The organism is Streptomyces sp. NPDC021562, from assembly GCF_040640875.1.
GTDB lineage: Bacteria > Actinomycetota > Actinomycetes > Streptomycetales > Streptomycetaceae > Streptomyces.
On the sequence record NZ_JBFACN010000012.1, the window covers coordinates 54,447 to 109,628 of the forward strand.

The following is a 55,182-nucleotide window of genomic DNA, read 5'->3' on the forward strand; positions in this document are numbered from 1 at the left end:
AAGAGCCCGGCGGCGACGACCGGACGGCCTCCGATCCGGTCGGAGAGGATGCCGGCGACGGGCGCGACGATCATTGGCATGCCCGTCCAGGGCAGCATCCTGAGACCGGCCTCGGTGGGCGAGTAGCCGAGCACGCCCTGCATGTACTGGCTGAGCAGGAAGATCGATCCGAACATCCCGAGGAACATCAGCAGGCTGGCCGCGTTGATCCCGGAGAAGGCGCGGGACCGGAAGAGCCGCATCGGCAGCATGGGGTTTGCGGCACGGCTGCCGTAGAGCACGAATCCGGCGAGCAGCGTGGTGCCGGCGAACAGACCGGTGAGCACGAGGGGGCTGGTCCAGCCGTCGGCGGGGCCGCGCACCAGGCCGTAGACGATCCCGAAGAGACCGCCGCTGGCGAGCAGGGTGCCGGGGAGGTCGAGCGGGGCCCCGGTGCCGTACGACTCGGCGAGCCGGAGGCGGGCGAACGGCAGTACCGCGACACCGAGCGGGACGTTCAGCCAGAAGATCCAATGCCAGGACACGTGTTCGGTGAGGCTGCCGCCGATGAGCGGCCCGGAGGCGACCGCGAGCCCGTTGACGGCCCCCCAGATGCCGTACGCCATGCCGCGCCTGGCCTCGGGGACGGCGGCCGTCAGCAGGGTGAGGGTGAGCGGCATCATGACGGCCGCGCCGACACCCTGGACCGCGCGGGCGGCGATCAGGGTGTCGATGCCGGGCGCCAGGGCCGCGGCGGCGGAGGCGCCGGTGAAGACGGTGAGGCCGACGAGGAAGAGCCGGCGTCGGCCGAAGCGGTCACCGAGGGCGGCTCCGAACATGAGCAGGACGGCGAAGGTGAGCGTGTAGGCGCTCACGGTCCATTCGAGGTCGTCCAGGGCTCCGCCGAGGTCCTTGCGGATGGAGGGCAGGGCGGTGGTGACGACGAGGTTGTCGAGGGACGCCATGAATCCGGCGACACCAGTGATGACGAGTGCCCATGCGGCGCCGCCGCGAGGTGCGGGCTTTCGTCCGGTCTGCTGCGCGGTCCGTTGTGCTGTCTCTGGTGACATCGCTCCCCCAGGGCTGGCCTGTGACAGTAGATTAGTTATTGATCACTAAGTTTTTGGTCCGGCAAAAACCCCGGACGGGACGCATGAACCGCCCCTCCGGCATCACTGCGCCTGTCCGGCCGTCCGGCCGCCTGGGGCGTCCTGGTACATCCCCTGCCAGACCCGGTGCTCGGGCGGGAATCCCATGGCCGTGTAGGTGTTGATGAGCATCCCCTTGGCGAGGAAGGTGGTGGTGCGTTCGACGTCGGCTCCGGAGAGCAGGTGCACCGTCTCCCAGAGTCGCGTCCAGCCGGCCCGTACGAGCTCACCGAACTCGTGCTCGCCCTCCGCCTCCGCGGCCGCGAGGGTGATGTACGTCTGCATCTGCATCTGGAGCCGCTCCGGCCGCTCCTGGATCAGCCGCACATACGCCTCACCCATGGCATCCAGGGCTTCCTGCCCCTCCAGCCCTTCGGCGGCCTTCTCGAAGAGCTCACGCATCTCGTCGATGCAGAGCAGCGAGGCGGCACCGAAGATCGCCTTCTTGCCCGGGAAGAGCCGGAAGAGATACGGCTGCGAGACGCCGACCCGCTTGGCGATCGCCTCGGTGGAGGTGCCGTAGTAGCCCCTCTGCGAGAACTCGGCGATCGCCGCGCGGACGACGCTCACGCGTCGCTCCTCAGCACTCATCCTGACCATGCGAACAAGTTAGTACTCAATCACTAACTCCGTCAACGAGTGGTCGGCGTCACACTGCGTAAGGAGCGCCCGCAAGGAAGGACGCTCCTTACGACTCCGCACCGCGGGTACCGCGGTCGCTTCGTCGGACGGCCGGCTCTCAGCCGAGTCGCACGACCGCCCGCGCCATGCCCAGCACCTTCTGCCCGGCGCTCGTCGCCGTCAGGTCGACGCGCACCGTGTTGTCGTCCAGCTTGGCCGCGACCTTGCCGCTGACCTCGATCAGGGCGCCCTGGTCGTCGTTCGGGACGACGACGGGCTTGGTGAAACGGACGCCGTAGTCGACGACCGCACCCGGGTCACCGGTCCAGTCGGTGACCACGCGGATCGCCTCCGCCATGGTGAACATGCCGTGCGCGATGACGTCCGGCAGCCCGACCTCCTTGGCGAACTTCTCGTTCCAGTGGATGGGGTTGAAGTCCCCGGAGGCGCCCGCGTAGCGCACCAGGGTGGCACGGGTCACGGGAAAAATCTGCGTCGGCAGTTCGGTGCCGACCTCGACGTCCTCGTACGCGATCTTCGCCGTCATCGGATCCTCACGCCTCGCCTTCTGCCGCGTCCGCAGCGCGGGCCACCAGCTTGGTGAGCGCGCTCACCACGAGCTCGCCCGCCTCGTCGTGGACGTCTCCGCGGATGTCGATGATGTCGTTGCCCGCGAGCGACTTCACGGCCTCGATGGTCGAGGTGACGCTCAGCCGGTCACCGGCGCGCACCGGGCGCCGGTAGGCGAACTTCTGGTCGCCGTGCACGACCCGGCTGTAGTCCAGGCCGAGCTGCGGGTCCTCGACGACCTGTCCGGCCGCCCGGAAAGTGATCGAGAAGACAAAAGTCGGCGGGGCGATCACATCGGAATAGCCGAGCGCCTTGGCGGCTTCCGGGTCCGTGTACACGGGGTTGGTGTCGCCCACCGCCTCGGCGAACTCACGGATCTTCTCCCGGCCCACCTCGTAGGGCTCGGTGGACGGGTAGGCCCGTCCCACGAAGGACTGGTCGAGCGCCATTGGCCCGGCACCTCCTGATGTCTGCTGTGCTGCCCCACAAAGTAGCGGGAAAGCCGGCTGCCGAAACGCCGTGAGGCCGCCCCCGAACCGGGGACGGCCTCACGAACGAGCCTGTAGTTATCGCGTTTCGCGGTGCGCGGTGTGCGCGTTGCAACGCGGGCAGTGCTTCTTCATCTCAAGACGGTCCGGGTTGTTACGCCGGTTCTTCTTGGTGATGTAGTTCCGCTCCTTGCACTCCACGCAGGCCAGCGTGATCTTCGGGCGGACGTCGGTGGCAGCCACGTGAGTGCTCCTAAGACGAACGGATGGACTTGATTCAACGCAAGAAAGAGTAGCCGATCGAAGGACCGACCCCGCAATCGGCTACTGTCAGTAGCGGTGACCGGACTTGAACCGGTGACACAGCGATTATGAGCCGCTTGCTCTACCGACTGAGCTACACCGCTTTGATGAGATCAGCCCCGCCTTGCGACGGGACCTCTCACACCAGAGCCCCAATACGGAATCGAACCGTAGACCTTCTCCTTACCATGGAGACGCTCTGCCGACTGAGCTATTGGGGCGAGCGATGAAGACATTACACGCTCGGCCGCCGTTCACCCAAATCCGTTTCCCGCCGCCCTTCCCGGCCCGTCGCCCACGGCTCCCCGCCGCCTCCCGGCGGCCCCTCGGGCCCCTTCCGACGCTCCCCGCGCGCGCGTGCCCGACCCGTTCCTCGCAGGTCCGACGGCTCCGGTACGACTATTGCGCTCCTCCCGGCCCCGCGCCCGCCGTCAGCCTAGGCTCGACTCACTCTGCGTGATCTTGAGTCCCCCGCCTGGACCGACCTCCATGGAGCGCGATGCCCGACAGCCAGCCGCAGCCGCCCTCGTCGTCCAACTCCTCGGGTTCCTCGGGCCACTCCGACCCGGCCGCGCTCCTCCTGTGCGGCGCGCGGCTCACCGACGGCCGGACCGTGGACGTACGGCTGGGCGGCGGGCGCATCGAGGCGGTCGGCACGGCCGGCAGCCTCGCGTCGGGCCTCGCCCGCGCGGGCGGCACGCGCGTGGACCTCAGCGGCTACCTCCTCCTCCCGGCCCCGGCCGAACCGCACGCCCACGCGGACACCGCGCTCTCCGCCGAGCACGACGGTCCCGTCACGTACGAGCCCGAGGACGTCCAGCGCCGCGCCACAGAAGCGGCTCTGCTGCAGCTCGGGCACGGTGCGACGGCGGTACGCGCGCACGTACGCGTGGGCGACGTCCAGGGACTGGGCGCCCTGGCCGCGGTCCTCAGGGCACGCCGCTCGCTGCGCGGGCTCGCCGAGCTCACGGCCGTCGCGATGCCGCGCGTGCTGACCGGGGTCGCGGGCGCCGACGGGCTCGCGATGCTGCGGGACGCCGCGAAGATGGGGGCGTCCGTGATCGGCGGCTGCCCCGACCTCGACCCGGACCCGACGGGCTATGTGGAGGCCGTACTGGAGGTGGCCTCCGAGCACGGCTGTCCGGTCGACCTGCACACCGACGCCACCGACCCGGCCCGGCTGGCCAGGCTCGCGGCGATGGCGGGCGGTATGCGCCCCGGCGTGACCCTCGGCCCGTGCGCCGGGCTCACGCGCCTGCCCGTCGAGGCGGCGGCCCGGGTCGCGGACCAACTCGCCGCGGCGGGCGTCACGGTGGTGTGCCTGCCCCAGGGCGGCTGCGGTTCCGTCGACCGGCGCGGTACCGCTCCGCTACGGCTGCTGCGCGCGGCCGGGGTACGGGTCGCCGCCGGCAGCGGCGCCCTGCGCGACCTCTCGAACCCCGTAGGACGCGGCGATCCCCTCGAAGCGGCCTACCTCCTGGCCTCCCGCCACGGTCTGCGCCCGGAGGACGCCTACGACGCCGTGAGCGCGTCCGCCCGCGCGGCCCTCGGCCTCCCCGAGGTCCGCGTCGAGGCCGGCTTTCCCGCCGAGCTTCTCGCCGTACGCGGCGACCACCTGGCGGGCGCGCTCTCTCTCGCCTACAGCCGGATCGTGGTGCACCGGGGGCGCGTGGTGGCACGCACGAGCGCGGTGCGTGAGTACTGCAACTCGGCGGTGGCCGCGGAGCTGGGACTGCCGCGACAGGGGCGGGGGGAATTGTCCTGAGGGGGTGGGGTCGAGGGAGCGCGTGCTGAGGGAGCGCGGACCGAGGGAGTGCGGACTTGAGGGGCGCGAGCTGGAAGAAGGTGTGCTGAGGCGCGGTGGGCGGTGGGCGCGCTTCGTGCGAGGTGGGGTGGCGTGCGGCGGGGCGTGGGCACGGCGGCCACCCTCCGAGGGCCACTCGGGCGGCGTGGAGGGCTTCCGGGGCCGGGACGGCAGGACGGGTGGCAGGGGCGGACGCGCGGGCACGCACGGCGCGGAGAGGCACTCGCGCGGGAGCAAGTTCGGGCCCCTTGGGAGCTGCCGCGGGTGACGCCCCCGTAAGACCACGCGTACGAGTGGGGCGCATGAAGTCGTGCGGCGGATGCGGGGCTTCGGGCGTACGGTCGGAAACATGCGCATTGTCATCGCTGGTGGTCATGGTCAGATCGCGCTGCGGCTGGAGCGGCTGCTCGCCGCGCGTGGGGACGAGGTCGCGGGGATCATCCGGAAGGCCGAGCAGGGCGACGATTTGCGGGCGGCCGGCGCCGAACCGGTGCTGCTCGACCTGGAGTCGGCGTCGGTGGAGGAGGTCGCGGCGCATCTGGAAGGGGCGGACGCCGCGGTGTTCGCGGCCGGAGCGGGTCCCGGCAGCGGCACGGCCCGCAAGGAGACGGTGGACAAGGACGCGGCGGTGTTGTTCGCGGACGCGGCCGTGCGCGCGGGCGTACGCCGGTTCGTCATCGTCTCTTCGATGGGCGCGGATCCCCAGCACAAGGGCGACGACGTCTTCGACGTGTACCTGCGGGCCAAGGGTGCGGCCGACGCCCATGTCACCCGGCAGGACGCCCTGGACTGGACCGTCCTGCGCCCCGGCGCCCTGACGGACGAGCCGGGCACGGGCCTGGTGCGGCTGGAGGCGCACACGGGCCGGGGTGCGGTCACGCGCGACGATGTGGCCGCCGTACTGGCGGAGTTGGTGGACACCTCGGCGACGGCCGGGCTGACCCTGGAGCTGATCGGCGGGTCGGTGCCGGTCGCGGTGGCCGTGAAGTCGGTCGCCGGGAACTGACCTCGTCGGCCGCCCGTTCGTGCTGTTGAGGGCCGCCGCTCGGAGCGCTCGGAGTGTTCAGAACAGTGGCAGCTGTCCCGGGAAGTCCGGCACTGCGTAACCGTCCAACGAAGGCTGCACCGCCCCGAGTTGAGCTTGCCGCCGCGAGCCGGTGCAGGAGACCAGGTCGCCGGTCCCGCGCGCCCCGGGCGGGTCGTGCCGTGCGAAGCGACCCGCGACGACGGCGATTTCGCGGTGGCACACCGGACAGGTTCTGCGACGGAAGGACATGTGTTCAGTGTGCCCCGGGGCGCCGCACGCGTATCGGGGGCTGCGGGGGCTACCGGGGGTGACGCGCCCGCACCGGTGCCCATCCGGCACCGGCACGACCGAGCGCGGGTGTGGAACATGTCACGCCGTTCCCTGACACCACCCACGTCATACGAAAAGACCCCTCCTGATCTGCGTTTCCGCAGTCCAGAAGGGGTCTTCCCCGAAGTGGCGGCGCCAGGATTCGAACCTGGGAAGGCTGAGCCGGCAGATTTACAGTCTGCTCCCTTTGGCCGCTCGGGCACACCGCCGGGTTTCGCTGCCGAGTCGAACCGCTTTTCGGCGGTGCTCCCTGGCAACGACGTAAACAATACCCGATCCCGAGGGGTGCTCCGCCACTCGATTGATCGGCGCCCACGGGACGCGGGATGGCTAGGCTGGTGCGGATGCGCCCCGGTCTCCGCGCCGGGCCCTACGGCCGCCGCGACGCGCCGGACCGCATCCCGATACCCCCGATACAAGGAGCCACAGGACATGGCCGACTCCAGTTTCGACATCGTCTCGAAGGTCGAGCGGCAGGAGGTCGACAACGCCCTCAACCAGGCCGCCAAGGAGGTCTCGCAACGCTACGACTTCAAGGGCGTGGACGCCTCGATCTCCTGGTCCGGCGAGAAGATCCTGATGCAGGCGAACTCCGAGGAACGGGTCAAGGCGATCCTCGACGTCTTCCAGTCGAAGCTGATCAAGCGCGGCATCTCGCTGAAGGCGCTGGACGCGGGCGAGCCGCAGCTCTCCGGCAAGGAGTACAAGATCTTCGCGTCGATCGAGGAGGGCATCTCCCAGGAGAACGCCAAGAAGGTCGCGAAGATCATCCGCGATGAGGGCCCCAAGGGCGTGAAGGCCCAGGTTCAGGGTGACGAGCTGCGCGTCAGCTCGAAGAGCCGGGACGACCTCCAGGCCGTGATCGCGCTCCTGAAGGGCCAGGACTTCGACTTCGCCCTCCAGTTCGTTAACTACCGGTAGACACGACCGGCCGGGGCATGGGAGAGGGTGGGCGCCCCTTGGCGCCCACCCTCTCCCATGCCGTCGGGGATCACCGCACTCAGTCGCGCGAGTTCCCGAACAGGAGCCGATAGGCGATCAACAGCACCAGCGAGCCGCCGATCGCCGCCAGCCAGGTCGTCCCGTCGTAGAAGTCCTTGGTGAAGGGGTGGTCCAGCCACCGGGCCGAGATCCAGCCGCCCAGGAACGCACCCACGATGCCGATGAGGGTCGTGCCGATGAAACCGCCGGGATCGCGACCCGGCAGCAGGAACTTGGCGATGGCGCCGGCCAACAGTCCCAGGATGATCCAACTGATGATGCCCATGCCCTGAACCTGCCCTTCCGCCCTGTGTTCGCACTGACCCGGCCCTGTGATCTCCGTCCCGGCCGACTGTTCGTGCTCTGTCGATGGCCAGGACGCTTCGGCGATGCCGGGCGGTTGCGGCGATCAGTAGGGTGCGGCGCATGACTTCCTCGCCCGCAGGCCTGCGGCGCACGCTGGGCGTGCGCGACGCGGTGGTCGTCGGACTCGGCTCGATGATCGGGGCCGGCGTGTTCTCGGCGCTGGGTCCGGCGGCCCGCGCGGCCGGGTCCGGGCTGCTGCCGGGGCTGGCCGTGGCTGCTCTGGTCGCCTACTGCAACGCCATGTCCTCGGCCCGCCTCGCCGCCCGCCACCCCCAGTCCGGCGGCACCTACGTCTACGGCAGGGAGCGGCTCGGCGCCTTCTGGGGGTACCTCGCGGGCTGGGCGTTCGTCGTCGGGAAGACGGCGTCCTGCGCGGCGATGGCCCTCACCGTCGGCGTGTACGTCTGGCCCGGCCAGGCGCATGCCGTGGCGGTCGCGGCCGTGGTGGCGCTGACCGCGGTGAACTACGGCGGCATCCAGAAGTCGGCGTGGCTGACACGGGTGATCGTGGCAGTGGTGCTGGCGGTCCTGGCCGCCGTGGTGGTCGCCTGTCTGACGTCCGGGCAGGCGGACGCCGGGCACCTGGACCTGGGCCTGTCGTCGGGCGTGGGCGGGGTCCTTCAGGGCGCCGGTCTGCTGTTCTTCGCGTTCGCCGGGTACGCCCGGATCGCGACCCTCGGTGAAGAGGTGCGCGACCCGGCCCGCACCATCCCGCGCGCGATTCCGCTGGCCCTGGGCATCGCCCTGGTCGTGTACGCGTGCGTGGCGGTGGCGACGCTGTCGGTGCTGGGCGCGGACGGACTCGGACGGGCGGCCGCGCCGCTGGCGGACGCGGTGCGGGCAGCCGGGGCGCCGGCCTTGGTGCCGGTGGTGCGGGTGGGGGCCGCGGTGGCCGCGCTCGGCTCGCTGCTCGCCCTGATCCTGGGGGTGTCGCGTACGACGCTCGCCATGGCCCGCGACGGCCATCTGCCTCCTGCGCTGGCCGTCGTGCATCCGCGCTTCCAGGTCCCGCACCGCGCGGAACTGGCCGTCGGCGCCGTGGTGGCGGTGGTGGCGGCGACCGCGGACGTCCGGGGCGCCATCGGTTTCTCCTCCTTCGGTGTGCTGGCGTACTACGCGGTGGCCAACGCCTCGGCATGGACGCTGGACCCGGCTCCGCGCGCCCGCGTGGTGCCGGTGGTCGGTCTGCTGGGCTGCGCGACCCTCGCGTTCGCGCTGCCGCCGGGAGCGGTGGGGGCGGGGGCGGCGGTACTGGCGGTGGGCGCGGCGGCGTACGCCGTACGACGGTGGGCGGCGGGCGGGTAGGGCCGCCCGCTCCGGTCGGGGGAACCGGGCCACCGCTGGTCGTCGGGGCCGGCCTCCGCTGGTCGCCGGAGCCGTCAGGTGGCCTGTTCCGGGGCGGTGCGTCTGCGGAAGTCGGCCCAGGGGGCGAGTTCGGTGCCTTCGTCGGTCTCCTCGTACCAGCCCGTACCGGCCAGCCAGACGTGCAGCCAGTCGGTGAGGGTGGGCGCGTCCACGAACCAGGCGGCGTCCGCGTGGTCGGCGTTCGGTTCGTAGAGCAGGACGGTGGCCTGGGGGGTGCTGCAGTCCACACATGCGTACATGCCGCAGCCCCAGTGGGATATCGGCAGCACGCCCTCGGGCCAGGGCCACTGCGGGTCCTTGCGGCCGCTTGCACGGTTCGTGAGGTACTGGACGACGGCGGCCGGTTCGCCGGAGGGTGCGGCGTCCAGCAGGGGCAGCAGACCGTAGGACGGGCCGAAGCCGCCGTCGCCCACCCGTCGGTAGAGCGCGGCGAGGAGGGGCGGCAGGGGGAAGCCCAGGGCTTCCCGCGCGCGGTCGAGCGAGGCCGCGTCGACGGGCGCGGGCAGCGAAGGCCAGCCCCACGGAGGGGAGTTGCGGGCCTTCGCGGTCACCCGTGTCAGCAACTGCTCGATCTCCGTCATGGCTTCATGATGCAGGGCGGCACTGACAATGGGGCCGGGCCCTGGACGACGTTCCGCCGACGCTCCTCGTCCCGGAACGTTCCCGATCACGCTACAAGAGTGCGGCACTTTCGTCCGGGCGCCTGACCGGCTGATACTTGTGGCAGCAGGCATGCCGACGGAGTGACCTGGAGAGGGTACCGACCATGAAGGTGTTCAACCTGCTGCTCAACATCCTGTGGCTCGTCTTCTGCGGCTTCTGGATGGCCCTCGGTTACCTGATCGCAGCGTTGATCTGCTTCGTCCTGATCATCACCATCCCGTTCGGCATCGCGTCCCTGCGTATCGCCGGTTACGTCCTGTGGCCGTTCGGGCGGACGACCGTGGAGCGGCCCGACGCCGGCGCCGGGTCCTTCATCGGCAACGTGATCTGGGTGATCTTCGCGGGGTGGTGGCTGGCCCTGGCACACCTGATCACGAGCATCCCGCTGTTCCTGTCGATCATCGGCATCCCGTTCGGATGGGCCAACCTGAAGCTCATCCCGATCTCACTCATGCCGCTGGGGCGCGAGGTGGTCCCCTCGGACCAGGGATTCGCAGGACGCTGATCGTCCGCCGCGGGCACCGGGGTCTGAAACAACATCCCGGCAGCCGGACTTCAGGACGGTCCTCACCGGGGGCGGCCCGCCATCTTCTCCAGCCGGGCGATCCGTTCCGCCATGGGCGGGTGAGTCGAGAACATCTTGGACAGTCCCTCGCCCGGCCGGAAGGGGTTCGCGATCATCATGTGGCTCGCGGTCTCGATGCGGGGCTCCGGGGGCAGCGGAAGCTGCTTGGTACCGGCCTCCAGCTTGCGCAACGCGCCGGCCAGGGCGAGCGGGTCGCCGGTGAGCTGGGCTCCGGAGGCGTCCGCCTCGTACTCCCGGGAGCGGCTGATGGCGAGCTGGATGAGGGAGGCGGCGAGCGGACCCAGGATCATGATCAGCAGCAGGCCGAGGAAACCCGGGCCGTCGTCGTCGTCCGAACGGCCGACCGGGATCAGCCAGGCGAAGTTGACCAGGAACATGATCACGGAGGCGAGTGCGCCGGCCACCGACGAGATGAGGATGTCGCGGTTGTAGACGTGGCTGAGCTCATGGCCGATGACCCCGCGCAGTTCGCGCTCGTCGAGGATGCGCATGATGCCCTCCGTGCAGCACACGGCGGCGTTGCGCGGGTTGCGGCCGGTGGCGAAGGCGTTGGGCGCCTCCGTGGGCGAGATGTACAGGCGGGGCATGGGCTGGCGTGCCTGGGTGGAGAGCTCGCGCACCATCCGGTACAGGCCCGGGGCCTCGAACTCGCTCACCGGGCGGGCGCGCATCGCGCGTAGCGCCAGCTTGTCGCTGTTCCAGTACGCGTACGCGTTCGTGCCGAGGGCTACGAGGACCGCGACGATCAGACCCGTCCGGCCGAAGAAACTGCCGATGACGATGATGAGTGCCGACAGTCCCCCGAGGAGAACTGCGGTCCTTAGCCCGTTGTGCCGGCGGTGCACGGTACGCCCTCCAAGTCGTGCGGCAGGGGAACCCTTTGCCTGAGCTGCTGCCTTCCGGTCCCCGACGCCACTGGTGCCGTGGCGTCACGTCCAGTGGACATTCCCGAACTGGTCAACGCCAGGCGGTGGCCACTAGTTCCCTTGTGCCCGCTGTGCGCCGTGTGAGCCGTCCGGGTGAGGACGCCCGGAGACACGGGGAACGCGGACTCACGCGCCTGTGCGGGCCCGGTGCCGCCCGCGCGCGGGACGTCAGAACAGACCTGTGGCGGCGAAGCGCAGCACCAGCTGAGGCGCTCCGGACAGTGCTACGCCCAGGGCGCCGGTGAGGGCGAGCGCGGCTGTGAGGGGGCCCGGGAGGGGGTGCTTGGCCGGTTCGCCCTCGGGGGCGCGGAACAGCAGGGCCGCCCACTGGAGGTAGTAGAAGAGGGCGATCACCACGTTGACGGCCATGATGACGGCCAGCCAGCCGAGGCCCGCGTCCACGGCCGTCGAGAAGACGGTGACTTTCGCGAACAGCCCGATGACGCCGGGCGGGAGTCCGGCCAGGCACAGCAGGAAGAACGCCAGGAGCAGCGCGGTGAGCGGGTTCCTTGCGTACAGGCCGCGGTAGTCGGAGAGGCGGTTCAACTGCCGGGTGCGGCCGACCAGGGCGGCCACCGCGAAGGCGCCGAGGTTCACGGCCGCGTACATGAGGGCGTAGGCGATGGTGGAGCCGACGGCCTTCCGGGGGTCGGCGGTGTATCCGGCGGCGGCGATCGGCACCAGCAGGTAGCCCGCCTGGCCCACCGAGGACCAGGCGAGCAGTCGTACCGCGCTGTACGCGCGCGTGGCCTGCTGGCGCAGCGCCGCCACGTTGCCCGCGGTCATGGTGAGAGCGGCCAGGACGGCGAGCGCGGGTCCCCAGATGTCGGCGTACGACGGGAAGGCGACCACGGTGACCAGGATCAGGCCGGAGAAGCCGACGGCCTTGCCGACGACCGACAGGTAGGCGGCGATCGGGAGGGGAGCGCCGACGTAGGTGTCGGGCACCCAGAAGTGGAACGGGACCGCGGCCGTCTTGAAGGCGAAGCCCACGAGGGTGAGGACGACACCTGCCTGGGCGAGGGTGTGGAGTTGTCCGTCGACGTGCTGGACGCGTTCGGCGACCTGGGTGAGGTAGAGGCTGCCGGTCGTGGCGTACACGAAGCTGATGCCCAGGAGGCTGACGGCGGTGGCGGTCACCGAGGACAGGAAGAACTTGAGGGCCGCTTCGGAGGACCGTCTGTCACCGTGGCGGATGCCGACGAGGGCGAAGGCGGGCAGGGAGGCGACCTCCAGGGCGACGACCAGGGTGGCGAGGTCGCGTGCGGCGGGCAGCAGGGCGGCACCGGCGGCCGAGGAGAGCAGCAGGAACCAGAACTCGCCCTGGGGGTAGCGGCTCCTGCCGTCCTTCAGGGTGGTGAGGGACAGCAGCGCCGTGAGCAGGGCGCCGCCGAGGACCAGGAACTGCACGACCAGGGTGAAGCGGTCGGCGGTGTAGCTGCACGCGTGCGCGGCGCCGGTCACGCAGAAGGTGCTGCGGTCGTGGCCCAGGAGAGGGAGCAGCAGGGCGGCGGCCGCGGCGAGTCCGGCGACCGACACCCATCCGAGGAGCGGTTTCCTGGTCTCGGGCACGAACAGGTCGGCGACCAGGACCGCGAGTCCGACGACCGCGGTGAGGGTCGGCGGGGCGATGGCGAGCCAGTCGACGGACTGGACGAGGTGCGCGGCCAGGGGCTGGGCCAGGGCGCTCATCGGGTGCCTCCTGCGAGGAGCTGCTGGACGGCCGGGTCGGTCAGGCCGAGCAGGGCCCTGGGCCACAGTCCGGCGACGACGGTGAGGGCGACGAGCGGGGTCCAGGCAGCGAACTCGTACGTGCGGACGTCGGCGAGTTCCGGCAGGTCCCGTGGTGCGGCGCCCATGCAGACGCGGCGGACCACGGCCAGCATGTACGCGGCGGTGAGCAGGGTGCCGAAGGCGGCGATCGCCATGAAGGTCAGGAAGGCCGGGCGGCTCAGGCCGGCGGCGGGCTCGAACGCGCCGAACAGGGCGAGCATCTCGCCCCAGAACCCGGCGAGTCCGGGCAGTCCGAGCGAGGCGACGGCGGCGAACGCGAGCAGCCCGCCGAGGCGTGGCGCCCTGCCGTACAGCGCGGCGCCGGTGTCCGCGGAGAGGGTGTCGAGGTCGGTGCTGCCGGTACGGTCCTTGAGGCCGCCGACCAGGAAGAACAGCAGGCCGGTGATGAGGCCGTGGGCGATGTTGGCGAACAGGGCGCCGTTGACGCCGGTCGGGGTCATGGTGGCGATGCCGAGCAGGACGAAGCCCATGTGGCCGACGGAGGAGTAGGCGATCAGTCGTTTGAGGTCGCCCCGCACGCCCCGTTTGGCCAGGTTCAGGCAGGCCAGGGACCCGTAGACGATCCCGACGACGGCGAAGGCGGCGAGGTAGGGCGCGAAGGTGCGGAAGCCGTCCGGCGCGACCGGCAGCAGGATCCGGACGAACCCGTACGTGCCCATCTTCAGCAGGACGCCGGCCAGCATCACCGAGCCGACGGTCGGCGCGGCGGTGTGCGCGTCCGGCAGCCAGCTGTGCAGGGGCCACATCGGGGTCTTCACCGCGAGTCCGAGCCCGATCGCCAGCACGGCGACGACCTGCACGGACGTGGTCAGCGACCGGCCGTTGTCAGTGGCGAGTGCCACCATGTCGAACGTGCCCGCCTTGATTCCGATCAGGAGCAGGCCGAGCAGCATGACGACGGAGCCGAGCAGGGTGAAGAGGATGAACTTCCAGGCGGCCCGGTTCCGTCCCTCGCCGCCCCAGCGGGCGATGAGGAAGTACATCGGGACGAGCACGGTCTCGAACGCGAGGAAGAACAGCAGCAGGTCGAGGACGGCGAAGGTGGCGAGGGTGCCGGACTCCAGGACGAGCAGCAGCGCGACGAAGGCCTTCGGGGACGGTCCCGCGGGCGGGTTGAAGTACGAGTAGAGCGCGCACAGGAAGGTCAGCAGCGCGGTCAGGACCACGAGGGGGAGCGAGATGCCGTCGATGCCGAGGTGGATGCGCACGTCGAGTGCGGGGATCCAGCTGATGTCGGTCGTGGCCTGCATCCTGGACGGGTGGTCCTGGTCGAAGCCGAGGGCGAGGACGATCGCGGCGATGAGGACGGCACCGGTGACGGTCACGCCGTGCCGGAGCACGGCCTGCTCGGGTGACTTCCCCTTCAGCCCGGGAGGAGCGGGCAGCAGGGCGGCGACGGCGCCCAGGAGCGGGCCGACGACGATCAATGCCAGAAGGATCTGCATCACGGATTCACTGATATCGATCACGCCTGCTCACACTCCCGTGGCGACGAGGAGGACGGCGACCGCCAGGACGACGGTGCCGGCGAGCAGCGCGCTCACATAGGTCTGGACGTTGCCGGTCTGGGCGCGCCGCACGGCGGCGCCGAGCAGGCGGGGCAGGGCACCCGCCCCACGGACATAGGTGTCGACGACCTCACGGTCGAGGAACTGGACGAGGCTCGCGGCGGCCAGGACCGGGCGGACGAACAGGACGCCGTACAGGGCGTCCAGGTGGAAGCCCTCGGCCGCGTGCCGGTGCAGCGGGCCGAGCAGGAACCGGCCCGGGTCGGCCGGGTCGGGTGCGTAGGCCACGTCGCCGAACGCCGGGGCGTGGGCGGCGATGGCCTCGGCCTCGACCTGACCCGCGTCGCCCTCCGGGTGCGCGGCGACGGCACCCAGCGGGACCCGGGCCGCCGACGTCCGGGTGCGCTGCCAGGCGCCGTAGGTGACGAGACCACCGGCCAGCGCGAGGCCGGTGCCAAGGACCGAGGTGGCGAGGGTCGGGGTGAGGGCACGGCCGTCGAACCAGCCGGGCAGCGAGCGGTAGGCGAACCCGCCGAAGGCCAGGGACGGGACGGCCAGCACCCACAGCACCACCGTCATGGACAGCGGCTGCCTGCCGTGGTCCGGGGCCTCGGTCCCTCGGCCCCGGAAGGCCAGCAGCCACAGCCGGGTCGCGTAGGCGGCGGTCAGCAACGCGGTGACGAGACCGGCGACGAGGACGATCCAGCCGGCGCTGCCGGGGACGTGCTCGGCGTGGCCGTTCGTCGCGTGCTCGGCGGCGCCGAGGACCGACTCCTTGGAGAAGAAGCCGCTGAAGGGCGGGATCGCGGCGAGCGCGAGCAGCGCCACGGTCATCGTCCAGTAGGCGTCCGGGACTCGTTCGCGCAGTCCGGAGGTCCGGGACATGACGGCGAGCGAGTTGGTGCCGGCGGCGTGGATGATCACACCGGCCGCGAGGAACAGGAGCGCTTTGAAGGCTCCGTGGGACAGCAGGTGGAAGACGGCGGCACCACGGTCGCCGACGGCGAGGGCGCCCGTCATGTAGCCGAGCTGACCGATCGTCGAGTAGGCGAGGACGCGCTTGATGTCGTCCTGGGCGAGGGCGGCGAGGGCCGAACCGGTCATCGTGACGGCGCTCATCACGGCGAGGACGACCATCACGGCCGCACTGGCCTCGAAGACCGGAAGGAGCCGGGCGACGAAGTAGACACCGGCCGCGACCATGGTCGCGGCGTGGATCAGCGCGGAGACGGGGGTCGGACCGGCCATGGCGTCCGGGAGCCAGGTGTGCAGCGGGAACTGCGCCGACTTGCCCGCCACACCGCACAGGAGGAGCAGGCCGACGAGGGTCGGGTGGTGCAGGCCGCCGTCCGCGACGGCGCTGAGGATCGTGGTGATGCGGAACGACCCGGCGTCGGTGGCCAGCGCGAACAGGCCGATCAGGAACGGCACGTCACCGAGCTTGGTGACCAGGAAGGCCTTGAGGGAGGCGGCGCGTGCCTCGGGGGTCTCCCAGTAGTGGCCGACGAGGAAGTAGGAGCAGATGCCCATGACTTCCCAGCCGACCAGCAGCACGATCAGGTCGCCGGAGTAGACGACCAGCAGCATCGCGGAGGTGAAGAGGGAGACGAGGGCGGCGTACGACGGGTAGCGCGGGTCGTCGCGCAGATAGCCGGTCGAGTAGATCTGCACGCAGGTGGCGACGAAGGCGACCAGGACGGCGACGAGGGCTGCGAAGCCGTCGACGTCCAGGGCGAGTTCGATCGGCACCGAGCCGGTCGGGGTGAGCTGCGTGTGCGCCTCGACGGCCCGGCCGCCGCCTTGGTCCCAGGCGACCGCGCAGGCGAGGGCGAGCGCGGCGAGCGTCGGCAGGACCGCGAGCGGGCGGACGAACCCGGGAGCCGTGCGCCCAAGGAGCAGACCGGCCACGGCGCCGAGGAACGGCAGGAGGGGGACGAGGACGGCGAGGGTGGTCGTGGTCACGCGGTGGCCTCAGCCTTCTCGTCGGCCGTCCCGTCCGTGGGCGGGCCGGCCGTTCCTTCCTCATGGCCCTCGGCGGTGTCGCGGAGCCGGTCGATGTCGGAGGTGCCGCGGTTGCGGTGGACGGCGAGGACGATCGCTAGGCCGATGCCGATCTCGGCGGCGGCGATGGCGATGGTGAACAGCGTCAGGGCCTGACCGGAGTGCAGGGTGTCCCGGGCCGCCTTGCTCAGCCAGACGTCGAAGGCGACGAGGTTCAGGTTGACGGCGTTGAGCATCAGCTCGACCGACATCAGGACCAGGATCGCGTTGCGGCGTGCGAGGACGCCGTACAGGCCGGTGCAGAAGAGAAGAGCGGAGAGAACGGCGGGATAGGCGAGGTGCATCAGCGGGCGCCTTCCTGCTCGATCGGGTGAATCCCGGAATCCGTGACCGGAGGGGAACTCTGCGTGACGACCCGTCCGTTCACAGGGGGCGGGGACGGATCCGTCTTCGCCTTGCGGGACAGGACGATCGCCCCGACCAGGGCAGCGAGGAGGAGGACGGAGAGGGCCTCGAAGGGCAGGACCCAGTTCTGGAACAGGCTCGCGCCGGTGACCTTCGTCGAGCCGGCTGCGGGGCCGCCCAGGTCGATCCAGGTGGTGCGGAAGGCGTCCACGACCACCCAGACGAGGGCGGCGGCCGCGGCCACGGCGACGGCCAGCGCGAACCAGCGGTTCCCGGAGTCGGCGTCCGGGGACCGGCCGATGGGGGCCTTGGTGAGCATCAGACCGAACAGAAGGAGGACGACGACGGAACCCACGTAGATGAGGACCTGCACCCAGGCGATGAACTCGGCGGTGAGCAGCAGGTATTCGACGGCGAGACCACCGAGGGCGACCACCAGCCAGAGGGCGGCGTGCACCAGCTGGCGGGTGGTGACCGTGACGAGCGCGGCGCCGAAGGTGACCAGGCCGACGAGCAGGAAGGCCACCTCCACGCCGGTCGGGGACAGGAAGCCGTGCGGTGTCTGGGCGAGGGCGGTCATGCCTCCCCCTCCCCCGGCTCGGGGTCGCGAGCGGCCTGCGCCTGCGCGGCGGCGAGCTTCTCGGCGCTCTTGCGGGCGGCGGCGATCTCCTTCGGTTCCTCCGCACCGGCGTCGAGGGCGGGCGGGGCGGGGACCGTCCACATCCATGCGCGGAGCTTGTCCCGCTCGTGGGTGAGTTCGTGGATGTCGGTCTCCGCGTACTCGAACTCCGGGGACCAGAACAGGGCGTCGAAAGGACAGACCTCGATGCAGATACCGCAGTACATGCACAGGGAGAAGTCGATGGCGAAGCGGTCCAGGACGTTGCGGCTGCGTTCACGGCCGCCGGGGGCCGCCGGCGGGACGGTCTCCTTGTGGGAGTCGATGTAGATGCACCAGTCGGGGCACTCACGGGCGCAGAGCATGCAGACCGTGCAGTTCTCCTCGAACAGGCCGATGACACCCCGGGTGCGGGGCGGGAGGTCGGGAAGCGCGTCCGGGTACTGCTCGGTGACCGACTTGCGGGTCATCGTGCGCAGGGTGACGGCCAGACCCTTGGCGAGGCCGGAGCCAGGAACGGGGGCCATCAGGAGATCACCACCTTGACGATGCCGGTGAGGGCGATCTGGGCGAGGGAGAGGGGGACGAGGAGGGTCCAGGAGAACTTCTGCAGCTGGTCCTCGCGCAGGCGGGGGTAGGTGACGCGGAGCCAGATCACGACGAAGGCCAGGAGTGCCGTCTTCAGCAGGGTCCACAGCCAGCCCAGACCGTCGGCACCCCACGGGCCGTGCCAGCCGCCCAGGAAGAGGACGGTGGTCAGACCGCACAGGACGACGATCCCGGCGTACTCGGCGAGCAGGAAGAGGGCGAAGCGCAGGCCGGTGTACTCGGTGTAGGCGCCGAAGATGATCTCCGAATCGGCTACGGGCATGTCGAACGGGGGCCGCTGGAGCTCCGCGAGGCCGGCGACGAAGAACACCAGCGCACCGGTGATCTGCCAGGGCAGCCACCACCAGTGGAAGGCGCCGACGATGCCCGGCAGGGAGACCGTGCCGGCCGCCATCGCCACGGAGGCGGCGGCGAGCAGCATCGGCAGTTCGTAGGCGAGGAGCTGAGCGGCGGTACGCAGGCCGCCGAGGAGGGAGAACTTGTTGGCGCTGGCCCAGCCGGCCATGAGCGAGCCGAGGACGCCGACGCCCATGACGGCCAGCACGAAGAACACACCGGCGTCCAGGACCTGACCGACGGCTCCCTCGCCGGGCCCGATCGGGATGGCCAGCAGCACGAGCAGGTAGGGGAGGAGGGCCACCGCAGGCGCCAGTTGGAAGACACGGCGGTCCGCACCCGCCGGGACCACGTCCTCCTTCTGCGCGAACTTCACACCGTCGGCGATCAGCTGGGCCCAGCCGTGGAAGCCGCCGGCGTACATCGGTCCGAGGCGGCCCTGCATGTGGGCCATCACCTTGTGCTCGGTCTGACCGACGATCAGGGGGAAGGTGAGGAAGACGACGAACACGACGACGAGTCGCAGGGCGACGTCCAGAGCGCCGTTCACTGCGAGCCTCCTGTGCGGTCGTCTCGGGGCGGTTGGTCGGGATCGGCGTGGTCGTGACCGGCTTGGTCCTGACCGGCGTGGTCGGGGGCGGCCTTTTCGGGGGCGGGTTTCTCGGGGGCGGGTTTCTCGGGGGCGGGTTGCTCGGGGGCGGATGTCTCGGTGCCGGGGGCTTCAGAGGCCGGAGGGGCGCTGGCTGCGGGGACGTCCGAGGCCGGGGCCGCGGTACCCGGCTCCTCAGGTGCCGCGCCGTCGGAGACGGGACCCTCCTCGGCGCCGGGTCGACCCACCGGCGGCCTCGACGGCCCTGACGGCTCGGTCGGCCCCGACGGCTCGGTCGGCGTCGCGGGCCGCCCGGCGGGTTCCGGTTCGTCGAAGGCCGGACGGGCGTGGTGCCATGGCGCGTCCGCGCTGCGCGCGGGGCGGGGCGGGGCGGCCGGTTCCGTCGACGGTGCCGCCTCCTGCGCGCGCTGCGAAGCGGAACCACCCGAGGCGGTACGCGCTCGGCGTGGTCCCCGGGGAGCCGCCGACCGCTCGGGCGCCGGAGCGGTCTCCTCCACGGAGGACGGCTCCGGGGACGCCTGCTCCCCGGGGATCTCCTCCGCAGAGGCCTGCTTCGCGGCCGTCTCCGCCTCCCCCGCCGCCCGCTGAGAGGCGGACCCGCCGCTCGCGGTGCGCGAGCGGCGCGCGGGGGTGGGCGGCTGCTCTCCGGCCGCCGCCCGCTGGGAAGCGGACCCGGCGCTCGCCGTGCGCGAGCGGCGTGGAGTGGTCGCCGGCCGGGGTTCGGACGGCGTCGGCCCTGCCGCCGGGGCCTGCCCAGCGGCCCCCGCCCCCGGAACCTGCGCAGCCGCGCCCGCCCCCGGAACCTGCCCAGCCACGTCCGTCGTCGTGGGTGGCTCGGATGTGTCCGTCGTCGTGGGTGGTTCGGTCGGCAGGCTCGCCGAGCCCGCGGCCGCCGTGCGTGCGCGTCGTACCGGGCGGTCGCCGGCCGCGGCGGGCGGGCGGGTGCCGGCGGTTCGGGCCGGACGGGCGGGGGCGGGTGGGAGCTGGCCCTTCAGAGGGCCCCACTCGTTGGGGTCGGGGACGCCCGGGGGGAGCATCTGGCGGCGCTTGGGGCCGCCGTGGTCGGACTCGCCAGGTTCCTTGGCTCCGGGCCAGGCCTTGGCGACGCGGGCGGCCAGCACGAAGTCCTTGCGGAGGGGGTGGCCCTCGAAGGTTTCCGGGAGGAGGAGGTGGTCGAGGCCGGGGTGACCGGTGAAGCGGACGCCGAACATCTCGTGGGTCTCACGTTCGTGCCAGCGGGCGCCCGCGTAGACGCCGACGGCGGACGGGAGTTCGGGGTCGGCGTGCGGCACGGTCGTGCGCAGCAGGAGGCGGCGCGCCGGGGCAAGGGCGACGACATGGGCACAGACGCGGAATCCGGTGCCGGGTTCGTCGACCGCGCTCAGCCAGTCGAAGTAGGTGCAGGAGAGGGTCGTACGGGCGACTTCCAGGGCGGTCGGCCAGGAGGACGGCGGGACGTCGACGGTGAGAACCCCGTAGGACTCCTCGGCCGTCGCGTCCGGGCCGAAGAGTTCCTCGACGGGTGCCGGCAGCCAGCCGGTCGTGGGGGTCATCGGGTGTCCCCCTCCCCCGTCCTCGTCTCCGTCCCCGTCTCCGTCCCCGGGGCCGGCGGGTGCACCAGGCCGCTCTGGAGGGCCGCGGCGGAGGGGCGCTGGGCGCCGTAGCGGTCGCGGAGGGACTCGGCCGCGATCTTCTCCTGGAGTTTCAGGATGCCCTGGAGGAGAGCCTCGGGGCGGGGCGGGCAGCCGGGGACGTAGACGTCGACCGGGATGATCTGGTCGACGCCCTTGGTGACGGAGTAGGAGTCCCAGTAGGGGCCGCCGCAGTTCGAGCAGGCGCCGAAGGAGATGACGTACTTCGGCTCGGGCATCTGCTCGTACAGGCGCTTGACCGCCGGGGCCATCTTGTCCGTGACCGTCCCCGAGACCACCATCAGGTCGGCCTGGCGAGGGCCCGGCGCGAAGGGGATCACGCCGAGGCGGATGAAGTCGTGGCGGGCCATCGACGCGGCGATGAACTCGATCGCGCAGCAGGCGAGGCCGAAGTTGAAGACCCAGAGCGAATAGCGGCGGCCCCAGTTGAGGACGACCTTCATGGGCTCGGGGGCGAGGCGGGCGAGCGCGCCCAGTTTCCCGCTGCCTTCCGCGGGGGGAACAGCGGGTTCCGGCAGCAGGACGGGCTCCGGCGTCACGTCCATGTCAGGACGCCCTTCTTGTATGCGTACAGCAGGCCGACGGTGAGGAAGCCGAGGAAGATGAACATCTCCACGAGCGTGGCCACGCCGTAGCCGGGGGCGGCGAAGACCGTCGCCCAGGGGAACAGGAAGATCGAGTCGACGGCGAAGATGACGTAGAGGAAGGCGTAGACGTAGTAGCGGACCTGGGTGTGGGCCCAGCCCTCGCCGACGGGGTCGACGCCGCACTCGTAGGTGAGGAGTTTCTCGGGGCTGGGGACCACCGGGCGCAGCAGCCGGCCGGCCCCGAAGGCGACGGCGACGAAGAGCACGCCGACGACGGTCAGCAACCCCACGACCGAGTAGGACGCGAAGTAGCCCGCCGCGACGGCCACGGTCGGCTCACCACCCACCGTCTCCCGCATCGTCCGCCCCTCACTCCCTCGACAGACAGCGGACCCGGTCCGGCCCGTTGTCCCGACCTCGGTGCGTGACCTCGGTCAACTCCTGATTCGACGATCTGTACGCACGGGAGTCTAGGCCCTGATAAAGGGACGGTAAGCAGCCCCGTCGCACCGTGGGACCCGTTGCGTGAGGCCACTGGTGGGGTTTTCCCCAGGGTGACCGGGGCGGCGAACTCCATGGCGCGGCGTGACGGCACACGGCACGCTGGCGCGTATGACCGCACCCGTGCCCCGATCCCCCAGCTCCGTCGACGGCGGAGACGACCCTGAGCGGCTGCCGCCCGTGCGCTTCGCCTTCGACGGTCACACCTGGAAGGAGATCGCGCACCTTCTGCTGAACCTGCCGATGTCGCTGTTCGGCTTCGTCTACGTGATGACGACGCTGTGGGCGAGCGGCATCCTGACGATCACGGTGATCGGCATCCCGCTGCTCGCCGCCACCCTGCTGGGCGCCCGGCAGCTGGGGAAGCTGGAACGCGCACGCGCGCGTGCGCTGCTGGGGGTGCGGGTCGAGGAGCCGACGCCGCTGCCGTGGGGGAAGCGCGGCGCGGGCTCGCAGCGGCTGTGGATGACGCTCAAGGACCCGGTGGGCTGGCGGACGCTGTTGTACGACTTCATCCGGCTGCCCTGGGGCGTGCTCACCTTCGCTGTGACGCTGACCTCGCTGTTCGTGCTGTGGCCGGTGCTGCCTTTCCTCGCGCGCGGGTTGGCGAACGTGGACCGGGCGATGGTCCGCGGCCTGTTGTCGCCGTCCGACGAACTGGAGCGCCGGATCGCCGAACTGGAGTCCGACCGGGGGGTGGTCGTGGACACGGCGGCCGCCGATCTGCGGCGGATCGAGCGGGATCTGCACGACGGCGCGCAGGCCCGCCTGGTCAATCTGGCGATGGGGCTCGGCCTGGCGAAGGAGAAGCTGCTGGAGGATCCGGACGCGGCCGCCGCGATGGTCGAGGAGGCGCACGGCGAGGTGAAGCTGGCTCTCCAGGAGCTCCGCGATCTGGCCCGGGGCATCCACCCGGCGGTGCTGACCGACCGGGGGCTGGACGCGGCGCTGTCCTCGGTCGCCTCGCGGTGCACGGTGCCGGTGCAGGTGACCGCCGATCTGCCGGCCAGACCGGCGCCCGCGATCGAGGGCATCGCCTATTTCACCGTCTCCGAACTGCTGCAGAACATCAGCAAGCACAGCGGTGCGCGCAGCGCCTCGGTCGACGTGTGGCGCGCCGACGACCGGCTGATGATCCAGGTACGGGACGACGGGCGGGGCGGGGCGAGCCTGGACCGTGGCACCGGCATGCGGGGGCTCGCGGACCGGCTGGGCGCGGTCGACGGCCTGTTCCTCGTCGTGTCGCCGGACGGCGGCCCCACGACGGTCACCGCCGAGCTGCCCTGGCGCGACCGGTCGTAGGACGGAGGGGCCGGTCGGGGAGCGGACCGGGGGGTGGGGAAAACCCCCCGTCCAAGACGCCGACGGACTCCATGGTCCGTGCGCCTGCGGCGCAGCAGGGTGGAGGTACGGCAGGACAGGGCCGAGGCGACTGGGACAGGACGGGACGGCGGCGATGGCCACGGAGTACGGACAGGCACACGGGTACGGGCAGGAGCGCGGGTACGGCCACGGCCACGGGCCGTACGAGCCCTACGAGGAGCGTCGGCGCCGGGTGCCCGCCGTGCTGCGGGCGCCGTTCGAGGCGCGCAGCCTGCGTGAGTTCGGCTACGTGCTGTCGGGCCTTCCGGTCGGTGTCGCGCTGTTCGTGTGGACCGTGACGATGCTGTCCCTCGGCGTCGGGTTGCTGGTGACCTTCGTCGGGATCCCGCTGCTGGCGGTGGCCCTCGCCGGATGCCGGGGTCTCGGGGCGCTGGAGCGGGCACGCGCGCGGGGGCTGCTGCGGCTGGAGGTGGCGGACCCGGAGCCGTTGCGGATGCGCAAGCCGGGGTTCTTCGCCTGGACGGGCGCGGTGCTGAAGAGCGGCACGTCCTGGCGTCACCTGCTGTACGCGGTGCTCCAGTTCCCCTGGTCGATGTTCTCGTTCGTCGTCGCGCTCAACCTGTGGGTGTACGGCTGGGCCTTGTTGACGTATCCGCTGTGGTTCTGGGTGTTCCCGGTGTACGTCGGGCAGGGCGGGCTCCAGCTCTACGGCGACGCGCATCACAGCGTCTACGTGGACAACCCGTTCGAGATCACCGTGACGGTGCTGGTGGGGCTGCTCTTCACACTGGCCACGCCGTGGATCGTGCGGGCGCTGACGATGGTGGACCGGGTGATGGTGCACGGGCTGCTGGGGCCGTCGAAGCTGGCCTCGCGGGTGGTGGAGCTGGAGTCGGACCGGGGGGTGGTCGTCGACACGGCCGCCGCCGACCTGCGGCGGATCGAGCGGGACCTGCACGACGGGGCGCAGGCGCGGCTGGTCGCGCTGGCCATGGACCTGGGGCTGGCGAAGGAGAAGGTGCGGGAGGACCCGCAGGTCGCGGCACGCATGGTGGACGAGGCGCACGGTGAGGTGAAGACCGCGTTGCAGGAGCTGCGGGATCTGGCCCGTGGGATTCATCCGGCGGTGCTGACCGACCGGGGGCTGGACGCGGCGCTGTCCTCGGTCGCCTCGCGCTGCACGGTGCCGGTGCGGGTGGAGGTCGACCTGGTGGAGCGGCCCGCGGCGGCCATCGAGGGGATCGCGTACTTCACCGTGTCCGAGCTGCTGCAGAACGTCAGCAAGCACGCGCGCGCGAGTGAGGTGACGGTGGATGTGTGGCGGAGCGAGGACCGGTTGATGCTGCAGGTGGTGGACGACGGGGTGGGGGGTGCCGACACGACCAAGGGATCGGGGCTGGCGGGGCTGGCCGAGCGGCTGGACGCGGTCGACGGGATCCTGGTGGTGGACTCTCCGGCGGGCGGGCCCACCCGGGTGACGGCGGAGCTGCCCTGGCGGCGCTGAGGACACGGCTCCGCCCCGCCGCCCCTCCCCCTCGGCACCCCCGTACTCCTGGGGACCGGCCCCCTCAGGCCCGCGTCGCCGCCACTCGATTTTGGCTCGCGTCCTCCCCTACCCGCAGGCACAGCGATCCGAATGCTGGAATGCTGGACTTTCGGACAGGGCAGGCATGTACGCCGGACGGGGTGTGGGGGGCCGCGAGATCGTGGAGGACAGGGTGCGGGTGGTCATCGCCGAGGATTCCGTGCTGCTCAGGGAGGGGCTGACCCGGCTGTTGACCGACCGGGGGCATGACGTCGTCGCCGGCGTCGGAGACGCGGAGGCACTGGTCAAGACCATCGCCGAGCTGGACGCGCAGGGCGCGCTGCCGGACGTCGTCGTGGCGGACGTCCGGATGCCGCCGACGCACACCGACGAGGGGGTGCGGGCCGCCGTACAGCTGCGCAAGGCGCATCCCGGGCTCGGGGTGCTGGTGCTGTCGCAGTACGTCGAGGAGCGCTACGCCACCGAACTGCTGGCCGGGTCCAGCCGGGGCGTGGGCTACCTCCTCAAGGACCGGGTCGCGGAGGTGCGGGAGTTCGTCGACGCGGTGGTGCGGGTCGCCGACGGGGGTACGGCGCTCGACCCGGAGGTGGTGGCGCAGTTGCTCGGACGCAGCCGCAAGCAGGACGTGCTGACCGGGCTGACCCCACGGGAGCGGGAAGTGCTGGGGCTCATGGCCGAGGGACGGACGAACTCGGCAATCGCCCGGCAGCTGGTCGTCAGCGACGGAGCCGTCGAGAAGCACGTCAGCAACATCTTCCTCAAGCTCGGCCTCTCCCAGAGCGACGGTGACCACCGGCGTGTTCTGGCCGTTCTCACCTATCTGAACTCCTGACGGGCGGACACCGTGTCGGCACCGTAAGGCAGCCAGGGGGAGGGAAAATCGTGACAAGTCAGGGCGACAGGTCGTCTCGAAGTGCCGTCCAGTATGCGAGCAGGTACGGGAAGGCGACCCTAACCGACGTAGGGTTGAAGGTGGGATGGTCCGTGGGACGGCCAGGCCCCGGCAGCCGCCTCGAAGGAGGTCCAGTTCAGTGACCAGCCAGGTCAGCAGGACAACGGAACAGGCCGATGGAACCGCCGACGGGACCGTCGTCGGAGAGCAGCGCAGGCCGGGCGGCGTGAAGTCCGTCCGGCGCCTGGACCGGGTGATCATCCGGTTCGCGGGGGACTCGGGCGACGGTATGCAGCTCACCGGCGACCGGTTCACGTCGGAGACGGCGTCCTTCGGCAACGACCTTTCGACCCTCCCCAACTTCCCGGCCGAGATCCGGGCCCCGGCAGGCACGCTGCCGGGGGTGTCGTCCTTCCAGTTGCACTTCGCCGACCACGACATCCTCACCCCGGGTGACGCGCCGAACGTGCTGGTCGCGATGAACCCGGCCGCGCTGAAGGCCAACATCGGCGACCTGCCGCGGGGCGCGGAGATCATCGTCAACACGGACGAGTTCACCAAACGGGCGATGCAGAAGGTCGGCTACGACACCTCGCCCCTGGATGACGGCTCACTCGACGGTTACAGCCTCCATCCGGTGCCGCTGACCACGCTGACAGTGGAGGCACTGAAGGATTTCGACCTCACCCGCAAAGAGGCCGAGCGCAGCAAGAACATGTTCGCGCTCGGCCTCTTGTCATGGATGTACCACCGGCCGACCGAGGGCACGGAGAAGTTCCTCAAGCAGAAGTTCGCCCGCAAGCCCGAGGTGATGAACGCCAACCTGGCGGCCTACCGCGCGGGCTGGAACTTCGGCGAGACGACGGAGGACTTCGCGGTCTCCTACGAGATCGCGCCGGCGACGACCGCGTTCCCGGTCGGCACCTACCGGAACATCTCCGGGAACCTGGCCCTGGCCTACGGCCTGGTCACGGCGAGCAGGCAGGCGGAGCTGCCGCTGTTCCTCGGGTCGTACCCGATCACCCCGGCCTCCGACATCCTGCACGAGCTGTCCAAGCACAAGAACTTCGGCGTGCGGACCTTCCAGGCCGAGGACGAGATCGCCGGTATCGGTGCGGCGCTGGGGGCGGCCTTCGGCGGTTCGCTCGCGGTGACGACGACGTCCGGTCCCGGGGTGGCGCTGAAGGCGGAGACGGTCGGGCTCGCGGTCTCCCTGGAGCTGCCGCTGCTGGTCGTCGACATCCAGCGGGGCGGGCCGTCCACCGGGCTGCCGACCAAGACCGAGCAGGCGGACCTGCTCCAGGCGATGTACGGCCGCAACGGCGAGGCGCCGGTCCCGGTGATCGCCCCGCGCACCCCCGCCGACTGCTTCGACGCGGCGCTGGAGGCGGCCCGGATCGCGCTGACGTACCGCACGCCCGTGATGCTCCTGTCGGACGGCTACCTGGCCAACGGCAGCGAGCCCTGGCGGATCCCGGAACTGACCGAGCTGCCCGATCTGCGGGTGCGGTTCGCGAGCGGACCCAACCACACCCTGGACGACGGCACCGAGGTCTTCTGGCCGTACAAGCGCGACCCCGGGACCCTCGCCCGTCCCTGGGCGGTCCCCGGGACGCCCGGTCTCGAACACCGTATCGGCGGCATCGAGAAGCAGGACGGCACCGGCAACATCTCCTACGACCCGGCCAACCACGACTTCATGGTCCGCACCCGGCAGGCCAAGATCGACGGCATCACGGTCCCCGACATCGAGGTCGACGACCCGGACGGCGCGCGCACGCTGGTGCTGGGCTGGGGTTCGACGTACGGACCGATCACGGCCGCGGTACGACGGCTGCGGACGGCCGGTGAGCCGATCGCGCAGGCGCACCTGCGTCACCTGAACCCGTTCCCGAAGAATCTCGGCACCGTGCTGAGGGCCTACGACAAGGTGGTGATCCCCGAGATGAACCTGGGTCAGCTCGCCACCCTCATCCGGGCGAGGTACCTGGTGGACGCGCATTCGTACAACCAGGTCAACGGCATGCCGTTCAAGGCCGAGCAGCTCGCCGCGGCGCTCAAGGAGGCCATCCATGACTGACGTCACCGACGGACTGCTCCAGCTCGTGCCCAAGGCCGAGGCCAGACAGTCCATGAAGGACTTCAAGTCCGACCAGGAGGTGCGCTGGTGCCCGGGCTGCGGTGACTACGCGATCCTGGCGGCCGTGCAGGGCTTCATGCCGGAACTGGGGCTGGCGAGGGAGAACATCGTCTTCGTCTCCGGGATCGGCTGCTCCTCCCGGTTCCCGTACTACATGAACACCTACGGGATGCACTCCATCCACGGCCGGGCGCCGGCGATCGCCACCGGACTGGCCACCAGCCGGCGGGACCTGTCGGTGTGGGTGGTCACCGGTGACGGTGACGCCCTGTCCATCGGCGGCAACCACCTCATCCACGCGCTGCGCCGCAACGTCAACCTGAAGATCCTCCTCTTCAACAACCGCATCTACGGGTTGACGAAGGGCCAGTACTCCCCCACCTCCGAGGTCGGCAAGGTCACCAAGTCGACACCGATGGGTTCGCTGGACGCCCCGTTCAACCCGGTGTCGCTGGCGATCGGCGCCGAGGCGTCCTTCGTCGCGCGCACCATCGACTCCGACCGCAAGCACCTGACCGAGGTGCTGCGGGCGGCCGCCGCCCACCCGGGCACGGCCCTGATCGAGATCTACCAGAACTGCAACATCTTCAACGACGGCGCCTTCGACGCCCTCAAGGACAAGCAGTCGGCCGAGGAGGCGATGATCCGCCTGGAGCACGGCAAGCCGATCCGCTTCGGCGCGGACGGCGCGCGCGGGGTCGTACGGGACCGCCTGACAGGCGACCTGACGGTGGTCGACGTGACCGCGGACAACGAGTCCGAGATCCTCGTCCACGACGCCCACTCCCCGTCCCCCACCACGGCCTTCGCGCTGTCCCGGCTGGCCGACCCGGACACCCTGCACAACACGCCCGTCGGCGTCTTCCGCTCGGTGACACGGCCCGTCTACGACGTCCAGATGTCCGAGCAGTTGGACACCGCGGTCGAGCAGCACGGCAAGGGCGACCTCGCGGCGCTGCTGGCCGGCGGCGACACCTGGACGGTCGTCGGCTGATCCTGACGGGCTGCGAGCGGGGTCCGGACGGCGCGTCCGGGCCCCGCGGCGCGTTGCGGTCTCAGGCCTTCCTGGCCTCGTCGTACGCCTCGCGCGCGCGTTCCACGTCGGCCATCCGGCGCTCGGTCCACCGGGCCAGGTCCCGTACCTGCCGGGCCGCCTCGCGGCCGAGGCCGGTGAGGGAGTAGTCGACGCGGGGCGGGATGACGGGGTGCGCGTCCCGGTGGACGAGGCCGTCGCGTTCCAGCGTCTGGAGGGTCTGGGTGAGCATCTTCTCGCTGACCCGGCCGATCGCACGGCGCAGCTCGCTGAAGCGGTGCGGGCGGTCGAGGAGTTCGATGAGGACCAGGACGCCCCAGCGGCTGGTGACGTGCTCCAGGACCAGCCGTTGAGGGCACATCGCCTCGGGGACGCGGGCGCTTACGGTCATGCCAGTACCTTACTTCAAAGTGGGTACTTTCGTTTGGTTAGCGCACGCCCTAGGGTTAGTGACAACGGAACCCCACAAGGAGATCGCCCACCATGAGCATCGTTGTCACCGGAGCCACCGGCCAGCTCGGCCGCCACGTCGTGAACCAGCTGCTGGAGAAGGTCCCGGCCGAGCAGATCACCGCCGTCGTGCGCGACGAGGCCAAGGCCGCCGACTTCGCCGCCAAGGGCGTGAAGATCGCTGTCGCCGACTACAACGCCCCGGAGACCTTCGACGGCCTGTTCGCCGCGGGCGACAAGGTGCTGCTGATCTCCGGCAACGAGTTCGACAAGGGCCGCCCGGCCCAGCACCAGGTCGTCATCGACGCCGCCAAGGCGGCCGGTGTGGCCCTGCTCGCGTACACCAGCGCCCCGGGCAGCCTGAAGGCCGGCCTGGTGGACGACCACCGGGTCACCGAGAAGGCGCTGCTCGCCTCCGGCCTGCCGTACACCCTGCTGCGCAACGGCTGGTACCACGAGAACTACACCGAGAACCTCGCCCCGGTCCTGGAGCACAACGCCGTCGTCGCGGCCGCCGGTGAGGGCCGGGTCTCCTCGGCCTCCCGCGCGGACTACGCGGCCGCCGCGGCCGCCGTGCTGACCGGCGAGGGCCACGAGAACCAGACGTACGAGCTGGGCGGCGACACCGCCTGGAGCTTCGCCGAGTACGCGGCCCTGATCGCCGAGCAGACCGGCAAGGAGATCGTCTACAACTCCGTGCCCGGCGAGGTGCTCCAGTCCATCCTCACCGGCGCCGGCGTGCCCGAGTTCTTCGCCGCGATGCTGGCCGGCGTCGACGAGTCGATCGCCAGGGGCGAGCTGGTCGTCGACTCCGGCGACCTCTCCCGGCTGGCCGGCCGCCCGACCACCCCGCTCTCGGAGACCCTCGCCGCCGCACTCAAGAGCTGACCCGCCCCCGGCGACCCCACCCCGGTCTGTCATGACCGTATGCCGATACGGCCATGACAGACCGGGGTGCCCGGCGTTACCTTCGTCCAGGTGTGCTGAACCAGGGGACGAGGAGGACCGGTGGCCGGGATATCGGAGGGCGTCGAGACATCCAGGGGTGAATCGAAGGGCGAGCAGCGGGCGGGACTGCTGAACGGCATCGCGGCCTACGGGATGTGGGGCCTGGTCCCCCTGTTCTGGCCGCTGCTGAAGCCCGCCGGGTCGGTGGAGATCCTCGCCCACCGGATGGTGTGGTCCCTGGCCTTCGTGGCCGTCGCCCTGGCCTTCGTACGGCGCTGGGCCTGGGCCGGCGAACTGCTGCGGCAACCGCGCCGGCTGGCCCTGGTGGCGGTGGCCGCCGCCGTGATCACCGTCAACTGGGGCGTCTACATCTGGGCCGTGAACGCGGGCCACGTCGTCGAGGCCTCCCTGGGCTACTTCATCAACCCCCTGGTCACCATCGCCATGGGCGTGCTGCTGCTGAAGGAACGGCTGCGGCCCGCGCAGTGGGCGGCCGTGGGCATCGGCTTCGCCGCGGTCGCCGTCCTGACCGTCGGCTACGGACAACCGCCGTGGATCTCCCTCACCCTCGCCTTCTCCTTCGCCACCTACGGTCTCGTCAAGAAGAAGGTCAACCTCGGCGGCGTCGAGTCCCTCGCGGCCGAGACCGCCATCCAGTTCCTGCCCGCGCTCGGCTATCTGCTGTGGCTGGCCGGCCACGGCGAGTCCAGCTTCCTGAACGACGGCACCGGGCACGCGGCCCTGCTCGCCTCCACCGGCGTCGTCACCGCCGTCCCGCTGGTCTGCTTCGGCGCCGCCGCGATCCGCGTCCCGCTCTCCACGCTGGGCCTGCTCCAGTACCTGGCGCCGGTTTTCCAGTTCCTCTGCGGCATCCTCTACTTCCACGAGGCCATGCCCGTGGAACGCTGGGCCGGCTTCGCCCTGGTCTGGCTCGCCCTCTCCCTGCTCACCTGGGACGCGCTGCGCACCGCCCGCCGGGCCGCACGGGCTCTCGCCGCGGCCTCCGTACCACGGCCCACCGCACCGCCGGCGGAGACTCCCGCGACTCCGGTGTGAGCCCCACGTCCGTCGGCTATAAGTGGGCGGCATGACGCAGACGCCCGCACCCCTGCACTGGAAGCTCGTCGTCGACGCCCGCGACCCGCACGGGCAGGCCGACTTCTGGGCCGCCGCGCTGCACTACGTGACCGAGGACAACAGCGCGCTCGTCGAACACCTGCTTGAGCTGGGCGCGCTGCCCGGCGCGGCCACCGTGGAGCACCACGGCCGCCCGGCCTTCCGCGACCTCATCGCCGTACGGCACCCGGACGACCCGTACGACGAGCAGCGCGGGACGGGCCTGGGGCGGCGCCTGCTCTTCCAGCGGGTGCCGGAGGCGAAGTCCGGCAAGAACCGGCTCCACATCGACCTGCACGCCGCGCAGGGGAGGCGGTCGCAGGAGGTGGCACGGCTGGAGGCGCTGGGCGCGACCGTCCTGCGGCACGTCTCCGAGCCGGCCGGCGCGTGGACCGTGATGGCCGACCCGGAGGGCAACGAGTTCTGCGTCCACTGACCCGGGCGCGCCGGGCCTGACGCGGCTCAGGCGTTCTCCGCCGCGCGGCGGGCGCGTTCCGTCAGGCGGCCCATCCGGGTGCGGGCCGAGTCCAGTTCCTCGATGTCACCGGCCGCCGGGCCCTCCTCGGTGGTGAGCTGCGCCCACAGGTCGATCAGGTCACGGCCGAGGCGCAGCCCCTGCTCGGGGTCGCGCACCGCGCGCCAGGCGGTCGCCGCACTGCGCACGTTGCCGTACGCCCCCTCGGCGTCGCCCGCGCGCCGGTGCTGCCGGGCCACGTCGAGGGAGAGGTGGAAGGCGCGCTCCGGGTCACCCGCCAGGTAGGCGATGTACGCGGTCAGGCCGCGCAGGTGCAGCACCTCGGTGTGGCCGTCGCCGAACGCCGCCCGGGCCTCGGCGACGGTGTGCTCGGCGAGTTCGGCGGCCGCCTCGATACGGCCCGTCCTGACGGCCTCGTTGATCCGCGCCACCGATGCGGTGAGCAGCGCGGCCCCCTCCACCGTCACGGTCACGGGTTCGTCCCCGAGCACCTCCTCGGCGACCGCGTCGAACCCGCGGGCGGGGGTGTGGCCGGGGTCGGGGTCGAGGGCACGGACGACGTCGGCAGCCAGGAGGGGTTCCGGGCGAGGTGTCGGCAGGAGTTCGGTGACGGCGTGCGCCGGCGCGACCGCCGGGGCGGGCGTCACTCCCCCAGCGCTCGGCGTCCCGTCCATGGCGCTCGGCGTTCCGTCCATGGCGGGCGGCGGGCCGAACACCCCGGTCGGCGGCCGGACCGTGCCGAGGGCCACCGGGTCCGCGGGCGTGGTGTCCGCAGGAACGTCGACGGCCCGCGGAAACGGGGTCCCCCGGTGCGCGTGCGCCTGACGGTCCGCGCGGGGCTGCCGGTCCGCGCGGGGCTGCCGGTCCGCCGCCTCGGGCTGCACGGGCGCCGCCGTGTGCGCCTCCCCGGGCGCGGCCATCCGTACCGGGTCGCCGGTGAAGCTGCTGGAGCCGTCCAGGTTCACCCGGAGGCGGACGACGAACCCGATCCGGGCGTCGTGGACGGTGGCGAGGACGGGACGGCCGGTGGCGCGGGCGAGCCGCTGCAGGTGGTTGAGGACCGTCTGCTGCGGTTCCTCGCCGGGCGCCGGAAACAGCGGTACGCCGTCCACGGTCGCGGCGGCGCCCGTCACCCGGACCTCGACCGGTTCCGCCGGCTCGGCGTCCTGCTGCGCTTCCCGCTTCGTCTCGCGGCTGAGTCGGGACATCGGCCCTCATTCCCCCGGCGTCACCGTCCGGTCGTACCCGTGCGTACCGTCCAGTCTGGCCGCTCGCCCCGGCTCACGCGTCACCACGACGTCACAGCCTCGCATCAGGAAGGGCCTCGTACGGCCTGGCGGAATTCAATGCACACACATAAGATGCACACGCCTCTATTTATTGTGCGCCGTTCACTTGGGGGATCTCATGACACGCCGTTTCCTGTTCGTGCTGGGCAGCGCCCGTGCGGAGGGCAACACCGAGCTCCTGGCACGCCGTGCCGCCGAGCAGCTGCCCGCCGACGTCGAGCAGCAGTGGATCAGCCTGGCCGAGCACCCGCTGCCGGACTTCGTGGACCTGCGCCGCGACAGCGACCATGTGCGCCCGCCGTCGGACACCGCCGCCGGTCTGTTGCTCGACGCCACGCTCGCGGCGACGGACATCGTGATCGCCTCACCGGTCTACTGGTACTCGGTGTCCGGCCTCACCAAGCGCTACCTCGACTACTGGGCGGGCTGGCTGCGCACGCCCGGCGTCGACTTCCGGGGGACCATGGCGGGGCGCACCCTGTGGGGGGTCGCCGTGCTGGCGGGCCAGGAGCCGTCGGTCGCGGACCCCTACGTCGGCTCGCTCAACAACTCGGCCGCCTACCTGGGCATGCGCTTCGGCGGGGTGCTGCTCGGCAACGGCAGTGCGCGCGGTGACGTGCTCGAGGACGCCGGGGCGCTGGCCCGGGCCAAGGAGTTCTTCGCCACTCAGGCGCCGCCGGCCAGGTTCCCCCACGCGTCGGCCTGAGCGCTGCGCGCCGAGCGACGGGCTACACGGTGATGTCCCTCGTCGTGAAGCGCGCCCAGGCCGCCGAACCGAACACCGCCACGTACAGGGCCTGCAGTTCCAGGTTTCTGACCAGGTCGTGCCAGTAGACGGGATCACGCACCAGATCGGCGAAGGACAGCCAGTAGTGCGAGAAGAAGTACGGCTGGAGCGCGTGCAGCTGGGGTATCTGGTCGAGGATCTGGACGGTGATGAGCAGGCCGACCGTCGTCGCCATCGCCGCGATGCCGCTGTTCGTGAGGGTGGACACGAACAGCCCGAGGGCGGCGACACCGGTCAGGGAGGCCGCCACCACCAGGGCGATCAGCAGGGCGCGGCCGAGGCCGTCGGCGAAGGAGATCCGGGTGCCCGAGATGGTCGTCAGGTCGCCGAGCGGGAAGAGGAGCGCGCCGACGGCCAGGGCGGAGGCCGCCACCACCAGGGTGGCCAGCAGGCAGAACGCCATCGTCGTCGTGTACTTGGCGAGCAGCAGACGGGTACGGCCGGCGGGGGCGACCAGCAGATAGCGCAGGGTGCCCGCGTTGGCCTCGCCCGCGATCGCGTCGCCGGCCACCACCCCGACGGCCATCGGCAGGAAGAACGGCAGGGTCGCGGCCAGCGCCGTGAACACCAGGAACAGGCCGTTGTTGGTGACCTGCGAGATGAACGCGGGGCCTTCGCCGCCGCCCCGGCCGACCTGACCGTCACCACTCGTCTCGATCTTCACGGAGATGCCGACCAGGATCGGCACCGCCGCCAGGACGCCCAGCAGCGCGAGGGTGCGCCAGCGCCGCAGCGTGGTGACCAGCTCGCTGCGCAGCAATCCGAGGGTCCACAGCGGGTTCGGCCGTACGGCCGGACGGGAGGGGGCCGGTCCCGAGGCGGCCGGACCCGACCCGGCCGGTTCCGGTACGGTCGTCATGTCAGCCCGCGACATCGAAGCCCTCCCCGGTCAGCGCCACGAACGCGTCCTCCAGCGAGGCCCGTTCGACCAGGAAGCCCCGGACCCTGACGCCCGCCGAGACGAGCGCCGCGTTCACCTCGGCCAGGTCGCGCTCGGGCGGTTCGCCGGTCACCCGGTCCTCGGTCACGACCACGTCGGCGACGCCCAGTTCCTTGAGCACGCGGGCCGCTTCCCCGGGGTCCGGGGTGGTCACCACGAGCCGGCCGCGTGCCCCGGCCGCCAGGTCGGCGACCGCGCCCTGGGTGATCAGCCGGCCCTGCGCCATCACGGCCGCGTGGGTGCAGACCTGCTCGATCTCGTCGAGGAGGTGGGAGGAGAGGAAGACGGTCGTACCGTCCCCGGCCAGCTCCCGTACCAGCGAGCGGATCTCGCGCATGCCCTGCGGGTCGAGACCGTTGGTCGGCTCGTCCAGGACCAGCAGCTTGCGGGGCTGGAGCAGCGCGGCGGCGAGCCCGAGGCGCTGTTTCATGCCCAGGGAGTAGGCCCTTGCCTTCTTCGCCGCCGCGGCCGTCAGGCCCACCCGGTCCAGCGCGGCCCCGACGCGGGCACGCCGGGTGCGCGGATCGGCGGTCGGGTCGGCGGCGTCGTACCGGAGCAGGTTGTCACGGCCCGAGAGGAAGCCGTACAGCGCCGGGCCCTCGATGAGGGCCCCGACCTGCGGCAGTACGGCCCGCGAGGCGCCCGGCATCGGGCGGCCCAGGACGCGGGCCGTGCCCGAGGTGGGTGCGATCAGGCCCATCAGCATGCGGATGGTGGTGGTCTTGCCGGAGCCGTTCGGACCGAGGAAGCCGAAGACGCTGCCCGCGGGGACGGTCAGGTCGAGACCGTCCACGGCGAGCTGTCCGCCGCGGTAGCGCTTCGTGAGGCCACGGGTGTCGATGACGCTCCCGCCCGCCGGGGCGTCGGCCTCGGCGGTGCCGCCCTCCGCGCCCGGGCCCTCCGGCTCCCGCTCCGTGGCGGACGGTCGGTCCATCGGCTCCCTCGTTTCGTCCTGTATCGCGGCGCAGGTGACGAACGCTTCCCGCGCCGCCCCCGGCTAACCCGCGTTCGCCGCCTTCACCAGGGCCGCCTTGTCCACCGCGCCGACGTACACCTTGCCGTTGTCCGTGATCAGGGCGTTGATCAGCCGGGTGGAGAAGACAGTGCCCTTGCCGAACTTCCCGGAGACCGGGTCACCGAGCGAGCCGAGGAAGCCGCTCAGGTCGCCCGCCTTGCCGGAGGCGGAGCCGGAGCCCGTGGGCAGGCCGCCCTTGCTGCCGGAGTCCAGGACGGCTATGGAGTTCCAGCCCTTGCCGAGGACGTCGAAGCCGCCCTTCTCCAGGTCCTTGGGGGCGCCCTTGCCGGGCGTCCCGGTGGGCCTGCCGCTCTCGCCGCCGTCGCCGTGCCGGTGTGATCCGGCGGCCCTGTCGGCCTTGTCGCCCTCGGTGACCTTGGCACCCTTGGGCGGGGTGAAGTCGAAGGTCGACGCGGCCGGCTTCGCGAAGCTGACCTGGGTGTAGCCGGCGTCCACGACGGCCGCGCCGCCGCTCGACGGGGTGAGCGTGAACTTCAGCGGCGTGCCGGTCTTGGCGTCCACGGCGATGCTGATCGCGCCGACCGTCGTGCCGGACTGCTTGGGCTTGATGACCAGGCGGTAGGCGTCCCGGCCGGCCACCTGGGCGGTGCCGTCGACCTTCACCGACGTGGTGTCGTCGACCGACTTGAGCACCTCGTCGGCGAAGTCCTTGGGCGTGGCCGGGGCTGCGTGGCGCTCCTTGCCGGAGTCCGCGACGGTGGAGTGGTAGACCTCGTCGGACTTGCTGTCGTAGCCCCAGACGTCCGTGCCGTTGTGGATGAGGCTGTACTCGGCGCCGCTCTCCAGCAGCGACACCTTCTGCTTCTCGGGTCCGTCGGCGGCCACGCGCAGGGTGTGCGTGCCGGAGGCCAGTTCGGTGAGCTTGGCGGTGGGGTCGGCGGAGGAGCCGGCGCCGCCGCCCTGGGTGGCGCCGGACAGCAGGCTGCTCTCCAGGCCGCCGAGGTCGGGCAGGCCGAGGTCGGTGCTGATCTTCACAGTGCCGGACAGCTGCTGCACGTCCGACTTTGCGATCTTGTTGATGAGTTCCTGCGCGCTGATCTTCGGCAGGTGGGGGTCACCGGAGTCGGCGAGCGCCGGGACCAGGCCGATCGTGGCCGCGGCCACCCCCACCACCGTGACCGGCACGACGTACCGCGTGGCCTTGCGCCGCCGTTCGGCGCGCCGCTCGTCGTCGGCCTGCGCGATCCCCGCGCTGTCGTCGGATTCGTACGGTGCCATGTGTGCCTTACCTCCGTCGTCGGCGGCGGCCGTCTCGCACGTGTCCCACCCTGAGCCGCCATTCTCACCCGAATCGGTGAGCGGTGGTGATTTCCGTGGTTTCCATCTCACCAAATCGGAGGCGTTCAGGCGTCAGACCGGGGAGCCAACTCCGCGTACGACTGCGGTATGACACGAGGGGGTCGGCGCCTCCACCGACCCGTAGGGGTCAAGCGGTGCGAACGCCTCCCGCGGGATGCCGGAGGCCGGTGTGTCACAGGAGGTGACAGGTGCCGGCAGGTGCCGTCGGGCCGCAGGCCGGCCCGGTCCCCGGGCAGAACCGACGGGTCCGCACGGTCGGCAGGGCCCGCACGGTCGGCAGGGCCCGCACGGTCGGCAGGGTGCCGGGACTAGCCGGCCCGGTGCACCACCGCGTCGCACAGCTCCACCAGCGTCACCTTCGGGTCGCAGTCGGGCAGCGGTGCGAGCGCGGCCCGCGCCTCCTCCGCGTACCGGACGGCGTCCCGGCGCGCCTCCTCCAGCGCCGGGTTCACCCGCAGCGCGGCGAGCGCCTGCGCGTGCCGGGCGTCGTCGGTGAGGTCGGAGTCCAGCAGCTCGCACAGCGCGATGTCCTCGGCCAGCCCCAGCCGGGCCGCCCGCTCCCGCAGCCGCAGCACGGGGAGGGTGGGAACGCCCTCGCGGAGGTCCGTGCCCGGGGTCTTGCCGGACTCGTGCGAGTCGGAGGCGATGTCGAGGACGTCGTCGGCGAGCTGGAAGGCGACTCCGAGGCGTTCGCCGTACTGGGTGAGGACGTCCACGACCGTCTCGTCGGCACCGGACATCATCGCGCCGAAACGGCAGGAGACCGCCACCAGCGAGCCCGTCTTGCCGCCGAGGACGTCGAGGTAGTGGTCGACCGGGTCGCGCCCGTCCGAAGGCCCCGCCGTCTCCAGGATCTGGCCGGTCACCAGCCGCTCGAACGCGAGGGCCTGAACGCGGACCGCCTCGGGCCCGAGGTCGGCGAGGATCTGCGAGGCACGCGCGAACAGGAAGTCGCCGGTGAGGACGGCGACGGAGTTGCCCCAGCGGGTGTTGGCGCTGTCCACACCGCGCCGCACGGCGGCCTCGTCCATGACGTCGTCGTGGTACAGGGTGGCGAGGTGGGTCAGCTCGACGACGACGGCCGACGGCACGACACCCGGTGCGTAGGGGTCGCCGAACTGCGCGGCGAGCATCACCAGCAGCGGCCGGAACCGCTTGCCGCCAGCCCGTACGAGGTGCTGCGCGGCCTCCGTGATGAAGGGGACCTCGCTCTTGGTGGCCTCTAGCAGGCCTTCCTCGACAGCCGCCAATCCGGCCTGGACATCGGCTTCCAGAGCCTGGTCCCGCACGCTCAGCCCGAACGGCCCGACGACGGTCACGAGGGTCTCCTGTCTGCTGGTGTCCACTGGCGATTACACGGTTTGTCGATAGGTCGCTGCCATCACTCAAGTCAGCGTATCCGGTCAGGTTTCGATCACCGAGGGCGCCCACGGTTACGCCCCGGGCACCATCGGATCACGACCGGTATGTTTTTGATCAGATGATAAGACATGACATCCACCGACTTGGCCGATGTCACCCACCTGGACGCACTCTCCCCGGGTGACCAGGATCACGCACGCCACCCCTCGGGAATTCCCGGCGCTCCGCGCGGCCTTGACGCAATCGGCCGTCAACACGTCGACCACGCCCGACGAATGACGCCCGAATGACTCATTCACTCCCTAGAGCCGCAATTCCATTCAATAAGACAATTAGGACAATCACCGAATCCCTGGGCGACGCGGACGGATTCAACTAATCCCTCATGCCCTTTTTGCCGTGATTGCGGTTTCGTGAAGTAGGTCACTCGGACCCCCGTGTCCCGCACGCCGCACGACGCCCTGCCTCGCCTTTCCCTGTGCGCCAGTTGAGGCTTGGCAACCGCAAAGGATCAAGTGCCCCATACGCCTCAGATCAAGGTCAATCGGCGCGTTGTGTGAATCCACCACTTGTTCCGGACATGTGCTCTCGCATACGTTCCCGCTCGCCGGGCGGACGCCGAATCCTGCCGCCGCCCGGCCCAACCCATCGACGAGTTCATTCGCACGGCAGGAGCGGGGGACCCAGGTAAGTCGCCGGACCGGGCGGCCGCCGTCATCGACGGACGCCGTCCCGGACCGGCTAGGGGTGAAGTCGCGTCGCCTTCGGGTGACGCGACCGGGCACTCCCCGAGCCCGAACCCGACAGCTCACCTCGCAGGCGACGGAGAGGAACTTCGCCATGCCTGCTGCCGCCCAGTCCCGCCGCACCCGCATCGCCCGCACGCTCGCCGCCGCCGGTACCGGCGCCGCCGTACTCGCCCTTCCGCTCATCGGCGCGGCCGACGCCTCCGCCGCCACCCCCACCACCGCCGTCACGGCCTCGACGACGCCCGCCGGGTACCCGAACAACCTCGACGGCTGGATCCGCGAGTCGCTCGCGATCATGGCCCAGAAGGGCATCCCGGGCACCTACAACGGCATCTACCGCAACGTGATCCGCGAGTCGTCCGGCAACCCGCGGGCCATCAACCTCTGGGACTCCAACGCGGCCGCCGGCATCCCGTCCAAGGGCCTGCTCCAGGTGATCGACCCGACGTTCAACGCGTACCACGTGGCGGGCACGTCCTTCGACATCTACGACCCGGTCGCGAACATCACCGCCGCCTGCAACTACGCCGCCGCGCGGTACGGCTCGATCGACAACGTCCACGGCGCGTACTGACCGGCGCGCCCCGCATCAGACGAAGAGTCTTTCGAGGACGACGGCGATGCCGTCGTCCTCGTTCGACGTGGTGATCTCGTCGGCCCTCGCCCGGAGCTCGGGGTGCGCGTTGGCCATGGCCACTCCGTAGGCCGCCCAGTCGAACATCGGGATGTCGTTGGGCATGTCACCGAAGGCGATGGCCCGTTCGGGGCACAGCCCCAGGTGGTCGGCGGCCAGCGCCAGCCCGGTCGCCTTGGTCACCCCGCACGGCTGGAGCTCCACCGTCCCCGGTCCCGACATGGTGACCGTCGCCAGCGAACCCACCACCGCGCGGGCGGTCGCCGCCAGTTCGTCGTCGGACAGGGTGTGGTGGCGCAGCAGCACCTTGCTGATGGGCGCGCACCACAGGTCGTCACGCCGGTCCACGCGCAGGGCGGGCAGCGTGGGGTGGGGCATCAGGTAGCCCGGTTCGATGAGCGTGAGCCCGTCCACGCCGTCCTGATCGACCGCCGCGTACACCTGGCCGACCTCGGCCTCGACCTTGCCGAGCGCGGTCTCCGCCAGTTCCCGGTCCAGGGTGACCGACCACAGCAGACGGTGCGTGCCGGCGTCGTACACCTGCGCGCCCTGGCCGCAGACCGCGAGTCCCGTGCAGCCGAGATCGTCGAGGAGCGGGCGCACTCTCGGCGCGGGGCGGCCGGTCACCACGAGGTGCGTGGCACCGGCCCGGCCGGCCCGCGCCAGGGCGGCGAGCGACCGGTCCGACAGGGTGTCGTCGGCACGCAGCAGCGTGCCGTCCAGGTCGGTGGCGATCAGCGAGTACGGGGAAGGTGCGACCATGATCAGAGAATACGGACGGCACGCCCCTGAGACTCACGGTGCGTTTCGGCCTCAAGTGGCGTCCGCCGTCTCGGTGGTGAGGCGCCGTCAGTGCGGCCGGTGACGTCTGCGCGGGCGCGGCTGCGGGAGGCGCCGGCCGGGGGCCGGAGAGGTTTCCTGCGGCCGACGCCGACGACCACCGCCTTGACGTGGCGACCTGGCACGACGCCGAGCGCCAGGACCGGGCCGAAAGGCGCCTGGCGGATCCGGGCAGGACGTGCTCGCGGATAGGACTCCGGTTCGACGGGGACGGTGACGCCGCCGAACTGGACGTCGGCGCGGCGAGCGTCAGGGGCGGGTGTCCGGTCCGGCGCCGAAACGTGGCGCCTACCTCCGGGAGGTGCCGGAGCCGCGCCGGTTGGTCCGCCACATCTGGTAGAGGTGCTTCGCCCCGGGACGCACGAACCGCGCGAGCATCGTGACGAACGGCAGCGGGTCGTCGCCCGCCAGCCAGGCCAGCTCGGTGCCGCTCGGCCGTCCGGGCGCGTGCGGCGTCGTATAGCCGCTGCGGCGGTAGGCCAGGAGGGCGGGCAGGTCGATGTTCTCCACGACGTACCGGTGACCGGCGCGCTGCTCCCCCTCCGGGACGCGGCGCCCGGTCAGATCCAGGTGCATGGCGCGGACCACGTCCACACCCGTGTCGCTCTCGAAGAGCCGGAACTGGGCGCCCATGCGCGGGTTGAAGTCGAGCAGCTTGTACTGCCCGTCGCGACGGTCGAAGCGCAGGTCGAGGTCGATGACGCCGGTGAAGCCGATCTGTTTGATGAAACGCGCGGCGAGGTCCGCGAGTTCCGGGTTGTCCACGACGTACGCGTTCGCGGTCATGCCCGCGTGCGGTGGCCAGGAACGCACCTTCACCCCGGTGAACAGCGCGCGCGGGGTGGAGTCGGCGTCGAAGTAGGCGTGCACGATCCAGTCCTCGGCCTCCTCCCGCGGCAGGTACTCCTGGAGGATGACACCCGGACGGGGACCCCAGTCACGGGCGAGGGCGAGCAGTCCCTCGCGAGTGGTGATCCGTGTCGTGCCGTTGACGGCGGGCTGTTTGCGCCGGACGAACGCCTCGCGGTTCTTGGCCACGATCGGGAAGCGTGCCTTCTCCGCGAAGTCGACGATCTCGTCGTACGACTGCGGGAAGGCGGCCTCCGGACTGGGAATGCCGTGTTCCACGCACAGGTCGTGCAGCCCCTGCTTGCTGGCCAGCCGACGCGGCAGTCCGGGCTCCACGCGCGGGAAGAGGAAACGGTCGCCGAGCGCGTCCTGGTGCTCGGCGATCAGGACGGCGGCCTCCTCGTCGGTGGGGATCAGCACGGTCGGACGGCCGATACGGCGGCCGATGCGCAGCAGTCCCTCGACGAGATGATCCGGTTCCTCGGCGCCTGTCGTCGGCCACACGAACGCCCGCGTGAGATACCGAGAGGAGGCCGCGGGTGTGTACGGATCCTCGGTGATCGCGTACATGGGCACACCGAGGCGGCCCAGACTGCGTATCGCGCCGACCCCGCCGTGGTGCAGCGGATAGTCGCCGAACTTGACGATCAGGCCCGGCACGTCGCGGTCCGCCTCGAACGGCACGCCGACGGCATTCCTGGCCACGGGTCCCCCCACGTGTCCCCCCTACGGACCGGACCCACCCCGTCCGTGTCCCCCAAAGGACGCTAAGCCGGAATTGCCCCCTCCGACAAGGCCTATTCGGACATTGCGAACTCTTTAGACACTGCCACGACAGCCAACTCACCCGTAACGTGTGGCGCGACCACTTGGAACGCCGTGCACCGTCCCGACGACGCCCCCACCGGGCCGGGCCACGCACGACACGGATGAGAGCGAGGCAGCCACCCCATGCCCCCCTTGCCCCCCTTCGAGGTCCCCGAGGGCGACCCCTTCGGCCCGCACAACCTTCCGTATGGCGTGTTCTCGACCTCCGGGAGCACGGAGCGGAGGGTCGGCGTCCGCCTCGGTGACCACGTCCTCGACGCCGGCGCCGCGGCCCTCGCCCTCGGCTCCCCCTACGCCTCCCTGCTCGCCCGCCCGACCCTCAACCCGCTGCTGGCGGCGGGCCGGACCACCTGGTCGGACGTACGCCGCGCGCTGACCGCGTGGGTGAGCGTCCCCGCGCACCGCGCGACGCTGGAACCGCTCTTCCACCCGCTGTCCGCGGTGACCCTGCACCTGCCCTTCGAGGTCGCCGACTACGTGGACTTCTACGCCTCCGAGAACCACGCCCGCAACGCCGGCCGCATCTTCCGCCCCGACGCCGCCGAACCGCTCACCCCGAACTGGAAACACCTGCCGATCGGTTACCACGGCCGGGCGGGCACGGTCGTGGTGTCGGGCACGGACGTCGTACGGCCGTCGGGCCAGCGCAAGGCGCCCTCGGACCCGGAACCGGTGTTCGGCCCGTCCGTGCGGCTGGACATCGAGGCCGAGGTCGGCTTCGTCGTCGGCGCGCCGTCGCGGCAGGGAGAGCCGGTCGCACTGGGTGACTTCCGGGACCACGTGTTCGGGCTCACGCTCCTCAACGACTGGTCGGCACGCGACATCCAGGCCTGGGAGTACGTACCGCTCGGCCCGTTCCTCGGCAAGTCGTTCGCCACCTCGATCTCGGCGTGGATCACTCCCCTGGAGGCGCTGGAGGAGGCGCGGGTTCCACCGCCCCGGCGGACGCATCCGCTGCTGCCGTACCTCGACGACACGACCGAGGAGCCCGCCGGCTACGACCTGCGCATCTCGATCGCGATCAACGGGCAGACGGTGTCCGAGCCGCCGTTCTCCACCATGTACTGGACCGCCGCCCAGCAACTCGCCCACCTGACCGTCAACGGCGCCTCGCTGCGCACCGGGGACCTGTACGGCTCCGGCACGGTGAGCGGCGCGGAGCCCGGGGAACGCGGCTCGCTGCTGGAGCTGACCTGGAACGGACAGGAGCCGCTCGAACTCCGCGACGGGAAGCGGACCTACCTGGAGGACGGGGACGTGGTGACGTTGTCGGCGTGGGCTCCGGGGCCGGGCGGGAGCCGGGTCGGGCTCGGGGACGTCAGCGGGCGGATCGTGGCGGGGTGAGGGGTGGAGAGCGGGGGCTGCGGGGCCCGGCGGGCGGCGGGCGGAATCGTCGTGGGCACCTGACGCCACCCGCGCGCACCGTCATACTGGCGTAACACGCACCATGCGATGCGCCACCACCGCGCACCATGCGATGCGCCTCCGGCGTGCACCACGCGTGACGGCGGCGCATGCACGGCGCGATGCACCGGCGCACGCGCCCCCAGCACAACCCCCAGCACCATCCACGGCACAACCCGCAGCACCACGGCGCGGCTTCCGCACCACCGCCCCGCCACCCGCACACCTCTCCGATCAGGAAACGGAGCCGCGGCATGACCGTCTGCCTGCTCCTGCTGACCGCCGTCGCCCTGACGGCCGCGGTTCCGGCGCCGCGCGCACTGGTGCAGGCGCTGTGGCCGGAGCGCGAACCGGTGGTCGCCCTGTGGGTGTGGCAGTGCCTGGTCGCCACCGTCCTGATGTGCTGCCTGGCGGCGCTGGTCCTGGGCGCCGCGGCCGTCTTCCACACCGTGCGCGACCGGGTGTTCGCGCCGGCGCCACCGGCGGTCACCGCGGCGTACGACCTCTCCGTCGCGCCCCTGTGGGCGGTCGCCCTCACGGTGTTGCTGGCGTGCGGGGCCGCGTGGACGACGGCGATGCTCGTCCGTGAACTGGTCGAGGCCCGGCGGGGCCGCGACCGCACCCGCGCACACCTGCGGGAGCGCGCGCCGGAACTGCCCGCCGGGCTGCCGGCGGCACGCGGGCCGATGCTGGTGCTGGAGGACGATTACCCGGACGCCTGGTGGATGCCCGGGCACCCGCCGCAGCTCGTGGTGACGACAGGGGCGCTGCTCCGCCTCACCGACCACCAGCTCGACGCGGTCCTCACCCACGAACGGGGACACGCCCGCGCCCACCACGACTGGCTGCTCCACCTGTCCAGCGCCCTCGCCACGGGTTTCCCCCGGGTGCCGCTGTTCGCCCACTTCTGCGACCAGACCCACCGGCTCGTCGAACTCGCCGCCGACGACATCGCATCCCGCCGCTGCGGCCACCTCACGACCGCGCTGGCCCTGATCGAACTGAACCAGCACCGCGGAGTGCTCTCCTGCGCGTCGAGCCGCCGCCTGCTGGGCGAGCGCGTCGACCGGCTCCTGGAACCACCCCCACGGCTGCTGCGCCGCCAACGGGCCCTGACGACCACCGTGGCCGCCCTGATCCCGCTGCTCCCCCTGCTGATCACCTTCGCACCGGGCCTCACGGCACTCGGCTAGACGTTCGGTCTGCGGCGGCGGTGGATGTCGGCCAAGGCCCCCGCAGACGCCCGCGGGTCTACATCCAGTCCTCCTCCGGCTCGGGCTCCTCGTCCGGCTCGGGCCAGGGGTCACCGTCCCCGGCTTCCGCCGGCACGCCATCCGGGGATCCCTGCGGTTCCGGCGCGTTCAGGGAGGCCAGGACGCCGAGTACGCCCTCGCCGTACGTCATCAGCTTCTTCTCGCCGACCCCGCCGACGGTGGCGAGTTCGGCGATCGACTCGGGCCGGCGGCTGACGATCTCCCGCAGGGTGGCGTCGTGGAAGATCACATAGGCCGGTACGCCCTGTTCACGGGCCTGTTCGGCACGCCAGGCGCGCAGTGCCTCGAAGGCGGGGAGCAGGTTCTCGGGCAGCTCCGCCACCGCCGCCTTCGCCTTGCTCCTGCCCGCGGACCCGGAGGTGCCGGCTGACGCGGAGCGCGGGACCGCCGGCTTCTTGGGTTCCTTGCGCAGCGGGACTTCGCGTTCCCGTCGCAGTACCGCTCCGCTGGCCTCGGTGAGCACGAGGGTGCCGTACTCGCCCTCGACCGCCAGGAGCCCCTGGGCGAGCAGCTGCCTGACGACGCCCCGCCATTCGGCTTCTTCGAGGTCGGTGCCGATACCGAAGACGGACAGCTGGTCGTGGTCGAACTGGATGACCTTGCCGGTGCGCTTGCCGAGCAGGATGTCGACGATCTGGACGGCGCCGAACTTCTGCCCGCGCTCCCGCTGCAGGCGCACCACGGTGGAGAGGACCTTCTGGGCGGCGACGGTGCCGTCCCAGGTCTCGGGCGGGGTGAGGCAGGTGTCGCAGTTGCCGCAGCCGGCGGGGTCCGGTTCCTGGCCGAAGTAGTTCAGGAGCTGACCGCGTCGGCACTGGGCGGTCTCGCACAGGGCGAGCATCGAGTCGAGGTGGGCCTGGGCGCGGCGGCGGAAGGCCTCGTCGCCCTCACCGGACTGGATGAGCTTGCGCTGCTGTATGACGTCGTTGAGGCCGTAGGCCATCCAGGCGGTGGAGGGCAGTCCGTCACGGCCCGCGCGTCCGGTCTCCTGGTAGTAGCCCTCGACGGACTTGGGCAGGTCCAGGTGGGCGACGAAGCGGACGTCGGGTTTGTCGATGCCCATGCCGAAGGCGATGGTGGCGACCACGACCAGGCCTTCTTCGCGCAGGAAGCGTGACTGGTGGGCGGCGCGGGTGGCGGCGTCGAGGCCTGCGTGGTAGGGCACGGCCTCGATGCCGTTGCGGCTGAGGAATTCGGCGGTGGCTTCGACGGACTTGCGGGAGAGGCAGTAGACGATGCCCGCGTCGCCCTCGTGCTCCTGGCGCAGGAAGGCGAGGAGCTGCTTCTTCGGGTCGGCCTTGGGGACGATCCGGTACTGGATGTTGGGCCGGTCGAAACTGGCTTCGAAGTGCCGGGCGGCCGGCATGCGCAGCCGCTGGGTGATCTCCTGGTGGGTCGCGCGGGTGGCGGTTGCCGTGAGCGCGATGCGCGGGACGTCCGGCCAGCGCTCGCCGAGCAGGGAGAGGGCGAGGTAGTCGGGGCGGAAGTCGTGGCCCCACTGGGAGACGCAGTGCGCCTCGTCGATCGCGAAGACGGCGATCTTGCCGCGGCCGAGCAGGTCGAGCGTGGCGTCCAGGCGGAGCCGTTCGGGGGCCAGGTAGAGCAGGTCGAGTTCACCGGCGAGGAACTGGGCCTCGACCACGCGTCGCTCGTCGAAGTCCTGGGTGGAGTTGATGAAGCCGGCGTTCACGCCGAGGGCACGCAGGGCGTCCACCTGGTCCTGCATGAGGGCGATGAGCGGGGAGACCACGACGCCCGTACCTGGTCTGACCAGGGCGGGGATCTGGTAGCAGAGTGACTTTCCGCCGCCGGTCGGCATGAGGACGACGGCGTCGCCGCCCGCCACCACGTGCTCGATGATCGCTTCCTGCTCGCCGCGGAAGGCGTCGTACCCGAAGACCCGGTGCAACGTGGCCAGTGCCTCGCTGTCCGCTGGTCCGGGCTTGTGCGGCGCCTGCGGCGTCTCGGTCGTCCCTGGCATCTCGTCGGTCCCGCCCGTCGCGCCCATCGTCGTGTCCCCCGTACGTCGTCCCTCGACCACTGCCTCCACGATAGGGGTCCGGACCGACAGCGCCGGAGTTGTCCACAGGCCGGCCGGCCGGCAGGGGGGCGGTGACCGGGGTCGGCCGTCCGGCGGTGCCCTCAGTCCTTTGGCGGACTCCGCATGGCGGCCCGGGCGTGGCGCGGGCCATGCTGCACGGGCGGGACCGGGGAGGCCCGCGTCGTCACGGAGGCGTCGCGTCCGCGTGCCTCTTCCGCCCCGAGGAGCTTCAGGATGTCTCTCAGGTCCCGCACGGCCGGCGTCGCGATGGCGCTGGCCGTGCCGTTCGCTCTGGCCGCGGTCCCCGCCGACGCGGCTCCCGTCCCCACCGCCGATCCGTTCGTGTGGACGGACCTGACCCCGGCCTACACGGCGACGGCGGACTACGAGTACGAGCCGTTCGCCGTCACGGACGGGTTCGCCCCGGCCGCCGCCTGCGACGCCCGGACCGGCCGGGGAGGCGCGGGCTACCACTACGTCAGGTCCGCCGGTGTCGGCAGTCTCGACCCGTCCGAGCCGGCGGGTCTGCTGTACGAGGAAGACGGCGACGGCGGGCGTGCGCTGGTCGGGGTGGAGTGGATCGTGCCGGCCGGCAGCGGTACGACCCCGCCGACGATGTTCGGTCAGGCGTTCCAGGGGCCGACGACGGTGCCGGGGGTCAAGGGGCCGGTGTACACGCTGCGGGCGTGGATCTGGAAGGACAATCCGAGCGGTCTGTTCGCGCCGTGGAACCCGACGGTGGCGTGCGGGTAGCCGGTCGACGGCCGGTGGCCGCCGGCCGGGGACGCGCCCGGGCCCCGGTTCCCGCGCGAGGAACCGGGGCCCGTGGCCGTACCGAAGGGGTCAGCGCACGAAGACTCCCGCCTGGCTGGCCAGGTCGAGGAAGTACTGGGGTGCCACGCCGAGCACGAGGGTGACGGCGACGCCCAGGCCGATGGCGGCCATGGTGAGCGGTGACGGTACGGCGACGGTGGGGCCCTCGGGCCTCGGTTCGCTGAAGAACATCAGGACGATCACGCGGATGTAGAAGAACGCGGCGATCGCCGACGAGATCACGCCGATCACGACCAGCGGGACCGCCCCGCCTTCGGCCGCCGCCTTGAACACGGCGAACTTCCCGGCGAAGCCCGAGGTCAGCGGGATTCCGGCGAAGGCCAGCAGGAAGACCGCGAAGACGGCGGCCACCAGAGGGGACCGTCGGCCGAGTCCCGCCCACTTGGACAGGTGGGTCGCCTCGCCGCCCGCGTCGCGCACCAGCGTGACCACGGCGAAGGCGCCGATGGTGACGAAGGAGTACGCGGCGAGGTAGAAGAGGACGGACGACACGCCGTCCTTCGAGGTCGCGATGACACCGGCGAGGATGAATCCGGCGTGGGCGATCGACGAGTAGGCGAGCAGGCGTTTGATGTCGGTCTGGGTGATCGCGACGATCGCGCCGCCCAGCATGGTGATGATCGCGACGCCCCACATGACCGGCCGCCAGTCCCAGCGCATGCCGGGGAGCACGACGTACAGCAGGCGCAGCAGCGCGCCGAACGCGGCGACCTTGGTGGCGGCGGCCATGAAGCCGGTCACCGGGGTGGGTGCGCCCTGGTAGACGTCGGGCGTCCACATGTGGAAGGGGACGGCGCCGACCTTGAAGAGCAGCCCCATGACGATCATGGCGGAGCCGATGAGGAGCAGGGCGTCGTTGCCCATGGTGCCGGCGAGGGCGGGGTCGACGTTGGTGACGGTGCCGTCGACGACCTGGGCGATGGTGGCGTACGACACCGAGCCGGCGTAGCCGTACAGCATGGCGATGCCGAACAGGGTGAACGCGGAGGCGAAGGCGCCGAGCAGGAAGTACTTGACGGCGGCTTCCTGCGACATGAGGCGCTTGCGGCGGGCCAGGGCGCACATCAGGTAGAGCGGGAGGGAGAAGACCTCCAGGGCCACGAAGAGCGTCAGCAGGTCGTTGGCCGAGGGGAACACCAGCATGCCGGCGACCGCGAAGAGGAGCAGCGGGAAGACCTCGGTGGTGGTGAACCCGGCCTTCACGGCGGCCTGTTCGCTGTCGCTGCCGGGGACCGACGCGGCCTGGGCGGCGAAGGAGTCGACGCGGTTGCCGTGGGCGGCGGGATCGAGCCGGCGTTCGGCGAAGGTGAACAGGCCGACGAGTCCGGCCAGCAGGATGGTGCCCTGGAGGAACAGGGACGGTCCGTCGACGGCGATCGCGCCCATGGCCGCGATGTGTGCCTTCGTGGTGCCGTATCCGTCCGCGGCGAGGGCGACGACCGCCGCGAAGGCCGCGCACAGGGCGACGGCGGAGACGAAGACCTGCGCGTAGTAGCGGGATTTACGGGGGACGAACGCCTCGACGAGCACCCCGACGATCGCCGCGCCGACGACGATCAGGGTGGGTGACAGCTGTCCGTACTCGATCTTCGGCGCGCCGATCTTCGAGATCGGTTCGGCCGCGTCTGTCCACAGGCTGTGGACGGCTGCTGCGCTCACTTCGCCGCCTCCGCCTCGGGCTTGGGGTCGGTCTTGTGTACGTCCGACATGGTCTGTTTGACCGCCGGGTTGACGATGTCCGTGACGGGTTTCGGATAGACGCCCAGGAAGATCAGCAGAACGATCAGCGGGGCGACGACCACGAGCTCACGCGCGCGCAGGTCGGGCATGGCGGAGACCTCCGGTTTCACCGGGCCCGTCATCGTCCGCTGGTAGAGGACGAGGGTGTAGAGCGCGGCGAGGACGATGCCGAAGGTGGCGATGATCCCGATGGCCGGGTAGCGCGTGAACGTGCCGACCAGGACGAGGAATTCGCTCACGAAGGGGGCGAGTCCCGGCAGGGACAGGGTCGCCAGGCCGCCGATCAGGAAGGTGCCGGCGAGCACCGGGGCGACCTTCTGCACGCCGCCGTAGTCCGCGATGAGGCGCGAGCCGCGGCGGGAGATCAGGAAGCCGGCGACCAGCATCAGCGCGGCCGTGGAGATGCCGTGGTTGACCATGTACAGGGTGGCGCCGGACTGGCCCTGGCTGGTCATCGCGAAGATGCCCAGGATGATGAAACCGAAGTGCGAGATCGACGCGTAGGCGACCAGGCGTTTGATGTCGCGCTGGCCGACGGCGAGCAGTGCGCCGTAGATGATGCCGATCACGGCGAGGACGAGGATGACGGGGGTCGCCCACTTCGACGCCTCGGGGAACAGCTGGAGGCAGTAGCGGAGCATCGCGAACGTGCCGACCTTGTCGACGACCGCGGTGATGAGGACGGCGACGGGGGCGGTGGACTCCTGCATGGCGTTGGGCAGCCAGGTGTGCAGCGGCCACAGCGGCGCCTTCACGGCGAAGGCGAAGAAGAAGCCGAGGAACAGCCAGCGTTCGGTGCTGGTCGCCATGTGCAGCGAGCCGTTCGCCCGGGCCTGGGCGATCTCCGTGAGGGAGAAGTTCCCGGCGACCACGTAGAGGCCGATGACCGCGGCCAGCATGATCAGACCGCCGACCAGGTTGTACAGGAGGAACTTCACGGCGGCGTAGGACCGTTGCGTGGACGCCGTCTCCTCGCCGTGCTCGTGCGCGCGGTCGCCGAAGCCGCCGATGAGGAAGTACATCGGGATCAGCATGGCTTCGAAGAAGATGTAGAACAAAAAGACGTCGGTGGACTCGAAGGAGATGATGACCATCGCCTCGACGGCCAGAATCAGGGCGAAGAAGCCCTGCGTCGGGCGCCACCGCTTGCTGCCGGTCTCCAGCGGGTCGGCGTCGTGCCAGCCGGCCAGCACGATGAACGGGATCAGCAGGGCGGTCAGGGCGATGAGGACGGCGGCGATGCCGTCCACGCCCAGGTCGTACCTGACGCCGAAGTCCGCGATCCAGGCGTGGGACTCGGTGAGCTGGTAGCGGGCGCCGCCCGGGTCGAAGCGGACCAGGACGACGATCGCGAGGACCAGGGTGGCGAGCGAGACCAGCAGCGCGAGCCATTTGGCGGCGGTGCGCCGGGCGGCCGGTACGGCGGCCGTGGCGATCGCGCCGACGGCCGGGAGGGCCGCTGTCGCTGTCAGCAGAGGAAAGGACATCGGTATCAGACCGCCCTCATCAGCAGGGTCGCGGCGACCAGGAGGGCCGCGCCGCCGAACATCGAGACCGCGTACGAGCGCGCGTAGCCGTTCTGGAGCCTGCGCAGCCGGCCGGAGAGGCCGCCGAAGCCCGCCGCCGTGCCGTTGACGACCCCGTCGACCAGGGTGTGGTCGACGTACACCAGGGAGCGCGTGAGGTGTTCGCCGCCGCGGACCAGGACGACGTGGTTGAAGTCGTCCTGGAGGAGGTCGCGGCGGGCCGCGCGGGTGAGCAGCGAGCCGCGCGGGGCGACGGCGGGGACGGGACGGCGGCCGTACTGGAGGTAGGCGATGCCGACGCCGATGACCAGGCAGACCATGGTGGCGCCGGTGACGGTGGCCGCACTGAGCGGGGAGTCGCCCTCGCTGTGGCCGGTGACCGGTTCCAGCCAGTGCAGGAAGCGGTCGCCGATGCTGAAGAAGGCGCCGCCGAACACCGATCCGACGGCCAGCACGATCATGGGGATGGTCATGACCTTCGGGGACTCGTGCGGGTGCGGTTCCGCGTGCTCGCCGTGGTGTTCGGCGGCCGGTTCGGCGCTGGGCGCCTGCGGGGAGCGGGTGGGCTGGTTGCGCCAGCGTTCCTCGCCGAAGAACGTCATCAGCATCACGCGCGTCATGTAGAAGGCGGTGATCGCGGCGCCCAGCAGGGCGCAGGCGCCGAGAATCCAGCCCTCGGTGCCGCCCTTGGCGAACGCCGCCTCGATGATCTTGTCCTTGGAGAAGAAGCCGGACAGGCCCGGGAAGCCGATGATGGCGAGGTAGCCGAGGCCGAAGGTGATGAAGGTGACCGGCATGTACGTGCGCAGGCCGCCGTACTTGCGCATGTCGACCTCGTCGTTCATGCCGTGCATGACGGAGCCGGCGCCGAGGAAGAGACCGGCCTTGAAGAAGCCGTGCGTCACCAGGTGCATGATCGCGAAGACGTAGCCGATCGGGCCGAGGCCGGCGGCGAGGACCATGTAGCCGATCTGCGACATGGTCGAGCCGGCGAGCGCCTTCTTGATGTCGTCCTTGGCGCAACCGACGATCGCACCGAACAGGAGCGTGACGGCGCCGACGACGGTGACGGCCAGCTGGGCGTCGGGGGCGGCGTTGAAGATCGCTCCCGAGCGGACGACGAGGTAGACGCCCGCGGTCACCATGGTCGCCGCGTGGATGAGGGCGGAGACCGGGGTGGGGCCCTCCATGGCGTCCCCGAGCCAGGACTGCAGTGGTACCTGTGCGGACTTGCCGCAGGCGGCGAGCAGCAGCATCAGGCCGATCGCGGTGAGCCGGCCCTGGGAGGCGTCGCCGACGTGGCTGAACACCGGCCCGAAGGCGAAGGTGCCGAACGTCGTGAACATCAGCATGATCGCGATCGACAGGCCCATGTCGCCGACGCGGTTGACCAGGAAGGCCTTCTTCGCCGCGGTCGCCGCGCTGGGCTTGTGCTGCCAGAAACCGATCAGCAGGTAGGAGGCGAGACCGACGCCCTCCCAGCCGACGTACAGCAGCAGGTAGTTGTCGGCGAGGACGAGCAGCAGCATCGCCGCGAGGAACAGGTTGAGGTAGCCGAAGAAGCGGCGGCGGCGCTCGTCGTGCTCCATGTACCCGATCGAGTACACGTGGATGAGCGAGCCGACGCCGGTGATCAGCAGGACGAAGGTCATCGACAGCTGGTCGAGGCGGAAGGTGACGTCCGCCTGGAAGCTGCCGACGGAGATCCACGTCCACAGGTGCTGGGTGAGCGTGCGGTGTTCGGCGTTCCTGCCCAGCAGGTCGGCGAAGAGGATCACGCCGAAGACGAAGGAGGCCGTCGACAGGAGGGTGCCGATCCAGTGCCCCACGCCGTCCAGGCGGCGGCCGCCGACCAGGAGGACGACCGCTCCGAGCAGAGGCGCCGCGATCAGCAGCGCGATGAGGTTCTCCACGATTCAGCGACCCCTTACAGCTTCATCAGGCTGGCGTCGTCGACCGAGGCCGAGTGGCGGGTACGGAACAGCGACACGATGATCGCGAGCCCGACCACGACCTCCGCGGCGGCGACGACCATCGTGAAGAAGGCGATGATCTGGCCGTCGAGATTGCCGTGCATGCGGGAGAAGACGACGAACGCGAGGTTGCAGGCGTTGAGCATCAGCTCGATGCACATGAAGACGACGATCGCGTTTCGTCTGATCAGCACACCGGTGGCGCCGATCGTGAACAACAGGGCGGCGAGGTAGAGGTAGTAGACGGGGTTCACTTCGACGCCTCCTCGCTCCGCTTGTGGTGGGCGGGTTCGACCGGGGTGCGCTCCAGCCGTTCCTCGGCGCGCTGTTCCAGGGCCCGCAGGTCGTTGAGTGCCTGCGTCGACACGTCGCGGATCTGGCCGCGGTCGCGCAGTGTCTTGCTGACCGTGAGCTCCGAGGGGGTGCCGTCGGGCAGCAGGCCGGCGATGTCCACGGCGTTGTGCCGGGCGTAGACGCCGGGGGCGGGCAGCGGCGGCACGTGCTTGCCCTCGCGGACCCGCTGCTCCGCCAGTTCGCGCTGGGTCCTGGGGCGTTCGGTGCGCTCGCGGTGGGTGAGCACCATGGCGCCGACGGCCGCGGTGATGAGCAGGGCGCCGGTGATTTCGAAGGCGAACACGTACTTGGTGAAGATGAGGGCGGCGAGGCCCTGCACGTTGCCGTTCGCGTTGGCCTGGCCGGTGCCGTTGAACTGCTTCAGGGAGGCGTTGGCGATGCCCGCGAAGAGCAGGACACCGAAGCCGACGCCGCACAGCAGGGCCAGCCAGCGCTGGCCCTTGATGGTCTCCTTCAGGGAGTCGGCGGCGGTCACGCCGACCAGCATCACCACGAAGAGGAACAGCATCATGATCGCGCCGGTGTAGACGACGATCTGCACGATGCCGAGGAAGTAGGCGCCGTTGGCGAGGTAGAACACCGCCAGGACGATCATGGTGCCGGCGAGGCACAGCGCGCTGTGCACGGCCTTCCGCATGAAGACGGTGCACAGGGCGCCGATGACGGCGACGGTGCCGAGGACCCAGAACTGGAAGGCCTCGCCGGTGGAGGTGGCATAGGCGGCGAGCTGCTGCGGGTTCATCGGCCGATCACCTCCTGCGAGGCCGGTTCGTCCGGACCGAAGGTGGACTCGGCCTCCTGGGGGACCTCGCCCTTGGAGACGGCGACCTGGCGTACGGTCCCGGGCGCGGCCTCGGTGACCAGGCCCCGGTAGTAGTCCTGTTCGTCGGTCCCCGGGAAGATCGCGTGCGGGGTGTCGACCATGCCCTCTTCGAGGCCGGCGAGCAGCTGTTCCTTGGTGTAGATCAGGTTGGCGCGGCTGCTGTCGGCCAGTTCGAACTCGTTGGTCATCGTCAGCGCGCGCGTGGGGCACGCCTCGATGCACAGCCCGCACAGGATGCAGCGGGCGTAGTTGATCTGGTAGACGCGGCCGTACCGCTCGCCCGGCGAGTAACGCTCCTCGTCGGTGTTGTCGGCGCCCTCCACGTAGATGGCGTCGGCGGGGCAGGCCCAGGCGCACAGTTCGCAGCCGACGCACTTCTCCAGGCCGTCCGGATGGCGGTTGAGCTGGTGCCGTCCGTGGAACCGCGGGGCCGTGGTCTTCTTCTGCTCCGGGTACTGCTCGGTCAGCCGCTTCTTGAACATGGCCTTGAAGGTCACGCCGAAGCCGGCCGCGGGGTTCAGGAAACCGGGCTTGCTCTCCTTGGGCTCCTCAGCCATCGGACGCCTCCTTTCCATCCGAAGATCCGTCACTGACAGTGTCCGTGCCGCCACTGACAATCAGCTCCCGCTCCCGGCGGGGACGGCGCCGGGGCACCGGCGGCAGCTCCTGTCCGGGCAGCGGCGGTACCGGGAACCCGCCCGCCATCGGGTCGAAGCCGGCCGGCTCCGCGGCGGGCTGCCCGGCCTCCCTGCCCTTGTCGCGGAAGAGGTCGACGACGAAGGACAGGACCAGCAGGGTGAGGACGCCGCCGCCGACGTAGAGGGCGATGTCGGCGAAGCCGTAGTTCTCGTTGCGCAGGGTCCGTACGGTCGCGACGAGCATCAGCCAGACGACCGAG

Annotated in this window: 53 protein-coding genes, 3 tRNA genes and 1 riboswitch (2 of these 57 running past the window's edge); of the genes, 18 read left to right on the forward strand and 38 right to left on the reverse strand. The window is 71.0% G+C overall.

The window, feature by feature from the left end:
* The 7 genes from AB0G52_RS19935 to AB0G52_RS19965 form a co-directional block, all read right to left on the reverse strand.
* Positions 1 to 1,049, reverse strand: the 5' portion of a protein-coding gene (locus AB0G52_RS19935) for an MFS transporter (protein WP_361337583.1). It extends 424 nt beyond the left edge of the window; 1,049 of the gene's 1,473 nt are visible here — the first part of the coding sequence; its start codon is at positions 1,047 to 1,049; the stop codon falls past the left edge of the window.
* Between the two features lie 102 nt (positions 1,050 to 1,151).
* Positions 1,152 to 1,727, reverse strand: a complete 576-nt coding sequence (locus AB0G52_RS19940) for a helix-turn-helix domain-containing protein (protein ID WP_361337585.1) — start codon at positions 1,725 to 1,727, stop codon at positions 1,152 to 1,154.
* Between the two features lie 139 nt (positions 1,728 to 1,866).
* Positions 1,867 to 2,295, reverse strand: a complete 429-nt coding sequence (locus AB0G52_RS19945) for a MaoC family dehydratase (protein WP_132890230.1) — start codon at positions 2,293 to 2,295, stop codon at positions 1,867 to 1,869.
* A 7-nt stretch (positions 2,296 to 2,302) separates the two neighbouring features.
* Entirely contained in the window at positions 2,303 to 2,767 is a 465-nt protein-coding gene (locus tag AB0G52_RS19950) for a MaoC family dehydratase N-terminal domain-containing protein (RefSeq protein ID WP_132890231.1), read from the reverse strand.
* Between the two features lie 117 nt (positions 2,768 to 2,884).
* Entirely contained in the window at positions 2,885 to 3,049 is a 165-nt protein-coding gene (rpmG, locus tag AB0G52_RS19955; protein WP_003948671.1) for a 50S ribosomal protein L33, read from the reverse strand.
* Between the two features lie 91 nt (positions 3,050 to 3,140).
* A tRNA-Met gene (locus tag AB0G52_RS19960) sits at positions 3,141 to 3,213 on the reverse strand.
* Positions 3,214 to 3,257: 44 nt separating this feature from the next.
* Positions 3,258 to 3,330, reverse strand: a tRNA-Thr gene (locus tag AB0G52_RS19965).
* A gap of 278 nt (positions 3,331 to 3,608) precedes the next feature.
* Here AB0G52_RS19965 and AB0G52_RS19970 point away from each other — a divergent pair.
* Positions 3,609 to 4,874, forward strand: coding sequence for an amidohydrolase family protein (locus tag AB0G52_RS19970; protein ID WP_361337588.1), 1,266 nt, complete (start codon positions 3,609 to 3,611; stop codon positions 4,872 to 4,874).
* A 388-nt stretch (positions 4,875 to 5,262) separates the two neighbouring features.
* Positions 5,263 to 5,919: an SDR family oxidoreductase gene (locus tag AB0G52_RS19975; protein WP_132890233.1), complete on the forward strand. Its 657-nt coding sequence runs from the start codon at positions 5,263 to 5,265 to the stop codon at positions 5,917 to 5,919.
* Positions 5,920 to 5,976: 57 nt separating this feature from the next.
* Here AB0G52_RS19975 and AB0G52_RS19980 read toward each other — a convergent pair whose 3' ends face one another.
* Both AB0G52_RS19980 and AB0G52_RS19985 read right to left on the reverse strand, forming a co-directional pair.
* Complete coding sequence (locus AB0G52_RS19980) at positions 5,977 to 6,189, reverse strand: hypothetical protein (protein WP_132890234.1); 213 nt, start codon at positions 6,187 to 6,189, stop codon at positions 5,977 to 5,979.
* 208 nt (positions 6,190 to 6,397) lie between these two features.
* Positions 6,398 to 6,479: transfer RNA gene (locus AB0G52_RS19985), tRNA-Tyr, on the reverse strand.
* Between the two features lie 223 nt (positions 6,480 to 6,702).
* Between AB0G52_RS19985 and AB0G52_RS19990 the strand changes: the two genes are divergently transcribed.
* Positions 6,703 to 7,191, forward strand: coding sequence for a YajQ family cyclic di-GMP-binding protein (locus tag AB0G52_RS19990; RefSeq protein ID WP_132890235.1), 489 nt, complete (start codon positions 6,703 to 6,705; stop codon positions 7,189 to 7,191).
* A 79-nt stretch (positions 7,192 to 7,270) separates the two neighbouring features.
* On the opposite strand, the gene AB0G52_RS19995 is transcribed toward AB0G52_RS19990, so the two are convergent.
* Positions 7,271 to 7,537, reverse strand: a complete 267-nt coding sequence (locus tag AB0G52_RS19995) for a GlsB/YeaQ/YmgE family stress response membrane protein (protein ID WP_132890236.1) — start codon at positions 7,535 to 7,537, stop codon at positions 7,271 to 7,273.
* A 140-nt stretch (positions 7,538 to 7,677) separates the two neighbouring features.
* On the opposite strand from AB0G52_RS19995, the gene AB0G52_RS20000 reads away from it, so the two are divergent.
* Positions 7,678 to 8,922 carry an APC family permease gene (locus tag AB0G52_RS20000; protein ID WP_132890237.1) on the forward strand — a complete coding sequence of 415 codons (1,245 nt, stop codon included), beginning with the start codon at positions 7,678 to 7,680 and terminating at the stop codon, positions 8,920 to 8,922.
* A 74-nt stretch (positions 8,923 to 8,996) separates the two neighbouring features.
* Here AB0G52_RS20000 and AB0G52_RS20005 read toward each other — a convergent pair whose 3' ends face one another.
* Positions 8,997 to 9,563, reverse strand: a complete 567-nt coding sequence (locus tag AB0G52_RS20005; RefSeq protein WP_132890238.1) for an SMI1/KNR4 family protein — start codon at positions 9,561 to 9,563, stop codon at positions 8,997 to 8,999.
* Positions 9,564 to 9,748: 185 nt separating this feature from the next.
* Here AB0G52_RS20005 and AB0G52_RS20010 point away from each other — a divergent pair, with 185 nt between their 5' ends.
* Complete coding sequence (locus AB0G52_RS20010) at positions 9,749 to 10,150, forward strand: YccF domain-containing protein (protein WP_132890239.1); 402 nt, start codon at positions 9,749 to 9,751, stop codon at positions 10,148 to 10,150.
* A 62-nt stretch (positions 10,151 to 10,212) separates the two neighbouring features.
* On the opposite strand, the gene htpX is transcribed toward AB0G52_RS20010, so the two are convergent.
* The 11 genes from htpX to AB0G52_RS20065 all read right to left on the reverse strand — a co-directional run bounded on the left by htpX (position 10,213) and on the right by AB0G52_RS20065 (position 21,637).
* Positions 10,213 to 11,076 carry a zinc metalloprotease HtpX gene (htpX, locus tag AB0G52_RS20015; protein ID WP_132890240.1) on the reverse strand — a complete coding sequence of 288 codons (864 nt, stop codon included), beginning with the start codon at positions 11,074 to 11,076 and terminating at the stop codon, positions 10,213 to 10,215.
* 249 nt (positions 11,077 to 11,325) lie between these two features.
* On the reverse strand, positions 11,326 to 12,849 hold the full coding sequence (locus tag AB0G52_RS20020; protein ID WP_132890241.1) for an NADH-quinone oxidoreductase subunit N: 1,524 nt from the start codon (positions 12,847 to 12,849) through the stop codon (positions 11,326 to 11,328).
* Positions 12,846 to 14,420 (reverse strand): NADH-quinone oxidoreductase subunit M, encoded by a 1,575-nt coding sequence (locus AB0G52_RS20025; protein ID WP_132890242.1) that lies wholly within the window; start codon positions 14,418 to 14,420, stop codon positions 12,846 to 12,848. The genes AB0G52_RS20020 and AB0G52_RS20025 overlap by 4 nt, the downstream gene beginning before the upstream one ends.
* A gap of 6 nt (positions 14,421 to 14,426) precedes the next feature.
* Positions 14,427 to 16,421 carry an NADH-quinone oxidoreductase subunit L gene (locus tag AB0G52_RS20030; RefSeq protein WP_132890243.1) on the reverse strand — a complete coding sequence of 665 codons (1,995 nt, stop codon included), beginning with the start codon at positions 16,419 to 16,421 and terminating at the stop codon, positions 14,427 to 14,429.
* Entirely contained in the window at positions 16,418 to 16,804 is a 387-nt protein-coding gene (gene nuoK / locus AB0G52_RS20035) for an NADH-quinone oxidoreductase subunit NuoK (protein WP_132890244.1), read from the reverse strand. The genes AB0G52_RS20030 and nuoK (AB0G52_RS20035) overlap by 4 nt, the downstream gene beginning before the upstream one ends.
* On the reverse strand, positions 16,804 to 17,445 hold the full coding sequence (locus AB0G52_RS20040) for an NADH-quinone oxidoreductase subunit J (protein ID WP_361337593.1): 642 nt from the start codon (positions 17,443 to 17,445) through the stop codon (positions 16,804 to 16,806). The genes nuoK (AB0G52_RS20035) and AB0G52_RS20040 overlap by 1 nt, the downstream gene beginning before the upstream one ends.
* A complete protein-coding gene (locus AB0G52_RS20045; protein WP_132890246.1) occupies positions 17,442 to 18,011 on the reverse strand; it encodes an NADH-quinone oxidoreductase subunit I in 570 nt (189 codons plus the stop codon). Before AB0G52_RS20045 ends, AB0G52_RS20040 begins: the two co-directional genes overlap by 4 nt.
* Positions 18,011 to 18,979 carry a complex I subunit 1 family protein gene (locus tag AB0G52_RS20050; protein WP_361337595.1) on the reverse strand — a complete coding sequence of 323 codons (969 nt, stop codon included), beginning with the start codon at positions 18,977 to 18,979 and terminating at the stop codon, positions 18,011 to 18,013. The genes AB0G52_RS20045 and AB0G52_RS20050 overlap by 1 nt, the downstream gene beginning before the upstream one ends.
* Positions 18,976 to 20,592 (reverse strand): NADH-quinone oxidoreductase subunit C, encoded by a 1,617-nt coding sequence (locus AB0G52_RS20055; RefSeq protein WP_361337597.1) that lies wholly within the window; start codon positions 20,590 to 20,592, stop codon positions 18,976 to 18,978. The genes AB0G52_RS20050 and AB0G52_RS20055 overlap by 4 nt, the downstream gene beginning before the upstream one ends.
* Positions 20,589 to 21,236, reverse strand: a complete 648-nt coding sequence (locus AB0G52_RS20060) for an NADH-quinone oxidoreductase subunit B family protein (protein ID WP_361337599.1) — start codon at positions 21,234 to 21,236, stop codon at positions 20,589 to 20,591. The genes AB0G52_RS20055 and AB0G52_RS20060 overlap by 4 nt, the downstream gene beginning before the upstream one ends.
* Entirely contained in the window at positions 21,227 to 21,637 is a 411-nt protein-coding gene (locus tag AB0G52_RS20065; RefSeq protein ID WP_361337601.1) for an NADH-quinone oxidoreductase subunit A, read from the reverse strand. Before AB0G52_RS20065 ends, AB0G52_RS20060 begins: the two co-directional genes overlap by 10 nt.
* 253 nt (positions 21,638 to 21,890) lie before the next feature.
* Between AB0G52_RS20065 and AB0G52_RS20070 the strand changes: the two genes are divergently transcribed.
* The 5 genes from AB0G52_RS20070 (at position 21,891) to AB0G52_RS20090 (ending at position 28,674) form a co-directional block, all read left to right on the forward strand.
* Complete coding sequence (locus AB0G52_RS20070; RefSeq protein ID WP_361337603.1) at positions 21,891 to 23,081, forward strand: sensor domain-containing protein; 1,191 nt, start codon at positions 21,891 to 21,893, stop codon at positions 23,079 to 23,081.
* 154 nt (positions 23,082 to 23,235) lie between these two features.
* Positions 23,236 to 24,606 carry a sensor histidine kinase gene (locus AB0G52_RS20075; protein WP_132890252.1) on the forward strand — a complete coding sequence of 457 codons (1,371 nt, stop codon included), beginning with the start codon at positions 23,236 to 23,238 and terminating at the stop codon, positions 24,604 to 24,606.
* A gap of 166 nt (positions 24,607 to 24,772) precedes the next feature.
* A complete protein-coding gene (locus AB0G52_RS20080; RefSeq protein ID WP_360562959.1) occupies positions 24,773 to 25,480 on the forward strand; it encodes a response regulator transcription factor in 708 nt (235 codons plus the stop codon).
* Between the two features lie 199 nt (positions 25,481 to 25,679).
* On the forward strand, positions 25,680 to 27,620 hold the full coding sequence (locus AB0G52_RS20085) for a 2-oxoacid:acceptor oxidoreductase subunit alpha (RefSeq protein ID WP_361337606.1): 1,941 nt from the start codon (positions 25,680 to 25,682) through the stop codon (positions 27,618 to 27,620).
* Positions 27,613 to 28,674 (forward strand): 2-oxoacid:ferredoxin oxidoreductase subunit beta, encoded by a 1,062-nt coding sequence (locus AB0G52_RS20090; protein WP_132890254.1) that lies wholly within the window; start codon positions 27,613 to 27,615, stop codon positions 28,672 to 28,674. The genes AB0G52_RS20085 and AB0G52_RS20090 overlap by 8 nt, the downstream gene beginning before the upstream one ends.
* Before the next feature lie 61 nt (positions 28,675 to 28,735).
* On the opposite strand, the gene AB0G52_RS20095 is transcribed toward AB0G52_RS20090, so the two are convergent.
* Positions 28,736 to 29,104, reverse strand: a complete 369-nt coding sequence (locus tag AB0G52_RS20095; RefSeq protein ID WP_361337608.1) for a helix-turn-helix domain-containing protein — start codon at positions 29,102 to 29,104, stop codon at positions 28,736 to 28,738.
* 92 nt (positions 29,105 to 29,196) lie between these two features.
* Between AB0G52_RS20095 and AB0G52_RS20100 the strand changes: the two genes are divergently transcribed.
* From AB0G52_RS20100 to AB0G52_RS20110, 3 genes are all read left to right on the forward strand, one after another.
* The gene (locus AB0G52_RS20100) at positions 29,197 to 30,051 is read left to right on the forward strand and encodes an SDR family oxidoreductase (protein ID WP_361337610.1); all 855 of its coding nucleotides are present in this window, start codon (positions 29,197 to 29,199) and stop codon (positions 30,049 to 30,051) included.
* 213 nt (positions 30,052 to 30,264) lie between these two features.
* Positions 30,265 to 31,167 carry an EamA family transporter RarD gene (gene rarD / locus AB0G52_RS20105; RefSeq protein ID WP_361337804.1) on the forward strand — a complete coding sequence of 301 codons (903 nt, stop codon included), beginning with the start codon at positions 30,265 to 30,267 and terminating at the stop codon, positions 31,165 to 31,167.
* A gap of 31 nt (positions 31,168 to 31,198) precedes the next feature.
* Positions 31,199 to 31,663, forward strand: coding sequence for a VOC family protein (locus AB0G52_RS20110; RefSeq protein WP_361337612.1), 465 nt, complete (start codon positions 31,199 to 31,201; stop codon positions 31,661 to 31,663).
* Positions 31,664 to 31,689: 26 nt separating this feature from the next.
* Here AB0G52_RS20110 and AB0G52_RS20115 read toward each other — a convergent pair whose 3' ends face one another.
* On the reverse strand, positions 31,690 to 32,910 hold the full coding sequence (locus AB0G52_RS20115; protein ID WP_361337614.1) for a tetratricopeptide repeat protein: 1,221 nt from the start codon (positions 32,908 to 32,910) through the stop codon (positions 31,690 to 31,692).
* 199 nt (positions 32,911 to 33,109) lie between these two features.
* On the opposite strand from AB0G52_RS20115, the gene AB0G52_RS20120 reads away from it, so the two are divergent.
* Complete coding sequence (locus tag AB0G52_RS20120; protein ID WP_132890259.1) at positions 33,110 to 33,697, forward strand: NAD(P)H-dependent oxidoreductase; 588 nt, start codon at positions 33,110 to 33,112, stop codon at positions 33,695 to 33,697.
* A gap of 22 nt (positions 33,698 to 33,719) precedes the next feature.
* Here the strand turns inward: AB0G52_RS20120 and AB0G52_RS20125 are convergent, their stop codons facing one another.
* The 4 genes from AB0G52_RS20125 to AB0G52_RS20140 form a co-directional block, all read right to left on the reverse strand.
* Entirely contained in the window at positions 33,720 to 34,652 is a 933-nt protein-coding gene (locus AB0G52_RS20125) for an ABC transporter permease (RefSeq protein ID WP_361337616.1), read from the reverse strand.
* The gene (locus AB0G52_RS20130) at positions 34,639 to 35,652 is read right to left on the reverse strand and encodes an ABC transporter ATP-binding protein (RefSeq protein ID WP_132890261.1); all 1,014 of its coding nucleotides are present in this window, start codon (positions 35,650 to 35,652) and stop codon (positions 34,639 to 34,641) included. Before AB0G52_RS20130 ends, AB0G52_RS20125 begins: the two co-directional genes overlap by 14 nt.
* 63 nt (positions 35,653 to 35,715) lie before the next feature.
* Positions 35,716 to 36,972 (reverse strand): outer membrane lipoprotein carrier protein LolA, encoded by a 1,257-nt coding sequence (locus AB0G52_RS20135; RefSeq protein ID WP_132890262.1) that lies wholly within the window; start codon positions 36,970 to 36,972, stop codon positions 35,716 to 35,718.
* Between the two features lie 389 nt (positions 36,973 to 37,361).
* Positions 37,362 to 38,372, reverse strand: coding sequence for a polyprenyl synthetase family protein (locus AB0G52_RS20140; RefSeq protein WP_132890263.1), 1,011 nt, complete (start codon positions 38,370 to 38,372; stop codon positions 37,362 to 37,364).
* Between the two features lie 682 nt (positions 38,373 to 39,054).
* A riboswitch (cyclic di-AMP (ydaO/yuaA leader) is annotated at positions 39,055 to 39,250 on the forward strand.
* A 5-nt stretch (positions 39,251 to 39,255) separates the two neighbouring features.
* On the opposite strand from AB0G52_RS20140, the gene AB0G52_RS20145 reads away from it, so the two are divergent.
* Positions 39,256 to 39,738, forward strand: coding sequence for a transglycosylase SLT domain-containing protein (locus tag AB0G52_RS20145; RefSeq protein WP_132890264.1), 483 nt, complete (start codon positions 39,256 to 39,258; stop codon positions 39,736 to 39,738).
* 15 nt (positions 39,739 to 39,753) lie between these two features.
* Here AB0G52_RS20145 and AB0G52_RS20150 read toward each other — a convergent pair whose 3' ends face one another.
* Together AB0G52_RS20150 and AB0G52_RS20155 are read right to left on the reverse strand one after the other, a co-directional pair.
* Positions 39,754 to 40,560, reverse strand: a complete 807-nt coding sequence (locus tag AB0G52_RS20150) for an HAD family hydrolase (protein WP_132890265.1) — start codon at positions 40,558 to 40,560, stop codon at positions 39,754 to 39,756.
* Between the two features lie 366 nt (positions 40,561 to 40,926).
* Positions 40,927 to 42,171, reverse strand: a complete 1,245-nt coding sequence (locus AB0G52_RS20155) for an ATP-grasp domain-containing protein (protein ID WP_132890444.1) — start codon at positions 42,169 to 42,171, stop codon at positions 40,927 to 40,929.
* A gap of 276 nt (positions 42,172 to 42,447) precedes the next feature.
* Between AB0G52_RS20155 and fahA the strand changes: the two genes are divergently transcribed.
* Positions 42,448 to 43,659, forward strand: coding sequence for a fumarylacetoacetase (fahA, locus tag AB0G52_RS20160; RefSeq protein ID WP_132890445.1), 1,212 nt, complete (start codon positions 42,448 to 42,450; stop codon positions 43,657 to 43,659).
* A 314-nt stretch (positions 43,660 to 43,973) separates the two neighbouring features.
* Positions 43,974 to 44,912: a M56 family metallopeptidase gene (locus AB0G52_RS20165; RefSeq protein ID WP_132890266.1), complete on the forward strand. Its 939-nt coding sequence runs from the start codon at positions 43,974 to 43,976 to the stop codon at positions 44,910 to 44,912.
* 58 nt (positions 44,913 to 44,970) lie between these two features.
* On the opposite strand, the gene recQ is transcribed toward AB0G52_RS20165, so the two are convergent.
* Positions 44,971 to 46,974 (reverse strand): DNA helicase RecQ, encoded by a 2,004-nt coding sequence (gene recQ / locus AB0G52_RS20170; protein ID WP_361337807.1) that lies wholly within the window; start codon positions 46,972 to 46,974, stop codon positions 44,971 to 44,973.
* Positions 46,975 to 47,268: 294 nt separating this feature from the next.
* Here recQ and AB0G52_RS20175 point away from each other — a divergent pair, with 294 nt between their 5' ends.
* A complete protein-coding gene (locus AB0G52_RS20175) occupies positions 47,269 to 47,787 on the forward strand; it encodes a hypothetical protein (RefSeq protein ID WP_361337620.1) in 519 nt (172 codons plus the stop codon).
* Positions 47,788 to 47,877: 90 nt separating this feature from the next.
* Here the strand turns inward: AB0G52_RS20175 and nuoN are convergent, their stop codons facing one another.
* The 7 genes in view from nuoN to nuoH are tightly spaced (at most 14 nt apart) and all read right to left on the reverse strand, a layout consistent with a single transcriptional unit that may run on beyond the window.
* The gene (gene nuoN, locus AB0G52_RS20180) at positions 47,878 to 49,527 is read right to left on the reverse strand and encodes an NADH-quinone oxidoreductase subunit NuoN (RefSeq protein WP_132890268.1); all 1,650 of its coding nucleotides are present in this window, start codon (positions 49,525 to 49,527) and stop codon (positions 47,878 to 47,880) included.
* Positions 49,524 to 51,095 (reverse strand): NADH-quinone oxidoreductase subunit M, encoded by a 1,572-nt coding sequence (locus tag AB0G52_RS20185; protein WP_361337622.1) that lies wholly within the window; start codon positions 51,093 to 51,095, stop codon positions 49,524 to 49,526. The genes nuoN and AB0G52_RS20185 overlap by 4 nt, the downstream gene beginning before the upstream one ends.
* Positions 51,096 to 51,100: 5 nt before the next feature.
* Complete coding sequence (nuoL, locus tag AB0G52_RS20190; RefSeq protein ID WP_132890270.1) at positions 51,101 to 53,047, reverse strand: NADH-quinone oxidoreductase subunit L; 1,947 nt, start codon at positions 53,045 to 53,047, stop codon at positions 51,101 to 51,103.
* Between the two features lie 14 nt (positions 53,048 to 53,061).
* Positions 53,062 to 53,361: an NADH-quinone oxidoreductase subunit NuoK gene (gene nuoK, locus AB0G52_RS20195; RefSeq protein WP_046726439.1), complete on the reverse strand. Its 300-nt coding sequence runs from the start codon at positions 53,359 to 53,361 to the stop codon at positions 53,062 to 53,064.
* Positions 53,358 to 54,203 (reverse strand): NADH-quinone oxidoreductase subunit J, encoded by an 846-nt coding sequence (locus AB0G52_RS20200; protein WP_132890271.1) that lies wholly within the window; start codon positions 54,201 to 54,203, stop codon positions 53,358 to 53,360. Before AB0G52_RS20200 ends, nuoK (AB0G52_RS20195) begins: the two co-directional genes overlap by 4 nt.
* Positions 54,200 to 54,841 carry an NADH-quinone oxidoreductase subunit NuoI gene (gene nuoI, locus AB0G52_RS20205; protein ID WP_132890272.1) on the reverse strand — a complete coding sequence of 214 codons (642 nt, stop codon included), beginning with the start codon at positions 54,839 to 54,841 and terminating at the stop codon, positions 54,200 to 54,202. The genes AB0G52_RS20200 and nuoI overlap by 4 nt, the downstream gene beginning before the upstream one ends.
* Positions 54,834 to 55,182, reverse strand: partial view of an NADH-quinone oxidoreductase subunit NuoH gene (gene nuoH, locus AB0G52_RS20210; RefSeq protein ID WP_132890273.1) — the final stretch only. Its footprint extends 1,016 nt past the window's final position; only the last 349 of its 1,365 coding nucleotides appear in the window; the start codon falls outside the window, past its right edge — the gene reads right to left on this strand; it ends in the stop codon at positions 54,834 to 54,836. Before nuoH ends, nuoI begins: the two co-directional genes overlap by 8 nt.

Coding starts and splice junctions, on each gene's coding strand:
- AB0G52_RS20045 (WP_132890246.1), bottom strand. CDS start 18,011: ATGGCCCCCGTTCCTGGCTCCGGCCTCGCCAAGGGTCTGGCCGTCACC.
- AB0G52_RS20115 (WP_361337614.1), bottom strand. CDS start 32,910: ATGTCCCGACTCAGCCGCGAGACGAAGCGGGAAGCGCAGCAGGACGCC.
- AB0G52_RS19950 (WP_132890231.1), bottom strand. CDS start 2,767: ATGGCGCTCGACCAGTCCTTCGTGGGACGGGCCTACCCGTCCACCGAG.
- AB0G52_RS19995 (WP_132890236.1), bottom strand. CDS start 7,537: ATGGGCATCATCAGTTGGATCATCCTGGGACTGTTGGCCGGCGCCATC.
- AB0G52_RS19980 (WP_132890234.1), bottom strand. CDS start 6,189: ATGTCCTTCCGTCGCAGAACCTGTCCGGTGTGCCACCGCGAAATCGCC.
- recQ (WP_361337807.1), bottom strand. CDS start 46,974: ATGCCAGGGACGACCGAGACGCCGCAGGCGCCGCACAAGCCCGGACCA.
- AB0G52_RS20060 (WP_361337599.1), bottom strand. CDS start 21,236: ATGGACGTGACGCCGGAGCCCGTCCTGCTGCCGGAACCCGCTGTTCCC.
- AB0G52_RS20110 (WP_361337612.1), top strand. CDS start 31,199: ATGACGCAGACGCCCGCACCCCTGCACTGGAAGCTCGTCGTCGACGCC.
- AB0G52_RS20075 (WP_132890252.1), top strand. CDS start 23,236: ATGGCCACGGAGTACGGACAGGCACACGGGTACGGGCAGGAGCGCGGG.
- AB0G52_RS20000 (WP_132890237.1), top strand. CDS start 7,678: ATGACTTCCTCGCCCGCAGGCCTGCGGCGCACGCTGGGCGTGCGCGAC.
- AB0G52_RS20090 (WP_132890254.1), top strand. CDS start 27,613: ATGACTGACGTCACCGACGGACTGCTCCAGCTCGTGCCCAAGGCCGAG.
- AB0G52_RS20095 (WP_361337608.1), bottom strand. CDS start 29,104: ATGACCGTAAGCGCCCGCGTCCCCGAGGCGATGTGCCCTCAACGGCTG.
- AB0G52_RS20165 (WP_132890266.1), top strand. CDS start 43,974: ATGACCGTCTGCCTGCTCCTGCTGACCGCCGTCGCCCTGACGGCCGCG.
- AB0G52_RS20070 (WP_361337603.1), top strand. CDS start 21,891: ATGACCGCACCCGTGCCCCGATCCCCCAGCTCCGTCGACGGCGGAGAC.
- AB0G52_RS19990 (WP_132890235.1), top strand. CDS start 6,703: ATGGCCGACTCCAGTTTCGACATCGTCTCGAAGGTCGAGCGGCAGGAG.
- AB0G52_RS20065 (WP_361337601.1), bottom strand. CDS start 21,637: ATGCGGGAGACGGTGGGTGGTGAGCCGACCGTGGCCGTCGCGGCGGGC.
- nuoI (WP_132890272.1), bottom strand. CDS start 54,841: ATGGCTGAGGAGCCCAAGGAGAGCAAGCCCGGTTTCCTGAACCCCGCG.
- nuoK (WP_132890244.1), bottom strand. CDS start 16,804: ATGCACCTCGCCTATCCCGCCGTTCTCTCCGCTCTTCTCTTCTGCACC.
- AB0G52_RS19970 (WP_361337588.1), top strand. CDS start 3,609: ATGCCCGACAGCCAGCCGCAGCCGCCCTCGTCGTCCAACTCCTCGGGT.
- AB0G52_RS19940 (WP_361337585.1), bottom strand. CDS start 1,727: ATGGTCAGGATGAGTGCTGAGGAGCGACGCGTGAGCGTCGTCCGCGCG.
- AB0G52_RS20175 (WP_361337620.1), top strand. CDS start 47,269: ATGTCTCTCAGGTCCCGCACGGCCGGCGTCGCGATGGCGCTGGCCGTG.
- AB0G52_RS20010 (WP_132890239.1), top strand. CDS start 9,749: ATGAAGGTGTTCAACCTGCTGCTCAACATCCTGTGGCTCGTCTTCTGC.
- AB0G52_RS20005 (WP_132890238.1), bottom strand. CDS start 9,563: ATGACGGAGATCGAGCAGTTGCTGACACGGGTGACCGCGAAGGCCCGC.
- AB0G52_RS20145 (WP_132890264.1), top strand. CDS start 39,256: ATGCCTGCTGCCGCCCAGTCCCGCCGCACCCGCATCGCCCGCACGCTC.
- AB0G52_RS20080 (WP_360562959.1), top strand. CDS start 24,773: ATGTACGCCGGACGGGGTGTGGGGGGCCGCGAGATCGTGGAGGACAGG.
- AB0G52_RS20130 (WP_132890261.1), bottom strand. CDS start 35,652: ATGGACCGACCGTCCGCCACGGAGCGGGAGCCGGAGGGCCCGGGCGCG.
- AB0G52_RS20200 (WP_132890271.1), bottom strand. CDS start 54,203: ATGAACCCGCAGCAGCTCGCCGCCTATGCCACCTCCACCGGCGAGGCC.
- AB0G52_RS20125 (WP_361337616.1), bottom strand. CDS start 34,652: ATGTCGCGGGCTGACATGACGACCGTACCGGAACCGGCCGGGTCGGGT.
- AB0G52_RS19975 (WP_132890233.1), top strand. CDS start 5,263: ATGCGCATTGTCATCGCTGGTGGTCATGGTCAGATCGCGCTGCGGCTG.
- AB0G52_RS20020 (WP_132890241.1), bottom strand. CDS start 12,849: ATGAGCGCCCTGGCCCAGCCCCTGGCCGCGCACCTCGTCCAGTCCGTC.
- AB0G52_RS20120 (WP_132890259.1), top strand. CDS start 33,110: ATGACACGCCGTTTCCTGTTCGTGCTGGGCAGCGCCCGTGCGGAGGGC.
- AB0G52_RS20100 (WP_361337610.1), top strand. CDS start 29,197: ATGAGCATCGTTGTCACCGGAGCCACCGGCCAGCTCGGCCGCCACGTC.
- AB0G52_RS20150 (WP_132890265.1), bottom strand. CDS start 40,560: ATGGTCGCACCTTCCCCGTACTCGCTGATCGCCACCGACCTGGACGGC.
- AB0G52_RS19945 (WP_132890230.1), bottom strand. CDS start 2,295: ATGACGGCGAAGATCGCGTACGAGGACGTCGAGGTCGGCACCGAACTG.
- AB0G52_RS20185 (WP_361337622.1), bottom strand. CDS start 51,095: ATGTCCTTTCCTCTGCTGACAGCGACAGCGGCCCTCCCGGCCGTCGGC.
- AB0G52_RS20055 (WP_361337597.1), bottom strand. CDS start 20,592: ATGACCCCCACGACCGGCTGGCTGCCGGCACCCGTCGAGGAACTCTTC.
- AB0G52_RS20040 (WP_361337593.1), bottom strand. CDS start 17,445: ATGACCGCCCTCGCCCAGACACCGCACGGCTTCCTGTCCCCGACCGGC.
- rarD (WP_361337804.1), top strand. CDS start 30,265: ATGTGGGGCCTGGTCCCCCTGTTCTGGCCGCTGCTGAAGCCCGCCGGG.
- AB0G52_RS20135 (WP_132890262.1), bottom strand. CDS start 36,972: ATGGCACCGTACGAATCCGACGACAGCGCGGGGATCGCGCAGGCCGAC.